Here is a 45,250-nt window from a genome sequence, read left to right on the forward strand (position 1 = left end):
CGGGCAAAAAAGATGCGTCAAGATGGCGCGGCTGAATTTATCAGTGCTTCCTTAGCCTCATAGCAAAAAACATACGCTCTACAAGGAAAGAGAATTTTATCTGAGGGTGCATATGTGCTCTCAGTTTTTTATTGACATAGATATCTTTATATCGTAATATATGGATATAGCGATTAGGTAAAAGGAGGAGTTCATGTGAGCAAGTATATTATTGTTGGTGGGGTAGCAGGCGGAGCGACGGCTGCGGCACGTCTGCGCCGTCTGGACGAACACGCGGAAATCGTTCTCTTTGAGCGAGGGGAGGATATATCCTTTGCAAACTGTGGGCTTCCGTACTATGTGGGCGATGTCATCGCTGAACGGGGGGACTTGCTCCTCCAAACTCCTGAGAAGTTCCGTGGGATGTATAACGTCGATGTGCGTGTATGCAGTGAAGTCACACGTGTGGATACGGAAAATCGTACCGTAGAGGTGCGCTCTGCGGACGGCGTATATACGGAAAGTTATGATGCGCTGCTGCTTTCACCGGGAGCAAAGCCGCTGCGTCCGCCAATCCCCGGCATCAATCATCCGCGTATTGCGACGCTGCGCAGTGTGCAGGATGCGGATCGTATTCGTTCCCTCGTCGGTACGGGCGGCAGCGTTGTTGTGGTTGGCGGCGGCTTCATCGGCGTGGAACTTGCGGAAAATCTGCGTGAGCGAGGGCTGTCTGTTACTCTGGTCGAGGCGATGCCGCATATCCTTCCGATCTTTGACACAGATATGATTTCGCTGCTTGAGGATGAGCTGCGTAGGCACGGCGTAGAGCTTACACTTGGGGATGGAGTTGCCGGATTTGAGGAGCAGGAGGACGGTGGGATCTGCGTACGTCTTTCCAGTGGGCGTACGGTACATGGGGATTTCGTCGCGCTTGCGATCGGCGTGCGTCCCGACACCGCGTTCCTCGACGGGAGCGGCATTGCGCTCGGGGAGCGCGGGCACATTCTTGTCAATGAATATATGCAGACCAATATCCCTCATGTCTATGCTGTTGGGGATGCGGTGCTGACTCGCTCCGCACAGACGGGAAAAGTGACGGCACTCCCGCTCGCAGGTCCTGCGAATCGGCAGGCACGTCTGGCTGCGGATCGTATGGCAGGGGAGGCGCGTGCCTATCGCGGTGTAGTGGGAACTGCCGCGCTCAAGGTATTTGGTCTTACGGCAGCGGCAACGGGGCAGAACGAGCAAGCCCTCCAGTCAGCAGGGATGGTGTACGGAAAGGATTATCGCTTTACGGTGATTTTCCCCCGCCATCATGTGGCCTATTATCCGGGGGCGAAGGAGGTTGCGCTCAAGCTGATTTTCCGTCTTTCGGATGGTGTTGTACTGGGGGCGCAGGCAATCAGAGCAGAGGGCGTGGACAAGCGCATCGATGTTCTTGCCTCTGCCATCGGGCGGTTGCTCACGGTTGCGGATTTGGAAGAGTTTGAGCTGTCCTATGCACCGCCGTATTCCGCAGCGAAAGATCCCGTGAATATGGCCGGCTATGCAGCAGAAAATATTCTGCTGGGCAGGAGTATTCCGCTTCTCCCGCACGAGCTTTCGGCGGAACTTGCGGCAGGGGCAAGGCTCATCGACGTTCGCCCGCCGGAGGAATATCATGCGGGCGAGATTGCAGGAGCGCAGCGCATTCCTTTGCCTCGGCTGCGCGAGCGTCTGCATGAATTCGACCCGCAGGTACCGATCGTCGTCTGCTGCAAGATGGGACTGCGCGGCTATCTTGCAGAGCAGATTCTGCGGGCACACGGGTTTTCCGTAAAAAATATGGTTGGCGGCTATACTTACATGAAGATGCAGCATGAGGAGAGAAATTAAGATGGTAATTGAGGATCAGGAGCGTCTTGAGGAGGCCGCAGATTTCTTGCGGGCATTGGCGCATCCCGTACGGCTCTGTATTGTGCGGCGGCTTCTGCGTGAGGGGAGCTGTAATGTCTCCTATATGCAGGATTGTCTGGATGCACCGCAGTCCACCGTGTCGCAGCATCTGAGCAAGTTGCGCCAGGCGGGGCTGATCCGTGGAGAACGCAGCGGGCTCGAGGTTGCTTATCAGTTGAAGGATGAACGTGTTGCAAAGATCTTGCATGCCCTGCTCTGTGGGGCAGACGAGAAGGGGGCGGCTCATGGGGACGAGGAAGCGACCACTCCCTGTTGTTGAACGCGGAAGCTGCGTTGCCTGTGGAACGTGTCAGAGTGTGTGCCCGCGTGGAGCAATCTCCGTTAGGCGCGGGCTCTATGCGGTGGTCGATCCTGCACGCTGCGTCGGCTGCGGTATGTGCAGTCGTGAGTGTCCGGCGGAGATCATACGAATGGAGGTGTGCACATGAGGACGAGGGGCAAGCGATGGTATCAATATTTTTGGATCTTCTCTATCGTGTATTTCTCACTGGGCTTTGTCAATATTCTGTTCGCATGGCTCGGTATGATCTGCTTTCTCACACCGCTCGCCTTTGCTTTGGTGGCGGGAAACAAGGATTACTGCAATCACTACTGTGATCGTGGACAGCTCTTTCAGCTGCTCGGCAGCCGTCTGCATCTTTCCGCACGAAATGAACTGCCAATGTGGCTGCGCAGTCGGCGCTTCCGTTATGGATTCCTGGCGTTCTTTCTGACCATGTTTGCCAATGTGATGCTCGTAAGCTATCATGCGGCGGCAGGTGCTCCTCTGCGGGAGACGGTGACACTGTTCTGGCTGTTTGATGTGCCGTGGGGCTGGGCGTACAGCGGAGATGGCGCACCGTGGGCTGCACAGTTTGCCTTCGGCTTCTACAGCCTCATGCTGACCTCGGCAATCATCGGCATTTTGATGATGCTGCGCTATCGTCCGCGTGCATGGTGTGTCATCTGTCCGATGGGAACGATGACGCAGGTGATCTGCCGTGCAAAGGCATCGGGGGACGGAAGAAGCTGCGGTTCTGGGCTCGCGATGTATTTGCTCGAATGACTGATTTGTGTAATGATTGACGCTCTCTGCATTTTCTGATAAAATTTACGCTATGCTGCATTCGCTCCGAATGGTGCGAATGCTTATTTTTTTGATGAGGAGTGACGACGATGAAGCTGGTTGTGACGATTGTCGGACGAGACCAAGTCGGTATTGTGGCGATGGTGAGCGGGATTCTCGCAGAGCAGCGCGTGAACATCATGAATGTGAATCAGAATATCATGGACGGTTTCTTCAACATGGTCATGATTGCCGAGATGCCGGACGATGCGGAGATCCGCCTGAAGGATTTGCAGGAACTCCTGCGGAAGAAGGGCGAGGAGCGCGGTCTTGACATTAAGCTCCAACATCAGGAGATCTTTCAGGTCATGCACAGCGTTTGAGCGAGGAGCGGCAGAGTGATTACATTTGACGACATCCGTGAAACAAATCGGATGATTACGGAAAACCGTCTGGATGTGCGTACGATCACGATGGGGATTTCCCTGCGCGACTGTGCGCATCCAAACATTGACAAGTTCTGTCAGAATGTGTACGAGAAGATCACGCGTTCGGCGGAGTACCTCGTGCGCACGGGCGAGGACATCGAGACGGAGTACGGTATCCCCATCATCAACAAGCGCATCTCGGTTACGCCGATCGCGATTGCAGCTGACGCGTGTCAGACGGATTCCTTCGTCCCCGTGGCGGAGGCTCTTGATCGTGCGGCAAAGGCGGTCGGGGTCAACTTCATCGGCGGTTTTTCCGCGCTCGTAGAAAAGGGGATGACGCACGGCGACCGTGTGCTCATCAATTCGATTCCGCAGGCAATGGCAGCGACGGATATTGTCTGTTCCTCGATCAATATTGGCTCGACCAAAGCGGGCATCAATATGGATGCGGTGCGCGAGATGGGCGAGGTCATCAAACGTACGGCAGAGCTGACGCGCGAGCAGGAGGCAATCGGCTGCGCGAAGATCGTTGTTTTCTGCAATGCGCCGGGGGATAATCCCTTTATGGCGGGAGCCTTCCACGGCGTTGCCGAGGGCGACCGCGTCATCAATGTGGGGGTTAGTGGCCCGGGTGTCCTAAAGCACGCGCTTGAGGATCTCAAGGGGGCGGACTTCACGGAGATTGCCGAGACGATCAAACGCACGGCGTTCAAGATTACGCGTGTGGGACAGCTTGTCGCACGCGAGGCATCGCGTCGTCTGGGCGTGCCGTTCGGCATCATCGATCTCTCGCTTGCACCGACCTCGGAGGTCGGCGACAGTGTGGCGCGTATTCTTGAGGAGATGGGTCTGGAGGCGTGCGGTGCGCCGGGCACGACGGCGGCGCTCGCCCTCCTCAACGATGCCGTCAAGAAGGGGGGGCTTATGGCGAGCTCCCATGTCGGCGGACTCTCGGGTGCGTTCATTCCCGTGAGTGAAGATGAGGGCATGATCGATGCGGTTCAGCGCGGCAGTCTGTCGATTGAGAAGCTTGAGGCGATGACCTGTGTCTGCTCGGTCGGTCTGGATATGATTGCGATTGAGGGCGACACGTCTGCGGCGACGATCTCTGCGATCATTGCAGATGAGGCTGCCATCGGCATGGTGAACAACAAGACGACGGCGGTGCGCGTCATCCCTGTGCCGGGCAAGAAGGTGGGCGAGGGCGTATCGTTCGGTGGTCTCCTCGGCTACTCGCCGATTGTACCCGTGCGCAGTGGATTCAGTTCGGCGGCATTCATTGCACGCGGCGGTCGGATTCCCGCGCCGACGCGGTCACTGACGAACTGATATGAGAGTAACGAAAGTGATTAAGGCGGAGCAGCTTCGTATTTTGCGTGAGCTCTATCCGAACGCGAAGCCTGCTTTGGAGTTTAAGACACCGTTTGAACTGCTGATTGCGGTTATTCTGTCGGCGCAGTGCACGGATGTGCGTGTGAATGTGGTAACGGGACGGCTGTTTCAATATGCGAATACGCCGGAGACGATTGCCGCACTCGGGCAGGTGAAGCTTGAGCAAGCGATTCACGATTGCGGGTTCTTCCGCATGAAGGCGAAGCATATCCTCGAAACATGTCATATCCTTTTGCAGGAATACGGCGGGGAAGTTCCGGCGGACTTCGAGGCACTGCAAAAGCTCCCCGGGGTTGGACGCAAGACGGCAAACGTCGTGATGAGCGTCGCATTCCACGCGCCCGCGATTGCGGTCGATACGCATGTGTTTCGCGTCGCGAACCGTCTGCGCCTTGCGGTCGGCAAGACCCCGCTTGAGGTGGAAAAGGGCTTGCAGAAGGCGATTCCGCGAGTGGATTGGAGCGATGCCCATCACTGGCTGATTCTGCACGGACGACAGCTCTGCAAGGCGCGAAAGCCGCTCTGCGGGGAGTGCCCGCTTGCTCCGGTCTGTCCGAGTGCCGCATAAAATCCAATGAAAGGGGCGTGAGAGCATGATTTACCGAAAGGCGCGGTTTGATGATATCGAGGCCATCTATGAGCTCGTGCATATCTATGCAGCGCAGGGAGAGATGCTCCCGCGCTCACGCAACACGCTCTATGAGAATCTGCGCGATATGATTGTTGCGGAGGACGCGGGTGAGGTCGTCGGCGTCGGCGCCCTGCATATCATGTGGGATCGACTTGCCGAGGTGCGCATGATGGCGATTGCCCCTGCCCATACGCGGCAGGGGATCGGCGCAGAGATTGTCGGGTATCTGCTCATGGAGGGGGACGCGCTCGGGATCGAGAAGGTGTTTACGCTCACCTACAAGCCGGAGTTTTTCCGCAAACTTGGCTTTATCCGTATCAGTCAGGAGGAACTGCCGCAGAAGGTCTGGAAAGAGTGCATCGACTGTCCGAAATATCCGAACTGTGATGAAATCGCTATGATTAAGGTATGATGGAGGCGTATTATGATTGTTGTTATGAATCCGAGAGCCACACAGGCGAATATCGATCAGGTCGCGGCGAAGATTGAACAGGCGGGATTGCGCACACATCTCTCAAAGGGAGAGGATCGCTTTATCATCGGTGTGATCGGCGATAAGAAGATCATTGCGGGACTTGAGATGAATATGATGGATGGTGTCGAGAAAACGGTTCGTATCACAGAGAAATATAAGATGGTCAGCCGCGACTTTCATCCGGCAAACACCATTGTCGATGTGGCAGGCTTCCCCGTTGGCGGTGAGCAGCTTGCCATTATGGCAGGTCCCTGTTCGGTTGAGAGCTATGAGCAGGTCTATGATGCCGCCGTGCAGGTGAAGGCTGCCGGTGCTCAATTCCTGCGTGGTGGTGCGTTCAAGCCGCGCACGAGCCCGTATGACTTTCAGGGGCTTGGGCTTGAGGGTCTGAAAATTCTTCGCGATGTTGGAGATAAGACGGGGCTGCGTGTTGTGACCGAGGTCGTGGACAAGGACGATATCGAGATCGTGTCGGAATATGCCGATCTGCTTCAGGTCGGTGCGCGCAATATGCAGAATTTCCAGATGCTCAAAGCACTCGGAAAAACGAAGATGCCCATTCTGTTCAAGCGCGGACTTTCGGCGACGATCAGTGAGTGGCTGAATGCGGCCGAGTACATTGCGGCGGGTGGAAACGAGAATATCATCTTCTGCGAGCGCGGCATCCGCACCTATGAGACCTTTACGCGCAATACGATGGATCTCAATGCCATTGCGGCGCTCAAGGAGCTCACACACTTCCCCGTGATTGCTGACCCGAGTCATGGGACGGGGCGGTGGCAGATGGTACGCCCACTCGCACGTGCTTCCGTTGCGGTCGGCGCGGACGGCCTCCTCATCGAGGTGCACTGCCATCCGGAACGTGCGCTTTCGGACGGCGATCAGAGCCTTGTGCCGCGCAATTTCGAGCAGCTGATGAATGAGGTGCGCCAGATTGCACCTGCCGTCGGTCGACGCGCATGAGCAGGACGAAGCTCGCCATCATCGGCGTCGGGCTGATCGGCGGCTCACTCGGGCTCTGTCTCAAGGCGGCATGCGGGGACGAGATCTACATCACGGGACTTTGCCGCTCGGAGAAATCCATGCGTGCGGCGATGGACTGTGGAGCTGTGGATTACGCCTCATCGGATCTCGCGGAGATTGTCGGCAATGCGGACATCGTCTATCTTAGCCCTCCTGTTTTGCAGATCGTGCCGATGGTGAAAAAAATACTGCCCCATCTGAAAGAGGGCGCGATCCTGACGGATGCGGGCAGTACGAAGGGCTATGTCTACGATGCTCTGCATGAGATCCTGCCGCGCACCGTGTACTATGTGCCGGGACATCCGATGACGGGGCGCGAAAAGAGCGGTGTCGAGGCGGCGACAAAGGAGCTCTTTATTGGCAAGGCGTATGTGATCATCGACGATCCGACCGTTCCGCAGGAAGTCAAAGAGCGTTTGATGGAGGTTCTAAGACTTACGGGCGCAAACTTTACTACGCTCGATCTCGCGCAGCATGACCGCTGTGCAGCGGTCATCAGTCACGTTCCTCATCTCGCGGCAGCAGGGCTCGTCACCTTGCTTAACCGCAGCGGCGATGATCTGGACTCATGCCTCAAGCTCATTGGCGGCGGCTTCAAGGACACGACACGCATTGCATCGTCGAATGCGGATATGTGGGCGGACATCTGCATGACGAATGGGAAACCGATTGCGGATTCTCTGCGCCAGTTGCAGATAATTCTCGGTGAAGTTATTACCGCCGTGGAAGCCGGGGATCGGCAGGCTGTGCATGACTATTTCTTTGCCTCAAAGGAGCGTCGTGACAGCATTCTGTACGATGCAGAACAAAAATTTGATACAAACTGAGGGTTTTTTTCAAAACCCTCTTTTTTTTAGAACGTATATATGCTACAATGAAAAAGGCTATGTGTGTACGAAAAACCTGTCAGGGGGTATTAGTGTGAAGAAGACCAGAATATCCACACGGCGTCAATCCGAGATCTTGCAGTACATCAAAGATTTCTTGGTGGAGAAGGGATATCCGCCCTCGGTGCGTGAGATCGGAACGGCCGTCGGGCTTAAGTCCAGTTCGACCGTGCATCGCTATCTCTCCATGCTTGAGGAAAACGGTGCGATCCGCCGTGATGCGACGAAGCCACGTGCGATTGACATCATGGGTGAGAATCCGTGGGGGCGTACGATTCCCGTGCCGCTTGTCGGTGTTGTGACGGCGGGCGAGCCGATTCTTGCGGAGCAGAATGTCGAGGATGTGTTTTCCTTCCCACGCGGACTGATCGGCACGGCAGAGGATGTCTTTATGCTGCGGATCCAGGGGGACAGCATGATCAACGTCGGTATTTTCGATCGGGATTTTGTCCTCGTAAAACAGCAGCCGACCGCGAACGATGGCGATATTGTAGTGGCACTCGTGGACGGTGAATCGGCAACGGTGAAACGTTTCTTCCGCGAGAAAAACTGCATTCGTCTCCAGCCGGAGAACGATTCGATGGAGCCGTTCTACGAAACGGACGTGCAGGTTCTCGGCAAGGTCATCGGTCTTTATCGTCATATCTGAGATTTGTTTTTGTGTGTAAAATCTGCATTTTCCCGGTGCAAGGATCTCTTCATCCATAGCGTGATGCCTTTGATACCCCCGTGTTGAACCGGATCATAAGGTGTCCGCTGTGGATTTTTTGTGGAATCGCTGATAAAATGAATACCGTCAGATTGGTACAAATTTTTGTCCCGCTTGTTTGACAAAGACGGGGCGAAAACAATGTGCCGGGATGGCGGTGCTGAATTTATCAATGATTTCGTGAATATCTGCTTTACAAATCAGACAGCTAAGAATATAATAAGACCATGTTAAGGAAATATGTGTTCAGGGGAGGATGTCGTATATGGGCCTGAAGTTCAAGTCGATGTTGTTTGTGGATGTCTGCGTCATACTGGTCTGTGTTTGCATTACGCTGATTGGGTGGCGCAGTGCCGACGAGGGGTTTGACCGGGCTCTGGAAATGCAGGCGGAAAGCAACGCGGAGATGGTTGTCGAAGCGATGGATGCGCGTTTTCCGGGAGCATGGCATGTAGAAAACGGTAAACTTTATAAGGGAGATCACCGTTTTGGTGATAAACAGGAACTTACCGATCACCTGGGAGAAGTCGTCCAGGGATATGTTACGTTCTTTGCCGGCGATACCCGTGTCTCTACAAATTTTAAAAAAGAAAATGGCGAACGGAACGTCGGGACCAAAGCAGACCCGAAGATTGCTGAAACAGTCTTGAAGGGCAACACGAGATATACAGGGCGTGCGGACATTCTCGAAAAGGCATATATGAGTTCCTACATCCCGCTGCAAGGTGCGGACGGACAGGCGGTAGGAATGGTCTTTGTCGGCGTTGCCCGTGACGTTATGGATGATGTGAGAAGTATGTTCTTGCTGGAGATCATTATCGCTGCTCTGGCTGTTATCATCATCATGAACGTGGTTTCCTATGTCATCATCGGTCGTGCACTTCGCCCCATCAATGATTTGACGGAGGGACTGGGCAAGATCGCAGATGGGGATTTGCGTATCGCCGATTTGGATGTCTCCAGTTCCGATGAGGTTGGTCATCTCGCTCGGAGTGCGAATCGCATGAAAAATCGTCTGCGTGAGTTGCTGTCGAATGTTTCCGGCTCTGCAGAAACGGTGGCTGCCGCATCGGAGGAACTTACCGCAAGTTCCAATCAGACCCTCGAATCCATTACGCAGGTTGCGGACAATACCGTTCGTATGGCAGAGGGGACTGCTGAGCAGAAAGACGTGGTTGATCAGCTGATCGGACACGCAAACCATATGACGGAGAGGATGGGACTGCTGTCGGAACGTGTCGGCAGTGTTCATGATTTGGCGGTGGAGAGTCAGGCGAAAACCGAGGAAGGTCAGCATCAAGTGGAGAATGCGGTTGCTCGGATACAGGGGATTGCCGAACAGGTTCGCGCTGCTGCGGCTCTTGTCGAGGCACTTGGAAAGCGTTCGGATGAGATTGGATCGATCGTGGATACCATCTCCGGGATCTCCGAGCAGACGAATCTCCTCGCGCTCAACGCTGCGATCGAGGCGGCACGTGCAGGAGAGGCCGGGCGCGGTTTTGCCGTTGTTGCAGAGGAAGTAAGAAAACTTGCCGAGCAGTCCGGTGCATCGGCGAAGGACATTGCTGACCGTATTTCCTTGATCCAACGTGATACGGCAGAGGCTGTGACCGCGATACAGCGGGGCAATGAGAACGTCGAGGACGGTGCTGCGGTTGTGGCACTTTCCGGCGAGGCGTTCCATGCTGTCGCCAGCCGAATCAAGGAACTTTCGCGCCAGATTAATCTTGCAGCTGAAGCAACTGGCGAGGTGAATGCCACGAAGGAGGGAATGATCGGTGCGATCAACCATGTTGAAACCATCACAGAGCGGTCCGCCGAAGATGCACAGACCATTTCTGCCTCAACAGAGGAACAGACGGCTGCGATGCACGAGATAACAAAGGCAAGCAATGCCCTTGCCGAACTTGCTCAACGTCTGCAAGATGAGGTGCATAAGTTCCACTTGTAAAATTTTGAAGAAAAACGATAAAAGCACAGGCACTCCTCTGCCTGTGCTTTTCGCATGGGGGTATCTGTTTTAGGCAACCGCTGCTGTATGGAAGCTTTGGGCATCGCTGGTCAAACAGTTCTCTGTGTGAAAAGCATGGCGTTCCCTTTTCATTTACTGCCAAAAATGATATAATCATTCTGTTTTTCTGTCATTTGAGAGGTGACTATGGCAAAGGAATTGCGCAGTGGCTATACGACGGGGGCGTGTGCGGCAGCGGGGGTCAAGGCTGCGTTTCTTTTTATGGCAGGGGCGGATTGGAATACCGTCGACCTGACTGCGCTCGACGGAACGCCTCTGACGATTCCGGTGAAATCCGTCATGGATACGGCGGAGGGGATTCGCGCCGAGGTGGTAAAGTTTTCGGGTGATGACCCCGACATCACAAACGGTGTCTCCGTATTTACAACGGTCGTGCTGTGTGATGAGCCTGGCATTGAATTCTGTGCGGGCGAGGGTGTCGGAACGGTGACGAAGCGCGGCATGAGCCTTCCCGTCGGAGAGCCGTCGATCAATGAAGGACCGCGGACACTCATTCGCAATGTTATCGAGGAGATGACGGGGCGTATTGATACGGGTGCACGCGTGACGATCTCCATTCCCGCAGGTGTGGAGCTGGCGAAGAAAACCTTGAACCCCGTGCTCGGCATTGAGGGCGGAATCTCTGTAATCGGGACAACGGGGGTTCTTCGTCCGATGTCCGAGGAAGCGTTCAAGGACTCGCTTGTTCCGCAGATTGATGTAGCACTGGCGGCGGGCGAGCCCGTGCTCGTATTCGTGCCCGGCAAGATCGGGGAGAAAATTGCGCTCTCGCTCGGTGTACCGCAGGCGGCACTCATTGAGACGAGCAACTTCATCGGCTTTATGCTGGATCGTGCAGCAGAGCGTGAGGCAAAGCGTGTCCTCATCCTCGGTCATACGGGTAAGCTGGTGAAGATGGCAGCGGGGGTGTTTCACACACACAACCGCATTGCGGATGCCCGCCTTGAGACACTTGCCGCTTATGCGGCGGCAGAGGGGCTGGCACAGGATGACGTGCGTTCCGTCCTCGGGGCGAATACGACGGAGGACGCGATGGAAATCATCGCCGCTGCAGGCCTGATGGAACGTGTCTGTGCCGTTATCGCAGAGCGTGTCCACGTTCGCGCAGAGCGTTATCTCTTTGGCAAGGTTCAGGTCGGTGCGCTGATGGTGAACTTTGCGGGCGATATTCTCGGCGCGGACGAGCGGGCGCGTTCCTTTGCACGCTCTTATGGATGGAGACTTGAGCAGTGACGCATAAAATTATTGTTGTTGGAATAGGCCCCGGAGATCCCGCCTATCTGTTGCCGAAAGCACAGAAAATGATCGAAAAGGCGCGTATCCTTGTCGGGGGGAGGCGTGCGCTTGCGGATTATTCGCACAGTGAGGCGCGTGAATGCGTCATTGGTGCGGATATTCCGGGGGTGCTTGCCTTTATTCGGGATGCTCTTGCAGTGGATGATGTGGTGGTTATGGTCTCGGGTGACCCCGGCTACTACTCTTTGCTCGATGCCCTGCGGCGCACATTTCCCGTTGGACAGATCGAGGTTGTGCCCGGTATCAGCTCGCTGCAGCTTGCCTTTGCGCGGCTCGCGCTGCCATGGCATAATGCGCGGCTTCTCAGCTTTCATGGGCGTGAACCTCTCGAAGCGGAACTTGTCCGTACAGAAGGTGCTGTGCTCGGGATGCTGACGGATGGGCGCAACAACTCACAGACGATTGCTGTGCGTCTGCTTGCGTGCGGGTGGCGGGAGAATGACCGTATGTATGTCTGCACGCGGCTTTCATATGAAGATGAGAAAATTATTGAGATGACATTGGGGGCGGCAAAGGATGATACGGGCATTGGGCACGGTGTCATCATCGTTTGCACCCATGAGGAGGATCTATGAATCTTGGAATAAAGGATGAGGCATTTGTACGAGGCAAGGTACCCATGACAAAGGAGGAGATTCGCATCCTCACTCTTGTCAAGGCACAGATTGCAGCGGATGCCGTCGTCTATGATGTCGGCGCGGGAACGGGCTCCCTTTCGATTGAGGCGGCGCGGCTTGCACCTGCGGGACATGTGTATGCAATTGAGAAAAATCCCGAGGGTATCGGACTGATCGCGGAGAATGCAAAGCGTTTCGGTGTGGAGAATATTACCGTCGTCGAGGGAGCAGCCCCTGCAGCACTGGAGGGACTGCCCGCACTTGATGTGGCTCTGATTGGCGGCAGCGGGCGCAAACTCGCGGATATTCTGGATATCATCGGGGCGCGTCTGCGCCCTGCGGGGCGCATTGTGGCGAATGCGATCACGATGCAGACGGTCTCTGCCTGTCTGGACTATTTTCATGCACATGCCGAGCAGTATGCTTATGAGGCGATACAGGTGCAGATCAGTCGGTTGGAGCGTGTTGGTCCCTATGATATGGCAAAGGCACTCAACCCCATTTACATTATCACAGCTCAGAGAAAGTGAGGAATCTACATGATCCATATTGTCGGCGCGGGTCCCGGCGACCCCGAACTCATCACGGTGAAGGGCGCACGTTATCTCGCGGAGGCGGATGTCGTCATCTATGCCGGTTCACTCGTCAACCCGGCGCTTCTCTCCATGTGCAAGGACAATGCGGAGATTCACAACTCGGCGCATATGACACTTGATGAGGTTGTGGAGACGATCGCACAGGCGGAGGCCGAGGGCAAGATGACTGTGCGTCTGCATACGGGCGACCCTGCAATCTACGGCGCGATTCAGGAGCAGATGGACGCGTGGAAGAAGCGCGGCTTTGCGTATGATGTTGTGCCGGGCGTCAGTTCCTTCCTCGGGACGGCGGCGGCTCTTAGGCAGGAGTACACGCTGCCCGGCATCTCACAGACGGTCATCATCACGCGCAACGAGGGACGGACGCCTGTACCGGAGCGTGAGAAGCTCCGCAGTCTCGCCGCGCACCACGCTACGATGTGCATCTTCCTCTCCATCGCTATGATTGAGGAGGTTGCCGCAGAGCTCATTGCAGGCGGGTATGAGGAAACGACGCCGATTGCCATTGTGCAGCGTGCGACGTGGCCGGAGCAGAAGATTCTGCGCGGTACGCTCGCGACGATTGCGGCGCAGGTAAAGGCGGAGGAGATCGACCGCACGGCGATGATCGTCGTCGGGGACTGCCTCGATACGGACTATGATCTCTCACAACTCTATGCACCCGGATTCTCGCATATGTTCCGGGACGCGAAGTCGTGAGAACGGCCTTTTTTGCACTGACCGCAGGCGGCGCACGTCTTGTTCTGCGTCTCTCCGATGCAGTGGAGGGCGGCGGGACAATTTATCTGCCCGAGCGTTTGCGTGACAGCATTGCGACGGAGCATGAGACTGTGTATTTCAGGCGTCTCGCAGATGTCATCAAGACAGCATTCACGCGCTATGATGCACTCATCTGCATTATGGCGACGGGGATTGTTGTGCGTATGCTTGCGCCCTATGTGGAGAGCAAGCTGTATGATCCTGCTGTGCTCGTCTTCGACGAGGCAGGGCGGCACGGCATCAGTCTCCTCTCGGGGCATATCGGCGGTGCGAATGAACTCACACGCATGCTCTGTGCGGCGGTGGGGGCTGATCCTGTCATCACGACGGCGACGGATGTGACGGGGGTTCTTGCCCCCGATGCGATGGCGGCACGGTTGGCACTGCGTCCCGTGCCAAAGTCGGCGATCCAGGTGCTGAACACGGCTCTGCTTGAGGAGAAGGAAATCTCGTATTACATTGCGAGCGATCTGCCTCACGCTGCGTTCTATGAGGCACAGCTGCGTGCAGAGGAGATACAGGCGCGGCTTTTTCGGGGAGAAATACCGCCCGTGGGAGCGGATGAATACCGCGTTGTTATCTCGTGTGCGGAGGATGTTCCGAAGGTATATGAGCCGCGTACGCTCTACCTCGTGCCGCGCCGTCTGATTGCAGGTGTCGGCTGCCGTGCGGGCATACCCGAGGCGAAGATCCTGCGTGCGGTGACGGAGGCATGCAGTATGATTGGACGTGAGCCGTCGGTCATTGACCTCTTTGCCAGTACCACGGTCAAGAGCGAGGAGGAAGGACTGCTCGCGGCAGCGGCGACCCTCGGGCGGGAGATTCGCTTCTATCCGAACGAGGAACTCGCGGCGATGATTGGACGATACGGACTCACGGAGTCTGACTTTGTCCGGCAGACGATCGGCGTCGGAAATGTATCCGAGGCAGCGGCACTCTGTGCGGCAGGAGAAGAAGGCGGGCGCATGGCGCTCGGAAAAACATCATTTGGGAAAGTGACGGTGGCACTCCTATGGGAAAAATAAGTGTTGTGGGCATCGGTCCCGGCAGTTTGGATGATATGACGTACCGTGCGCGGCGTACGATTGAAGAAGCGACGACGGTGGTCGGGTACAAGCGATATGTGGATCTGATTGCGGAGCTGGTCGAGGGGAAAACGGTGCTCGATACGGGGATGACGCAGGAGATTGACCGCTGTCGTGCGGCACTCAAGGCGGCATCGGAGGGAGAGACGGTCGTTGTTATCTCGAGCGGCGACGCCGGCATCTACGGCATGGCGGGACTGGTTCTCGAACTGCTCGTGAAGGTGGATGAAGCGGAGCGGCCGGAATTCGGCGGGGTTATTCCCGGTGTTTCCGCGATGAGCGCGGCAGCGGGCCTTCTTGGTGCGCCCATTATGCACGATTTCGTTGTCATCAGTCTCTCCGATCTGCTCACACCGTGGGAGATCATTCAGGAGCGTGCGGAGCTCGCTGCAAAGGGGGACTTTGTCACGGCACTCTACAATCCGCGCAGCAATAAGCGCGTGGGGCAGATCAATGCAGTGCAGGAGATTTTCCTGCGCCATCGCGCGCCCGAAACTCCCGTCGGTATTGTGACAGGTGCGAGCCGTGTGAATGAGGCGGTGCTGATTTCGACGCTCGGCGACTTTACGAAGGAGGACATCAATATGTTCTCGCTTGTCATCATTGGCAACTCGAAGACGCGGCAGGTAGGCAACTGGATGATTACGCCGCGTGGCTATCAGAAGCGGGAGCCGGGGCTTTGATTTTCACAGCGGCGGGAACGCAGGACGGGCGTGAGATCGTGCGCCGTCTCTGTGCGGTGGGCTATGATGTGGCTGCGTCGGTGGTCAGTTCCTATGGGCAGCAGCTCCTTGCAGAGCAGAGGGAACAAGGCGGCGGTCATCTGCTCATCAATGATACGCCTCTCGATGAGGAGGGACTGCGCGCCTTTTTCCAGGAGCACGGCATCCGCGCCTTTGTAGATGCAACGCATCCCTACGCCGTCAATGTCTCACACAACTCCATGACAGCATGCGCGACGGAGGGAATTCCCTACATCCGGTTTGAGCGTGATCTTACGAAGATTTCCTATGAAAATGTGCATCTTGTGCACTCCTACGAGGAGGCGGCGGAGACGGCGGCACGGCTTGGGAAAAACGTATTTCTGACGACGGGCAGCCGCAATCTGGAACGCTTTGTGAAGGCGGAGCCGCTGGCAGACTGCACGCTGATTGCACGCGTTTTGCCGACGACAGAGGTGATTGCGCTCTGTGAAGGGCTTGGTCTGACACCGGCGCAGATCATTGCAATGCAGGGACCGTTTTCGCGCGAGCTGAATCGTGCGATGTATGAAAAGTACAAGGCGGATGTCATTGTGACGAAGAACAGCGGAACAATTGGCGGTACGGATGCAAAATTCCAGGCAGCGGAAGACTTGGAGCTGCCCGTTGTTGTGATTGATCGTCCTGTACTCGACTATCCGCATTTGGCACACAGTTTTGAGGAAGTAAAGCAATTTGTCGATTCGATCATGGAATCGTAGAAATCGGAGTTTTTTATGGATTTTATCAAGGAGCCTATGACGATTGAAAATCGCAGCATGGAGCTGATTGCCCCCCATCTGGCGGAACTGCATCTGGATGAGCGTGCGACGAAGCTCTATTCGCGCCTGATTCACGCCTCTGGTGATGTCGGCTATGCGCCGATTACGCGTGTGCATCCCGAGGCGATCGACCGCGCCATCGAGGCACTGAAGGCGGGGGCGCACATCTATACGGATGTCGAGATGGTGCGTACGGGCATCAATAAGAAAAAACTCGCCTCGTTTGGCGGGGAGGTGCACTGTCTGGTTGCGGATCCCGATGTTGCCGTGCAGGCAAAAGAGTTGGGGATTACGCGCTCCATGGTTGCCATGCGAAAGTTCGGCAAGGCTCTGGACGGCAGTATCGTCGCTATCGGCAATGCCCCTACGGCACTCTTTGAGGTGCTGCGCCTCGTGCGTGAGGAGGGGATTCGTCCCGCGTGCATCGTGGGAATCCCCGTCGGATTCGTGGGGGCTGCGGAATCCAAGGCGGAGCTTGCAGAGAACGGAATTGTTCCGTACATCACAGTTGAGGGAACGAAGGGCGGCAGCCCGATTGCAGCAGCGGCGATCAACGCGCTCATGTATATCATCGACAATACACGTCCCTAAGGAGAAAACTCATGCAGTGGAATATTCCGCGCATCGTCGTTGCAGCGACGCAGTCGGGCGGCGGCAAGACGACGCTTGTGACAGGGCTTCTCGCAGCTCTGCGTGGGCGTGGTCTTTGTGTGCAGTCGTTCAAGGTGGGGCCGGACTATATCGATCTCGGCTATCACCAGCTTGCGAGCGGCCGCACGGGGCATAATCTGGATACATGGCTTGTGCCGGAGGAGCGGTTGACGGAGATCTTTGCACGCGAATGCGCGGGCGCAGACATCGCCGTCATAGAGGGGGTTATGGGGCTCTATGACGGCGGGCGGCGCGGCATCAGTTCGACTGCTGCGATTGCGAAGGCACTGAGCGCCCCCGTTCTCCTCGTCATCGATGCAAAGTCGGTTGGGGCATCGGCGGCAGCGACGGCACTCGGTTTCCGCACCTATGACCGCGAACTGAATCTTGCGGGAGTCCTCCTCAACCGTCTTGGCAGCGAGACGCACGAGGAGATGATTCGTGAGGCGATGGCAGGCATTGATCTGCGTGTCTACGGTGCACTACGGCGCGACGCTGCGCTTGCGCTGCCCGAGCGTCACCTCGGTCTTACACCTGTCGAAGAACATGCGGCGGCGGAAACGGTTCGCACCGTGGGGGCGCGTGTAGAGACGGGGCTGGATCTGGACGGGATTTTGGAACTTGCCCGCAGTGCCGAAGTGCTTGCCGCTGCAGGAGTGCAGGGGGGGGCACCATCGGATTCTGTACGCGTCGGTGTCGCACGTGACGAGGCGTTTTCCTTCTACTATGCGGCAAGTCTTGCAGAACTAGAGGCGTGCGGTGCGGAGATCGTGGAGTTCAGTCCCCTGTATGATGAAATGCTGCCCGATGTGGACGGCATCATCATCGGCGGCGGCTTCCCCGAGATGTTTGCGGGGCAGCTCTCCGCGAATGCCGCCATGCGATCCTCCATTCGTCGTGCGGCAGAGGAGGGAATGCCCATCTACGCCGAATGCGGCGGCTATATGTATCTGATGCAGTCGCTTGTCGATTTTGCGGGCGCGGAATATGTGATGGCGGGGGTATTTCCCGTGCGTGCACGCATGACGGAGAAACTGCAGATGGTCGGCTATGTGGAGGCGGAGCAGACCGTGGATACTGTTCTTGGCTCTGCAGGGCTTCTGCTGCATGGGCATGAGTTCCATTTTTCTGTGGAGGAGGCGGATGATACGGCTGAGATCGTACGTCCGCTGCGCTTTACAAAGCTGCGCAACGGGGCGCAGTATGAGGCGGGCTGTATCTATAGAAATGTACTCGGCAGCTATCTGCATTTGCATTTTGCGGGTGCGCAGACGGCTGCAAAGTACTTTGTGGAGGCGTGTCGTCAATGGGGCAGATAATCCTAGTCACGGGCGGCGCACGCTCGGGCAAATCCGCCTTTGCCGAGCACTATGCCGCGCGCTGTGCCGCAAAGCATGGGGCGCAGGTCGCCTATATTGCGACGGCTCAGGTCTACGATGTGGAGATGCGGCATCGTGTCGATCTGCATCAGTCCCGCCGGCCTGCGGACTGGTCGACCTATGAAGCTCCGTTTGATACAGAGCATGCCATTCGTGCCGCAGGAGCGGAGCATGGCGTGATTCTCTTCGACTGTATCACGATGTTTCTGAGCAACGATATGCTCCAATATTCCGAGGAAGATCTGGAGCGTGACACTTTCTCCCTCCATGTGGAGGAGCGGATCCAAGCACTCATTCAGGCGGCTGAGGAGGTCGATGTAACCACGATCTTCGTGACAAACGAGGTGGGGGCGGGCATCGTTCCGGAGCATCGCCTCGGGCGGCTCTATCGGGATATGGCGGGACTGGCAAATCAGCAAATTGCACGCAGTGCGGCAGAGGTTTACCTGGTCACCTGCGGGATTCCCGTGAACATTAAGAAACTTGCGGAGGTGATCTGATGGCAAAGAGCATTATGCTGATGGGAACGAGCTCCCATGTTGGTAAAAGTATTTTGACAACGGCTCTTTGCCGCATCTTTCATCAGGAAGGGCGGCGCACTGTTCCGTTCAAGGCGCAGAATATGGCACTGAACTCGTACGTTACGCTTGACGGATGCGAGATGGGGCGTGCGCAGGTCGCACAGGCCGAGGCTGCGGGACTTGCACCGATGGTCGATATGAACCCTGTGCTGCTCAAGCCGACGGGGAATGCCCAGTCACAGGTTGTCATCATGGGGGAGCCGGTCGGCAACATGAGCGCACGCGAATACCATAAGGGGTACTCGCTCAAGGCGTGGGGAGCAGTCGAGGAGGCTCTGGAGCGTCTTCGTGAGGAGTATGATCTGCTCGTGATTGAGGGCGCAGGCAGCCCCGCTGAGATCAATCTCAAGGCGAATGACATTGTCAATATGCGCGTGGCAAAGCATCTGCAAGCGCCTGTCCTCCTCATTGCCGATATCGACCGCGGCGGCGCACTTGCTTCTCTTGTGGGAACCCTCGAACTGTTGGACGAGGAGGAGCGCGCTCTCGTCAAGGGGCTTGTCATCAATAAGTTCCGTGGGGATGTGACCCTGCTGACCCCTGCGCTCGACTTCCTTGAGAAAAAAACGGGTAAACCCGTCCTCGGCGTTGTACCGCATATCGAACAGCTGGGAATCGACGAGGAGGATTCGGTATCTCTGGACGAGAAAAATTACGGGGACGGCGGCGCAGGAAAAGATCAGCTGCGTATTGCCGTCATCCGCACGCCGAAGCTCTCGAATTTCACAGATTTTGATGCGCTTTCGAACGAGCCGGATGTCGCCCTTTACTACGTGACGACACCCGGCGAACTGGGAATCCCCGACCTCATTCTCCTGCCCGGCTCAAAGAATACGACGGAGGATCTGCTCTACATCCGTGAAACGGGACTTGAGGCAGCCGTTCGGGAGCGTGTGGCAGCAGGAACACCGCTCTTCGGGATCTGCGGCGGCTATCAGATGCTCGGTCAAGTAGTGCGCGACCCGCTTCACACGGAGTCGGAGCACGACGAGACACCGGGCTTTGGCTATTTGCCGATTGAGACGACATTTGCGGCGCAGAAGCGTCTGCGTCAGGTGACCGCATCCGCTGATTTTAGTTTTCATGGGGCGCGCATTTCCGGGAAAAATCTTCTTGGCTATGAGATTCATATGGGGCAGACGGACTTCTTTGAGAAGACGGAACGCCCCTTCCATATCGCTCAGGAAGATGATTTTGTGGCAGACGGCGCAGTTTCTGCAGACGGGCTTGTCATTGGTACATACATTCACGGCATCTTCGACGACGACGATTTTCGGCGCAGTCTGTTGAACCGTCTGCGCGTACAGCGCGGCTGGGCGGAGATGCCCGTGCAGTACCGCTATCGTGAGGCAAAGGAGCACGCCTATGACCGCCTTGCGGAAACGGTGCGTGCGAGTCTCGACATGGAGAAGCTGCGGGAGATTGTGGAGGGGCGCAGATGATCTCTGCCTCGCTCATTGCCATGACGGCATTTTTTCTTGATACCGTGCTCGGGGATCCGCAGTCACGCTGGCATCCCGTTGCCGTGCTTGGCCGCTTCATCGCGTTTTTGGAGCGACTGCTCTATCCCACCAATGGAAGCGATCAGCGGAAATTTGCGATGGGGGCATTTCTCACTCTGCTCGTGCTTTGCATATCTTACGGATGTGCGGAGGGGCTTCTGTTGGTGGCTCGTGAGCTGCCCGTAGCGTGGGGGGCGGATCTCGTCAGCGTGATTCTGCTCTATTTCTGCATTTCGCCGCGTATGCTCGCAAAGGCGGGGCAGGACATCTGTACTCTGCTGGTTAAGGGGGATCTCCCCGCAGCGCGGGAGCATGTCGGCTACATCGTTGGGCGCGATACTGCGCAGCTCGATGAGGCGGATGCGGCGCGTGCGACCATTGAGACAGTGGCGGAGAATACGGTGGATGGTGTCATTGCACCGCTCTTCTTCTTCGCCTTTGGCGGTGCGCCGCTTGCCGTGCTCTATCGCGCAGCGAACACGATGGACTCCATGCTCGGCTATAAAAATGAGCGCTATCTCTACTTCGGACGCATGGCGGCGCGTGTGGACGATGTGTTGAACTTTGTCCCCGCACGCATTACGGGGATGCTCTTCGTAATGGCGGCATATCTCCTCGGCTACGACGGACGCAACGCGCTGAACATCCTCGTGCGCGATGCGGCAGGGCATCCGAGCCCCAACGGCGGCCATGCGGAGGCTCCCGTTGCGGGGGCTCTGCATATCCGCCTCGGCGGTGTAAACTATTATTTTGGAGAGAGGCATTTTCGCGCCTATATGGGCGATGCGCATATGGAGATCTCTGCAAAGCATATCCTCGGTGCAGTTCGCCTCATGTATACGGCAACCGTGCTCTTTTTGCTCTTTTACTATCTGCTTTCTTTTTATCGGCAATAGAGGCATTTCATGAATTCTTTTTGGATCGGGCTTCAATTTCTCACGCGTATTCATCTCGTCCGGCAGACCGTGTGGACGGCAGAGGATTTTGGTCGCAGCACGCGCTTCTTTCCGCTCGTCGGTCTTGTGCTTGGGATCTGCTATGCGTTTGCGGCATGGATTCTCGTCTCTGTTCTTGGAATGCGGGCACTCACTGCTGCACTGCTGTTGATCCTGCCGCTTCTCTTGACGGGCGGTCTGCATGCGGATGGCTTTATGGATACGGCGGACGGCGTGTTCTCGGGGCGGGAGCGGGAACGCAAGCTCGAGATCATGAAGGACAGCCGTGTCGGCTCGTTCGGTGTTGTGTCCTTCGTCCTGCTCATGTTTCTTCAGTTTGCACTGCTTCTGGATATCAACCCGCTTCTTCTTGTGTCCGTGTTCTTCGTCATGCCGATCATCGGCAGGATGGCAATGGTGCTTGCCGTTTCTTGCTTTCCGTATGCACGAGCAGACGGCATGGGGAAGACATTCGCGGATATGGCAGATCGCAGAACCGTTGCGATTGCTGGCGTTACGACCGCTGTATTCGTCGTTCCGATTGGGCTCCTTGCAACGCTTGCTCTCGTGCTCGGTATGGTCTTCACACTCCTCTTTTGCCGCCGGATGACCGCGATTCTTGGAGGCGTAACGGGGGATGTCTACGGTGCTGCAACCGTACTCACGGAGACAATTGTCCTCGCAGTATTTTCACTTGGATCGACACATCCGGACACGTGGGAACTTTTTTGGGGGATTTTATGGAGATAATTGCAAAAGCACCGGCGTCTTGCGGCGAACTCGTGGAAGGTGTCCTCGATGGGATTCCGTTTCTTGTGACCGCACCCATCAGCATGTACGCCGTGGCGACTGTTTCAGATGCGTTCACGGGGATGCACGGGCTTGGTGCAAAAGCAGAGGAGGCCGTGGCACGAACGCTTGCGTACATCGGTCAGGATTTCCTTCCGTTCGGCATCCGTTTATCCTCTGAAATTCCGCAGGGAAAGGGGATGGCATCCTCGAGCGCGGACATTGCGGCCGTTGCTTATGCGACGGCACGCATCTTTGGGCGGGAGTTTACGGGGCGCGAGATCATGGACATCGCTATTGCCATTGAGCCAAGCGATGGCATTGCGTTCGGAGGTCTGTCCCATGTCGGCCATACGACGGGGGAACTCTTCGGGCAATACTACAATGTCCCGCTCCTTTCCATTTCGATTTTCGATGTGGGGGGGACTGTTGACACGATTGCGTATTATAAGAGTAAGGGAAATCGTGGCAATCAGGATGCGGAATATCGGCAGCTTCTTCATATGGTGGATCAGGCTTTTCGCACACATGGACATCGGAAGGAAATGCTGCTTGGTCAAGTCGCGACGGGAAGTGCACGTCTCAATCAGGAGCATTTGGAAAAGCCTCATTTGGAGGAGTTCATCGTTTCTGCCCAGCGTTGGGGGGGCCTCGGTACACTCGTTGCACACAGCGGAACTGTGGTCGGTGTCCTCTGGGCGTCGGATCTGCAGGAGCAGGATGTTGTTCAAAAGACGCTCAAACTTGCAGCAGAGTTTGATGGACGTTACCATTACATGCAGACGGTACGCCTGATTTCCGGCGGTGTTGTCTGTGAGATTCGACCGTAGTTATAGGACGGGGAGGCAAAATGACAGAGATCATCATCATCCGACACGGGGAGACGGAGTGGAATCAAACGGGACGCTTTCAGGGACACTCGGATGTGCCGCTCTCGGAGACGGGGCGCGCACAGGCAGAGGCACTTGGGCGAAATCTTGCGCTTGATCATGTGGATGCCATCTATGCGAGCGATCTCATACGTGCGATGGAAACGGCAGCACCTCTTGCCGCTCGTTTTGGTCTGACGGTTATGTCCGACCCGCTGCTGCGCGAACTCAACTTTGGTGCATGGGAAGGTCGGAGTTTCAGCGATGTGAATGCAGAAAATCCGGATGCGATGAAACAGTTCTACAACGATCCCGAGCGTGCCGATATTCCACACAGCGAGCCCTTTCCAGACTTTCAAAAGCGCGTGGCAGGGCGCGTGCGTGCGATTGCGGCAGAGCAGCGGGGAAAGCGCGTTGTCATCGTCTCACATGGAGCGTCCATCCGCATCCTGCTCACTGATATTTTGGCGATGCCGATTCGCTCCATCTGGCATATATCTCAGCTCAATACAGCGGTCAACAAGATCCGCTTTGAGGACGACGGTTTTGCCGTTGTCACACTCATGAACGATACGTCTCATCTGCACGGAGACGAGCGATGAATCTCCTCGCTGTCGGGCTTGGCGGCGCGGTTGGTGCGATCTCGCGCTACCTGCTCGGACTGGTTATCCCGAAACTTGACAGCGGTTTTCCTCTTGCTACGTTTGCGGTCAACTTGGTTGGATGCTTTGTCATTGGACTGATTGTCGGCATCCTTGGAAAGCATGGGAATCTTGAGCCGCGCCTTGTGCTCTTTTTGCAGACAGGCATCTGCGGCGGCTTTACTACGTTTTCTACGTTCTCTCTTGAGACGCTCACGCTTCTTGAGGAGGGGCGGTACACGGTCGCCGTTCTCTACATCGTTTTGAGCATAACACTCGGGCTTTTGGCGTTGTTTACGGCAAAACAGATTGTTAGTGGTTGACCAATGTGACAGAGAGAAAAAATTTTATTTGCGTGGGAAGGATTCGCGTGTTATACTGTTACACAGATTGTGTGGATGGGATTATGTATGTGTAGATTTATTGAGAATCATTACACAACGTGGTGAGGTCTATGGAGGTTATTTTAGCGGAGCATCTGGGCTTTTGTTATGGTGTGAAACGCGCCATTGAAATTGCCCGACAGAATGCCTCCACGGATGGCACATCCAGTACGCTTGGTCCGATCATTCATAATCCGCAGATGGTGGAGTGCCTGAGGAGTGAGGGCGTTGGTACCGTCGGCTCACTTGATGAGATGGAGGATGGTCTTGTCATCATTCGCTCGCACGGAGTGGGACCAAAGGTGTATGAGGAGGCGGAGTCACGCGGTTTAGAGCTCGTGGATGCGACTTGTCCGCACGTCAAGAAGGCACAGCTTTCGGCAAAACTGTTATCCGAGGAAGGGTATACGGTTGTCATTGTCGGAGAGAAAAACCATCCGGAGGTCAAGAGTATCTTCGAATGGACGGCGCATGGTGCTCATATTATCGAGACCGAGGTGGAGGCTGAGGCACTTCCGCGCATCGGCAAACTTGGGATTGTCTCACAGACGACATTTTCCGGCGCGAAGTTTCGGAGTATTGTCTCCTGTCTTTTGGAGAAGTCGCGTGAGATCAAGATTTTGCGCACCATATGCACAGCGACGGATCTGCGTCAGGAGGCGGCACTGGAGCTTGCCGAAAACGTCGATATCATGATTGTCGTCGGCGGCAAGAACAGCGCAAATACATCGCGGCTCGCGCAGTTGTGCGCCACAAAATGCAAAACATACCACATCGAAACTGCGGCGGAGCTGCAGGAAGATTGGATGAAGGATGTTAATAAAATTGGTATTACAGCTGGTGCTTCAACGCCGGACTGGATTATCAAGGAGGTTTATAAACAGTGTCAGAACAGAGCATGAAGGAACTTTTGGAACAGGAAGATATGCCCGATATCCAAGAGCGTACGGTCGTCAAAGGGGTAGTCGTTCAGGTATCCCGCGATGAGGCGTATGTCGATATCGGCTACAAGCAGGAGATTCCTGTCTCTAAGAGGGATCTTGCCGTTCCTGCGCCGGACGATGCACATGATGTTGTAAAGGTCGGCGACGAGATTGATGTCTACATCAAGTCGCTTGGCGGCGATAATGGCGGCAGTCTGTCCAAGGTAGAGGCAGACAAGATGGCCGCATGGAAGGACATCGAGGAGATTCAGGCGAAGGGTGAGACGGTCGAGGCAAAGATCGCGAAAGAGGTCAAGGGCGGTCTTGTTGCTTACGTCATGGGCCTGCGCGGCTTTATCCCTGCATCCCAGATGGAACTGCACTTCGTTAAGGATCTTGCAGTCTATGTCGATCAGACGGTCGAGGCTGAGATCATTGAGATCGATGTCCAGAAGCGCCGTCTTGTGCTCTCGCGCCGCAGACTTCTCGAGCGCGACCGAGCAGAGAAGGAAGAAGCTGTATTCTCGGCGATCGAGCCCGAGATGACTGTACGCGGTACGGTCAAGCGTCTTGTCGACTACGGTGCGTTCATCGATATCGGCGGTGTGGACGGTCTTGCTCATATCTCTGACCTCGCATGGCATCGTGTGAAGCACCCGTCGGAGGTGCTCGAGGTGGGGCAGGAGCTCGATGTCTTTGTCAAGAGTGTTGACAAAGACGCAAAGCGCATCTCTCTCTCGGTGAAAGACACACTTCCGGATCCGTGGGTAGAGAAGGCGGAGCAGTATGCCGAGGGCGACTTTATCGAGGGTAAGATCATTAAGCTGACGGACTTCGGTGCGTTCATGGAGATCGAGCCGGGCTTTGACGGCCTTATTCCGATGGGCGAGCTCGCCGAGAAGCGCATCGAGCGTGCGGACGAGGCTGTCCACACGGGCGATGTTGTGACGGTCAAGGTGCTCCGTATCGACACGAAGCGCAAGCGCATTTCGCTTTCGATCACCAAGGCGAAGCGTGACGCGGACAATGCGGACATCAAGAAGTATGTGGACGAGCATCAGGCTGAGAAGGCAGAGGCGAGCGAGAATACGGAAGGCCAGGTTGAGGCACATCTCGACTGGCTGAAGTAAGGCTTCCTGCCAATAACTTTATAGGAACCAAAAAGGAGTGATGTATATCACTCCTTTTTCATGGAAAGGAGGGGGCATATGGGAAAAACGTATCCGGGAGTTATTCTGCGTGTTTTGGAGGGAAGCGTCGCAGAGGAGTTGGAACTCGTGCCGGGAGATAAGATCCTTTCGGTCAATGATATGCCCCTGCGTGATATCATTGATTTCAGCTTTGCGATGGCGGACGAGGAGATTGAGCTTCTTGTCGAGCATGCTGATGGAGAACAGGAGCTCATTGCCTTCGATAAGGACTATGACGAGGACTTCGGCGTGGAATTTGAGCGTGCGGTCTTTGATGGGATTCGTCCCTGCGCGAATCACTGTTATTTTTGCTTTGTCGATATGATTGCTCCGGATATGCGCCACAGCCTCTCTGTTAAGGATGATGACTATCGTCTTTCCTTTCTCTATGGAAATTTTGTGACACTGACGAATATGGGAGCAGCGGATTTTTCGCGCATCGAGCGTTTTCACCTGTCACCTCTTTATGTTTCCGTTCAGTGCACGAACCCTGTTCTGCGTGCCGAAATGCTGCGCTATAAGGGAGCGGCGGATATTCTCGGGCAGTTGACGAAACTGGAGAATGCGGGGGCAGACTATCATACACAGGTGGTTCTTTGCTATGGATTGAACGATGGCGAGGAACTGGAGCGCACGATACGCGACATTACGAGCCGTCGCCCCCATGCACTCTCCCTTGCGATTGTGCCTGTGGGGCTGACAAAGCACCGCACGGATCCGTTCCCGCTTGTCCAGTTTGATCGTGCGGGGGCTGCGCGTGTGATCGACCAGGTGGAACAGTGGCAGCTGCGAATGCGCGAAGAGGAGGGGAGAACCTTCATCTATTTGGGAGATGAGTTCTACTTTCTCGCGGGGCGTGAGGTTCCGCCTGCTGAGATGTATGACGGTTTTCCGCAGCTGGACAACGGCATTGGACTCACACGAAATTTTATCGAGGACTGGTCACACTTCGAGCACCCATTGTATGACGAGGGAACACGACTTGTGGTTATGAGCGGTACTGCCGTTGCTCCTGTGATGGAGCAGCTAGCGCGCGAGCTTGACCCCGCAGGACAACGCATTCATGTTCTGCCTGTTGAAAATGTGCATTTTGGCGCGACCGTCAATGTCTCGGGACTTTTGACGGGACGTGATTTGATTGCCGCGCTGCGTGCCTTTGAGCATCCTGTGGATGGGGTTCTGATTCCCGCTTCCGCGCTGCGCGAGGGGGAGGATGTCTTTCTGGACGACATTTCTCTTGATGCCATGCGCAGGGAGTTTCCTCATCTTCGCATCGAACCTGTGGCGACGGGGCGTGACTATCGTGAGGCACTTGCTGCATGGGGCGGCTATCATCGCGAGCGTCCGAGCGGGGGCTACACATGGCAGAGCAATGCGGGGTATACAAAAACCGCCGCTGCACGTTGAAGGATTCATGAGAGGAGTGAAGACGATGAGCAAACCCATCGTGGCGGTCGTTGGACGGCCGAACGTCGGCAAATCGACACTGTTCAATCAGATTGGAAAGAAGCGTGTGTCGATCGTTGATGACATGCCTGGCGTGACGCGTGACCGCATCTATATGGACGCGGAGTGGCTGAACCATGAGTTTACCATCATTGACACAGGAGGTATTGAGTTCGACGAGAGCGATCACATCCTCCGCTCGATGCGCAGTCAGGCAGAACTGGCGATGGAGGAGGCGGATGTCATTCTCTTCCTCGTCGACGGGCGTGCGGGGCTGACTTCTTCGGATGAAGAGGTCGGACGTCTTCTGCGTCGTACGCAAAAACCCGTGATTCTTGCGGTCAACAAGATTGACCGCTTTGAGCGTGAGGATCTGATCTACGATTTCTACGCACTTGGTTTGGGTGATCCGATTCCAATTTCGGCATCGAATGCAATGAATCTCGGCGACTTGTTGGATGCTGTTGTTGCGGCGTTTCCGAAGGAAGCGGAAGAGTCCGTGGAGTCGGATGAGATCGCGATCGCCGTGGTCGGACGTCCGAATGTAGGCAAATCCTCGCTGGTGAATCGTCTGCTCGGTGAGGAGCGTGTCATTGTCAGTGATGTGCCGGGGACGACCCGCGATGCAATTGACACGCACTTTACGCGGGATGGGGCGAAGTATCTTCTCATTGATACGGCGGGGATGCGCCGCAAGGGGAAGATTAGCCTGCCCGTGGAGCGGTACAGTGTGATGCGCTCCCTACGCGCCATTGACCGCGCGGGCGTCGTCCTCATGGTCATCAATGCTGCTGAGGGCATTCTGGAGCAGGATACGAAGATCGCGGGCTATGTCCACGAATCCGGCAAGGGCGTTATCATTGTTGTGAATAAATGGGATATTTTCCCCGAGAAGAATGATAAGTCGACGCTGCGCTTCACGGACGATCTGCGTGAGAAGTTGGGATTCCTCCAATACGCGCCCGTACTCTATACGTCGGCACTCACGGGACAGCGTGTCGAGCGTGTGACGGAGCTTGTCAAATATGTTGCGGAGCAACAGTCTATGCGCATCAAGACAAGTGTGCTTAACGAGCTAATTCGCGATGCCGTCTCGGTCAATCCACCGCCGACGAAGAAGGGAAAGCAGCTCAAAATTCTCTTTGTCACGCAGGTTGGGATCGCACCGCCGACCTTCATCGTATTCGTAAACGATCCGGAACTCATGCATTTCTCCTATCTGCGTTTCATTGAGAATCGTCTGCGCGAGAGCTTCGGCTTTGAGGGAACACCGCTGCGCCTTGTCGTGCGCGCACGTAAGGAGGAAGAGTGATGGTCGACTATCTTCTGGCGGGCATTCTGGCCTACCTGATCGGCTCGATTCCGAGCGGGTTGATTCTCGGGAAACTCTTCTGGCATACCGACTTGCGCAAATATGGGAGTCACAATATCGGTGCAACGAATGCGTGGCGTACGCTCGGTAAAGTGCCAGGCATCATCATCTTCCTTGCGGACAGCCTCAAGGGACAGGCGGGCGTGCTGCTCGGGCTGTCCCTTGTCGGTACGCCGCTCGCGGCGATTCTTGGCGGACTTCTTGCCATCATCGGACACAGTTTTTCGATTTTCCTACGCTTTCGCGGTGGCAAAGGCGTTGCCACTTCGCTTGGCGTTCTGACCATGCTGATGGGGAATGTGACCCTGCTTGTATTTGCCGTATGGCTTGCGATTGTTTATATGACACGCTATGTTTCGCTTGGTTCTGTCGTGGCGGGATTTTTGACACCCCTTCTTGCGGCATTTTTTTCTTATCCAATGGAATACATTGTGTTCACCGTGATTGCGGCACTGCTTGTCATTGTGCGTCACCGTGAGAACATCAAGCGGCTGATGAATGGGACGGAAAATAAAATTTAGTGTGTGCTGCTATTTGGTGATTTCTTTCACATATGATATACTTAGGTTGTTATAAAAGCCTTTCTATCCATTGAAGGAGTTGCTCATGAAAATTGATATGACAGGAGTTTATCTTGTTCGTGAGGAGATTTTGCCAAAGGCAATCAAAAAGACTATCCTCGCAAAGGAACTCATCAATAGCGGAGAAGTGCGTACGGTCAACGAGGCTGTTGTCAAGGCAAATCTCAGTCGCAGCGCGTACTACAAGTACAAGGATTATGTGTATTCCTTCTTTGAAGCGACGCGCGATAAAATTGTCACACTCTCTATGCTGCTCCGCCATCGGCGCGGTACATTGCAGGCGGTTCTGCAGGTTATTGCGGAGGAGGGCGGCAATGTCATGACCATCGATCAGGGCCTCCCTGCACGTGGAGCTGCGACAGTGAACATCTCCCTCGAAACGGCAAAACTGCACAACGGTTTGCAGACGCTGCTGGAAAGGGTGGATGTGGTCGACGGTGTGGAAAAACTCGAGGTCATTGGACAGGCTTGAGGAAATATGAAAACGTCGGCACTCATCGGACAAATGTCGCTGTATCAGTGTGTCCTTGAAATGGGGGATGAGATTCTGTGAATACGATCACGATTGCACTTCTCGGAGCGGGGACGGTAGGCTCCGGTGTCGTGCGTACGCTGTCCATGAATTCGGACATGATTACGGGACGCTGCGGAGCACATATTGAAATCAAGAAGATTCTCGTGCGCGATGCAAAGAAGCATCGCGCGGAACTGGATGGAATTGCCTTGACCGATAACTTCGACGAAATTCTGAATGACGAGGAAATCTCCGTTGTTGTCGAGGTTATGGGCGGCCTTGTCCCGGCGAAAGACTATATGCTGCGTGCAATGGCGGCAGGAAAGCACGTCGTCACGGCGAACAAGGATGTTATTGCCGAGCATCTCTCCGAGCTCTATGCCGCAGCGGACGCAAGTGGCGTGGATTTCCTCTACGAGGCGAGTGTGGGCGGCGGCATTCCGATCATCAAACCGCTGAAGGAATGTCTGACGGCGAACAGCATCACGGAGATCATGGGCGTTGTCAACGGGACGACGAACTATATGCTGACGAAGATGACAGAAAAACACGTCAGCTACGATGCCGTTCTGCGCCGCGCACAGGAAAAGGGCTATGCGGAGGCGAATCCGTCGGCGGATGTGGACGGATTGGATGCGGCGCGCAAGGCGGCAATCCTTGCCTCGCTCGCCTTCGATACAATCATTGGCTTTGAGGATGTCTCCGTGGAAGGCATCTCGCACATCACCGAGGACGATATTGAATACGGACTCAATCTCGGCTATGTCATCAAACTCCTTGCCGTCGGACGCAATACAGAGGAGGGAATTGATGTCCGCGTACACCCCGTATTCCTGCCGAAGACGCACCCGCTCGCCGCAGTGAACGGTGTGTTCAATGCCATCTTTGTGCGCGGCAATGTGCTCGGTGACGCGATGTTCTACGGGCGCGGCGCAGGTTCTCTGCCGACCGCATCGGCGGTTGTTGCAGACATCATCGAGATTGCGCGTGATATTGTCTCCGGAACAACGGGGCGGATGAAGTACAAGGTTGGAGAGAAAAAGAAGCTCTGCCCTGTGGAAAAGACAAAGTCCTCTTACTATTTGCGTCTCGTTGTTGCGGATGAGCCGGGGGTTCTCGGCGAGATTGCAACGACCTTTGGACGTGCGGGGGTCAGCCTAAAATCCGTGATTCAGGCGCGCTGGACGGAGGAGGGCGATGCAGAGATCGTTGCCGTGACCCATGTGGTGACCCATGCGGCTGCCTCCGATGCCGTGGAGAAATTGCAGGCACTTCCCGTCGTGCGTGAGGTGCGAAGCCTGATCCGCGTTGCGGACGGACAGGAGGATTTGTTATGAGCGAACGCTCCGTACGGGTTCGTGTTCCGGCGACGAGCGCGAACCTCGGTCCGGGTTTTGATGCACTTGGCATAGCCTGTACGCTCTACAATGAGATGACACTGACACTCACGCATGAGCCTGGGCTTCATATTTCAGCGCGTGGTGAGGGTGCGGCATATATTCCGGGGGACGAACGCAATATTGTGTGGAAATCCATTCAGTATCTTCTGGAGCGTGCGGGGCGTGTGGATGAGTTTCAGGGTGCACGGATTCGGATGAGTAACCGTATCCCTCTTTCACGGGGACTTGGGAGCAGTGCGACGGCGATTGTCGCGGGACTCACGGCAGCAAATGCACTGATTGACAGTCCGTTCAGCCGCGATGATCTCCTGCAGCTTGCAACCGATATCGAGGGACATCCCGACAATGTCGCACCCGCGATCTATGGCGGATTTACGGTGAATACGGTGACGGATGGTCATGTGGAGTGCTTTTCCTTTTTGCCCCGCATCTTCCTGCGCCTTGTCGTTATGGTGCCGGACTTCTATCTTTCGACGAAATCCGCACGGCAGATACTGCCGTCTGAAGTTCCGATGAAGGATGCCGTGTTCAATATCAGCCATGCGGCAATGATGGTTGCGGCTCTCGCACGCGGCTCGGAGAAGCATCTCGAAAATGTGTTTGCTGATGCGCTTCACCAAAACTACCGTGCTCCGCTCATCCCGGGGATGTTTGATGTCTTTGCTGCGGCTAAGAAGGCGGGGGCGTATGGAGCTGCCTTGAGCGGAGCAGGCCCCTGCCTGATCGCTTTTGTTCCTGAACACCGCAAGTGTACGGAGACGGTTGCAGCGGCCATGCAGGATGCCTTCCGTGCCCATGAAATTGAGGCGCGTCCACTGCACCTGCGTCTGGATACGAAAGGCGCACGCGTTCTGCGCCGCAGGGACATGAATCCAAAACGATGATTTTTGCCGGTTTTACAGATCATTTTTTGAATGACTGTGAAACCGGCAATTTTTTAACAAAAGGACTTGAAAAATATGCAATAAAGATGTATATTTATAAAATCCTTTTACAAATGGAATGGAGGGAGCAGCATGAAGGCAAGTGTTGTCGGAGCATCCGGATATGCGGGCGAAGAGCTGATTCGTCTACTGCATGGTCATCCGTATGTTGAGGTTGCACACCTGACATCGGAGCGGCACACAAGGGAACACATATCGAAACTTTATCCACATTTGAGGAATATTTATGAGAATCAACTCGAATCAATGGAGGATGTAAGGCGCATCGCTGAGGACAGTGACGTGCTCTTCATTGCACTTCCGCATGGACACGCAATGAAGATTGCGCAGGAGGTTTCTGCGTGCCCTGTACGCATCATTGATCTCGGAGCGGACTATCGTTTTGCAGATACCGCTGTCTACGAAGCATGGTATCATGTGGCGCATTGTGACACTCATGCGGATCGTGCCTATGGTCTGGCGGAGCTCTACCGTGAGCAGGTGCGGACGGCGCGGATCATTGGGAATGCCGGATGCTATACGACAGCAAGCATTCTCGCGCTTGCTCCGCTTGTCAAAGCGCATCTGGTGCAGCTCGATTCCATCCTTGTCGATGCGGTGTCCGGCGTATCGGGAGCGGGACGATCTCCGAAGGAGAGCACGCATTATCCGGAGTTCTATGACAGCTTTACAGCGTACGGTGCCGTATCGCATCGCCATACACCGGAAATTGAGCAGGCACTTGCCGAGATGGGGAGGGCTTCCGTCACCATCAACTTTACGCCGCACCTTGCACCGATCTCACGCGGCATTCTAGCGACCTGTTACGCGACGCTGTGCGAGGGGGGTGCGGCAGAGGATGTCGATGCCGCCTATGAAAAAATGTATGCGGATGAATATTTTATACGATTGCTTGGGCGCGGTGCATACCCCGCAACGAAGTATGTGCGTGGTACAAACTACTGTGATATTGCGTGGCATATCGACCCGCGCACGCATCGTGTGATCGTCTTCTCAGCCATCGACAATCTGGTCAAAGGGGCTGCGGGACAGGCGATTCAGAATATGAATATTGCATTTGGTCTGGATGAACGTGCGGGGCTCGATCTCGTGCCCATGTATCCGTAGAGTGGTTTCGTAAGTGAACGGAGGAATATATATGTTTAGCGAAGCAAGTGCAAAGATGGGCGTTACCTATCCGAAGGGGTTTCAGGCAGCAGGGGTCAAGGCGGGGATTAAGAAGAGCGGCAATCTCGATGTTGCCGTGATCTATACGAAAAAGGAAGCCGCCGTTGCGGGCACGTTTACGAAGAACGCCGTTGCAGCAGCTCCCGTGCACGTCTCGAAGGCGGTTGTCGCGACACATACGGCGCATGCCATCGTCGCAAATGCGGGCTGTGCGAATGCGTGCACCGGCGTGCAGGGCGAAACGGATGCCGCCGCCATGCAGAAGATCGCAGCAGATGCGCTCGGCTGCACGTCAGCGGATGTCATTGTCGGGTCGACGGGTATCATCGGTCAGCTTCTCCCGATGGACAAGGTGGAGCAGGGGATTCATGCGGCTGTAAAGGCACTCTCTGCGGATGGCAGCGTGGATGCGGGCAATGCAATCATCACGACGGATACCTATTCCAAGGCAGGGGCAACCTCCGTTATGATCGGCGGCAAGGAAGTTCGTTTCGGTATTATCGCAAAGGGCTCGGGCATGATTCGCCCCGATATGGCGACGGTGCTCTGCTTTATTACAACGGATGCGGATATCGACGGCGTGCTCCTGCAGGATGTGCTGTCAGAGGTCATTGAGCACAGCCTCAATATGATCTCGATCGACGGCGATATGAGCACGAATGACATGGCTATTGTCCTTGCCAACGGTGCGGCGGAAAATCCGAAGATTACGGAAAAGAATGCGGACTACGAGACGTTCAAGGAGACTCTGCTCGCACTCTGTCAGGGCATCTCGGAAAAGATTGCAGCGGACGGAGAGGGCGCGACCAAGTTCATCACCGTTCATGTAAAGGGGGCAGCGTCGTTTGCCGATGCGAAAACGGTCGGCATGAGTGTCGCAAACAGCCCACTCGTCAAGACTGCATTCTTCGGCGAAGATCCGAATTGGGGACGTGTGATCTGCGCGGTTGGCTATGCGGGTGTGCCGATGGATCCGAATCACACGACGGTGAAGTTTGGGGGCATTCCTGTCTATGTTGATGGTATGGGAGCATCATACGATGCGGATGCGCTGCGTGCGGTGATGACGGCGCACGATATTGTTGTCGAAATTGACCTCAAGGATGGCACGGAGGAGGCAAAGGTCTGGACATGTGACTTCTCCTATGAATATGTGAAGATCAACGGTGAGTATCACACCTGAGGGAGGGATTCGATGTATTCCGATCAGGACAAGGCGGAGATTCTCGTAGACGCGCTCCCGTACATCCAGGAATTTTACGGGACGACCGTCGTTATCAAGTACGGCGGGAACGCGATGATCAATGACGCGCTCAAGGAAAATGTCATGCGCGACGTGGCATTGATGAAATTCGTCGGGATTCGTCCGATTCTCGTGCATGGAGGAGGCCCCGAGATCACAGGATTCCTCAAGAAGGTTGGAAAGGAATCCACGTTTGTCTCTGGGCTTCGCGTGACGGATGAAGAGACGGTGGAGATCGCCGAGATGGTGCTCGACGGCAAGCTGAACTCGGAGATCGTTGGGCTGCTCAATCTGCGCGGCGTGCGTGCTGTCGGACTCAGTGGGAAGGACGCAGGGCTTATCAAGGCGCAGAAGAAGCTCGCCACGGTGTATGAAAACGATACGGCACACCAGGTCGATATCGGCTATGTCGGCGAGGTCACGGAGATTGACACGGGACTCATCACCGATCTTTTGAACCAAGGCTACGTCCCCGTCATTGCGCCCATCGGCATGGGTGAGCATGGGGAAATCTACAACATCAATGCCGACTATGTTGCGGCGGAGATTGCGGGCGCACTGCACGCGGAGAAAATGCTGCTCCTTACGGATGTCGAGGGGGTCTACAAGGATTTCGCGGACAAAGGAAGCCTGATCTCCCAGCTGTGTATGGACGAGGCAAGGGAATACATCCGCAGCGGTGTCATCGAGGGCGGTATGATCCCAAAGGTGGAAGCGTGTCTCCGTGCGCTTGAGGCGGGGGCGCATAAGGCGCATATTATCGACGGGCGTTTGGCGCATTCGATTATTTTGGAGATCTTTACTTCACGCGGTATCGGCACAATGGTGCTTCCGTAGGCAGGAGCGAGCATGAAGAACGAACATGAAATTATGGCACGGGATGCGGCGAGCTATTTGCCGGTATTTTCCCGTTATCCGATTGTCCTCGACCACGGGGAAGGTTCGTATGTATGGGATGTGAACGGGCGCAAGTATCTGGATGCACTGGGCGGCATTGCAGTCAACGTGCTCGGGCATAACTATGCGCCGCTCGTGGATGCAATTGCCGAACAGGCAAAGCGTCTCATCCATGTGTCGAACCTCTACTATACCGAGCCGCAGGCAGATGCGGCGGCAAAGTTATCAGCACTCACGGCAGGCGGCAAGGTGTTCTTCGGGAACTCGGGCGCGGAGGCGAACGAGGGGGCAATCAAGGCAGCGCGTAAATACGGGCATATGATCCATTCCGAGAAGTCGGAGATCATCACGGCTCTGGGCAGCTTTCACGGGCGTACGCTCGCGACCCTGACCGCAACGGGACAGGAGAAGTTTCACAACGGCTTCGCGCCGCTGCCGCAGGGGTTTGATTATGTACCGTTCAACGACATTGCGGCACTCGAAGCACAGATGAGCGAGAATACGGCGGCGGTCATGCTCGAACCGATTCAGGGTGAGGGCGGCGTGCGTACTCCTGCGGACGGATATTTGCAGCAGGTACGGGCACTCTGTGACAAGTATGACACGCTCCTGATCTTCGACGAGATCCAGACGGGCATGGGGCGCACGGGCAGTTTTTACGCCTATGAGAGCTGCGGTGTCACCCCCGACATCGTGACGCTTGCAAAGGGGCTTGCGGGCGGTGTTCCAATCGGCGCGTTTGTCGTCACGGAGAAGGTCGCGGCGGCATTTCACGCGGGCGATCACGGGTCGACGTTCGGTGGGAATCCGCTTGCGTGCGCGGCGGCAAATGTCGTGCTTGATGCGGTTGCAAATGATAGTTTTCTCGCAGGTGTGCGGGACGTGGGCACGCATTTCAAACAGGCACTCACGGACTTGCAGAGCAAATATCCAGCACACATCGCGGAGGTGCGCGGTGCAGGGTTGATCCTCGGTATGGAGATGCAGAGGAATGAGGATGCGGCGGCAATCGCTCGACGGATGTTGGAGCAGGGCGTTATTATCAACTGCACGGCAGGGAATGTCCTGCGCTTTATCCCACCGCTGATCTTTACGAAGAATGAAGTGGATGAACTCATCCGTGTATTGGATCGCTGTATCCTTGACATATGTGACCGAGGGGGATTATGATGAACAAGGGCATGGACTTACTCTCTATTCATGAGCTGAGTGCGGCCGATGTGGAGGAGATCCTAACGCTTGCTGCTGATCTCAAGGCAAAGCAGAAGACGGGTATTCCGCATAAACTGCTTGCGGGCAAGACGCTCGGCATGATCTTTGAGAAATCCTCGACACGAACACGCGTGTCGTTCGAGGTTGGGATGTACCAGCTCGGCGGACAGGCTCTCTTTCTCAGCAGCCGCGACCTGCAGCTTGGGCGCGGCGAGCCGATCAAGGACACGGCGCGCGTGCTCTCGCGCTATCTCGACGGTATTATGATCCGTACCTATGGGCATGAGCGTATTGAGGAGTTGGCTCGCTATGCGGATATTCCGGTCATCAACGCGCTCAGTGACCTCCTGCACCCGTGTCAGGCACTCACCGATCTGCTCACGATTCGTGAGTACAAGGGCAAGAATCTCGCGGGTCTCAAGATGGCGTACGTCGGCGACGGCAACAATATGACGCATTCGCTCATGTATGCGGCGGCAAAGGTCGGTATGCACTTCGCTGCGGCGACCCCTGAGGGCTATGAGCCAAATACCGAGGTTGTTGTAAATGCAAAGGCGGACGCAGCAGCAACGGGAGCGACGGTCACAATCACGCAAAACCCTGTGGAAGCTGTGCAGGGGGCAGATGTCATTGTCACGGATACGTGGGCAAGCATGGGGCAGGAGGCGGAACACGACGCGCGTACGGCGGTGTTTCGTCCCTATCAGGTCAACCGTGCACTTGTCGATGCCGCTGACGCACGCTGCATCGTGATGCACTGTCTGCCCGCCTATCGGGGAGAGGAGATCACGGAGGAGGTTTTTGAGGATTTCGCCGATGTGATCTTTGATGAGGCGGAGAACCGCCTCCACGTCCAAAAGGCAATCATGGCACTCGTTATGGGTGACTGATTTATATTTCTAAGGAGATGTTTCAAACATGGCAAAGCAGATCAAAAAAGTAGTTCTGGCATATTCCGGCGGTCTTGATACGTCGGTCATCATCCCGTGGCTGAAGGAACACTATGACAACTGCGAGGTCATCGCTGTCTGTGCAGATGTCGGGCAGGGGGAGGAACTCGATCCCGTGCATGACAAGGCACTTGCCTCCGGCGCGTCGAAGGTGCACATCGTCGATCTCACGAAGGAGTTCCTTGAGGAGTATGTCTGGCCGACACTCAAGGCGGGGGCTGTCTACGAGGGCAAGTATCTGCTCGGTACATCGTTTGCGCGTCCCGTGATTGCAAAGGCACTCGTCGATATCGCAAAGCGTGAGGGTGCGGATGCAATCGCGCACGGAGCAACGGGCAAGGGCAACGATCAGGTACGCTTCGAGCTGACCGTGAAGGCACTCGCACCGAACCTCCAGATCATCGCCCCGTGGCGCGAGTGGGATCTCGATTCCCGTACGGCTGAGATCGAGTACGCAAAAAAACACGGCATCCCCGTTGCGACGGAGAACAAGACGTACAGTATGGATCGCAACATCTGGCATCTCTCTCATGAGGGCTCTGATCTTGAGGATCCCGCGAACGAGCCGAAGAACTCCATGTTCCTCATCTCCTGTGCACCCGAGGATGCGTCGGATGCGCCGGAATACGTCTCCATCTCATTCGAGAAGGGGATTCCCGTTGCTGTCAACGGCGAGAAACTCGGTGCAGTCGAACTCTTGACGAAACTCAACGAAATCGGTGCGCGAAACGGTGTCGGTATCGTCGATATCTGCGAGAATCGTCTCGTCGGCATGAAGTCGCGTGGTGTCTACGAGAATCCGGGCGGCTCTATTCTCTACTATGCGCATCGTGAACTCGAGTACCTCTGCCTCGACCGTGCAACCTATCACTACAAGGAGGGAATGGCGATCCGCTACGGTGAGCTCGTCTATGACGGCATGTGGTTCTGCCAGCTGCGCGAGGCACTTGCCGCGTTCGTGGACAGCACACAGGAGACCGTGACGGGCGAGGTACGCCTCAAGCTCTACAAGGGCAATATCATCTCTGCAGGTGCAACGTCGCCGTATTCGCTCTACAGTCAGGAGTTCGTCACGTTCGAGCATGACGATGTCTACAATCAGGCAGATGCAGGCGGCTTCATCAATCTTTTCGGTCTGCCGCTCAAGGTGCGTGCACTCATGCAGGAGGGACTGAATAAATGAGCGAAAAGCTCTGGGGCGGTCGTTTCTCCAAAACAACCGATGAGATGATCAACGAGTTCCAAGCCTCCATTCAGTTCGATCGTCGGATGTACCGCGAGGATATTGCAGGTTCGCTTGCACATGCTGCCATGCTGGCAAAGGTTGGTATTCTCTCCGAGGAGGATCGTGCGGCGATTGAGAAGGGGCTGCGTGACATCCTCGCGCAGATCGAGCGCGGAGATTTTGCGTTCAGTGTCGAACTCGAAGACATCCACATGAATATCGAAAAACGCCTTACAGATGCGATTGGGGAGGCAGGCAGTCGTCTTCATACGGCACGCAGCCGCAACGATCAGGTGGCACTTGATACGCATATGTTTGTGCGGCACGCTGTTGTGGACGTGTTGGATCGTATCAGGGAACTTCAACACGCACTTGTCGAATCAGCGACGGCGAACAAGGAGGTCATCATGCCGGGCTACACGCATCTGCAGCGTGCGCAGCCCATCCTCTTTGCCCATCACCTTATGGCATATTTTGGTATGCTCGTGCGTGACTTTGAGCGGTTTCAAGGAGTATATGCGCGGACGGATATCATGCCGCTCGGCGCAGGTGCCCTTGCAGGAACGACACTGCCGATCGATCGAGCCTTTGTCGCGAAACGGCTGAACTTCGAGCGCATCTATACGAACAGTCTGGATGCGGTCAGCGACCGTGACTACATTCTTGAATTCCTCTCTGCGGCATCCATCCTCATGGTTCATCTCTCACGTCTCTCGGAGGAGATCATCCTCTGGTGCTCGCGCGAATTCTCCTTTGTCGAGCTGGACGATGCACACTGCACAGGCTCCTCCATGATGCCCCAAAAGAAGAACCCTGATGTCTCCGAACTCGTGCGCGGCAAAACGGGGCGCGTTGTCGGTCATCTCATGGCGATGCTCACGGCGGTCAAGGGGCTCCCGCTTGCCTATAACAAGGACTTGCAGGAGGATAAGGAGGGGCTGTTTGACACCATTGACACGGTGAAGTTCAGCCTTGCCGTCTACGCACAGCTTGTCCGTGGGATGAAGGTGCGTGCGGATGTCATGCGTCATGCCGTCGCGGCGGACTTCTCGAATGCGACCGACCTCGCGGACTATCTTGTGCGTAAGGGAATGCCGTTCCGTCAGGCACACAGCGTCTCGGGACAGGCGGTCGCGCTCTGCATCGAACGCGGCATCTGGCTTTCTGATCTGCCGCTCGCGGATTATCAGAAACTCTCCACACTCTTTGCGGAAGATGTGTATGAGGCAATCCGTCCCGAGAACTGCGTTGCATATCGGAACTCTTACGGCGGCACCTCGTACGAGCAGGTGGAAATGCAGCTTGCGGCGGCACGTGATCTGATCGCGGAGGAGGCACGCATTGTCTCCGCATGGGAGCAAAAGCAGAAAATTTTCTGAGCACTTGTCACCAACGCTTGAAAATTCATTGTATCCTAAATAGAAAATAATATATTTCCAATATTTTCAGTGGATAATACAAATATATCCGAAAGGAGGAATTACGATGAAGAAATACGCAGTTCTGGCTGCAGCGATCACTCTGTCTGTCTCCTCGGCTGCGATGGCAGCTCCGCTGAACCATCTTGGCACACATGATACGGCAGTCGGAGTCGGAACGAAGGAGGCCTACATCGAGCATAAGGCGACGGATGAGATCACCGTCGGTGTGGCACGCAATGATCGTGACGAGTATGGCAATCCGAAGGATGCCTATTTGCAGTACAATGTCCTCGATCAGAATATCCGTCTGCTCGGCGGCTATCGTTGGAATATGAAGCAGGCAAGCGAGAACAACGTCTTTGCAGGACTTGGTCTCAGTACGCCGACGGTGCTGGGGTTCAATGCCTATGCATCCTATATTGCGGGCAAGGACTTCAACGAGACTCAGGTGGGGCTGAACAAATCTTTGATTGCAAATTTGGATTTCAATCTGAACTACCATAACTTTAAGCCGGATCACGGCAGCCGTGAGAACGGCATTGGTGTCGGTCTGACGATGCGTTTCTGATTGCTTTTGAAACATTGGGCATTCCCTGCATAATTCGGGGAGTGCCTTTTTTGTGTGATGATAAATTTTATTTGCATTGTCGGCTTTGGAATGGTAAAATAACGGCTAAGTGAATGGATCGGATCATTTTTCTTGCAGTTTTCGGCATTGCTGTGCGGTCGTATTTTTCACAGCAACACGAACGAAAACGGCGTTTTCCCGTGTGGCGACAATGGAGGTAATTTCCTCTGGTCGCTGTATTTTCGTGTGGATGAATTCTGATTTCATGATCGAATGGATGAGCATAATTTGATAAGAGGGACGCAATGCAGATGTCCCATATTTTACGGAGGTGTGTTTTTTGTCGTTAAATCGTAATGGCAATCATGGAAAAAATGTGCAGAAGGTACAGGTCATACCGCTTGGCGGTTTGGGCGAGATCGGAAAGAACATGACTGCCATCCGTGTGGATGATGAGATTCTTGTGGTCGACTCCGGGCTCATGTTTCCGGAGGAGGATATGCTCGGCATTGACCTCGTCATTCCGGATATTACCTATTTGATCGAAAACAGGGACAAGGTGAAAGCGATTGTTCTCACGCACGGGCATGAGGATCATATCGGCGCGTTGCCCTATGTCATGAAGCAGATCCCTGTACCCGTCTATGGGACGCGGCTGACGCTCGGCATTCTCGAGGGGCGTCTCAAGGAAAACGGTGTGGATTCGAGCAATCTGCACTCGGTGATGGCGGGGGATATCATCAATACCGGCTGCTTTAGTGTTGGGTTTATCCGCGTGAACCACTCAATCCCGGATGCAGTTGGGCTCTCGATTAAAACACCCGTGGGCATGATTGTCCACACGGGTGACTTCAAGCTCGACTATACGCCGGTCGATGGACAGATGACGGACTTCCGCCGCTTCTCCGATCTCGGCAACAAGGGGGTTCTACTCCTTCTTGCGGACAGTACGAACGCGGAGCGTGAGGGGCATACGGCAAGCGAGCGCACGGTTGGTGCGGCGTTTGACAAGTCATTCCACAACGTGCGTGGGCGCATCATTGTTGCGACATTCTCTTCGAACGTACACCGCATCCAGCAGGTCATCGATACAGCGGTGAAGTACAAGCGCCGCGTTGCCGTTCTCGGACGCAGTATGGAGAATGTGGTCGGCATTTCCCTCGAACTCGGCTATCTGAACGCGCCGGAAGGGACGATCATCGGCATCGACGAGGTCAACAACTTCCGCCCCGAGCAGATCGTCATTGTGACGACGGGCAGTCAGGGGGAGCCGATGTCTGCGCTCTCTCGTATGGCGGCGTCCGATCACCGCAAGATTACGATTGTGCCGGGCGATACGGTCATTATCTCGGCAACGCCGATTCCGGGCAATGAGAAGCTGGTCTCCAAGACGGTGGACAATCTCATGAAGCTCGGTGCAAATGTTGTCTACGGCCGCGACAAGGGCATCCACGTTTCGGGACACGGCAGCCGCGAGGAACTAAAGCTCATGCACAACCTTGTGCGTCCGAAATTCTTTATGCCTGTTCACGGCGAGTATCACCATCTTGTTCAGCATGCAAGTCTTGCACGTGAGCTCGGGATGCCAAAGGAAAATATTTTCATCAGTGAGAACGGGCAGATTCTCGAGTTTACGAAGGAAAAAGGGCAGGTTGTTGGGCGTGTCCAGTCCGGCATGGTCATGGTCGATGGTCTTGGCGTTGGCGATGTGGGCAACATCGTCCTGCGCGACCGTCGTCAGCTCTCGCAGGATGGTATTCTCATCATTGTCGTGACAATGGACCGACAGAACAACCGCGTGGTCTCAGGCCCTGACATCGTATCGCGCGGATTCGTCTATGTGCGTGAGTCTGAGGCTCTGATGGAGGAGGCGCGTGCACGCGTTCAGCAGGCGCTTGACCGCTGTGAGGATGAGAACGTACGTGAGTGGTCGGCGATCAAGTCGAATGTGCGCGATGCACTCAGCCGTTACCTCTTCGATAAGACACGCCGCCGCCCGATGATTCTGCCCATCATTATGGAAATCTGAACGCAGTGCAATGCCTTCACGGTCGCCCCTTTGCGGGCGACTTTTCTATTTGTAAGCAGTTCGGAAAAAATGTGACCTTGTGTATCTTGCAGGCAATCAGAAAAAAGGGTAGAATGTGATAAGTATGATGATGTATTGATTGGGGCGAGGAGGAGTTTTATGACGACAGCTGAACAGAAGGAACTTCGACTTTTTGCGGTGAAGGTGCGCGAGGGGATTTTGCGTGGCACGCACGCAGCAAAGAGCGGTCATCCCGGCGGCTCACTTTCATCGACGGAGTACTTTACCTATCTCTACAACAAGGAGATCCGCGTTGATCCGCAGAATCCGCAGGATCCGAATCGTGACCGCTTCGTTCTCTCGAAGGGTCATGTTGCACCCGGTCTCTATGCTACGCTCGCGAATCGTGGATTTTTCCCTGTGGATGAACTCCTGACCCTCCGCCATATCGGTTCGCGCCTTCAGGGACATCCGAATATGAACCTCACGCCGGGGGTCGATATGTCCACGGGCTCGCTCGGGCAGGGGATTTCGACGGCGGCAGGGATGGCAAAAGGGGCAAAGTATCTCGGGAAGGACATCAATGTCTATACTCTCCTCGGTGACGGCGAGCTTGCCGAGGGGCAGGTGTGGGAGGCAACTATGTTTGCCGCACATTTTAAGCTCGACAATCTCTGCATTACGGTGGACGTAAACGGGCTTCAGATTGACGGTGCGACGGCAGATGTCATGAACACGGCACCGATTGATAAGAAATTCGAGGCGTTCGGTTGTGCTGTCATCTCGATTGACGGACATGACTTCGCGGCACTCGAAGGTGCGTTCAAGGCATTCCATGCGAACAAGGGCACGGGAAAGCCGACCGTGATTCTGATGAAGACGGTCAAGGGCAAGAATATCTCCTTCATGGAAAACAACGCTGGCTGGCACGGCAAGGCTCCCAATGATGACGAACTTGCGCAGGGGCTTTCGGAACTTGCTGCGATTCGTAAGACGATTGAGGAGGCATGAGCATGGCAGATGTAAAGAAAATTGCAACACGGGACAGCTATGGAAACGCACTGGTAGAGCTTGGGAAAACGCACAAGAACGTCGTTGTACTCGATGCCGATCTTGCAGGTGCCACGAAGAGCGGGACGTTCAAGAAGGCATTCCCCAACCGTCATTTTAACTGCGGCATTGCAGAGTGCGACATGGTTGGTGTCGGTGCGGGGCTCTCGACGATGGGGCTTGTTCCTTTTGTCTCCACCTTTGCCATGTTTGCAGCGGGACGTGCTTACGAGCAGGTGCGCAATACGATTGGGTATCCGCATCTGAACGTGAAGATCTGTGCAACCCACGGCGGTATCTCCGTCGGTGAGGATGGGGCATCACATCAGTGCTGCGAGGACTTCGCCCTCATGCGAACGATCCCGGGCATGACGGTCATGTGCCCCTCGGATGATGTTGAGGCGCGCAAGATGGTGCACGCCGCATACGAAATGGAAGGTCCTGTATACATTCGCTTCGGACGTGCGGCAGCGCCGGTCTATCATGACGAGTCCTTCTCGTTCACCGTTGGCAAGGGCGAAGTTCTGCAGGATGGAACAGATGTTGCCATCATCGCTACAGGGATTCTCGTGCCGGAGGCGATTGAGGCGGGGAAACGTCTTGCTGCTGAAGGAATCAAAGCGCGTATCATCAATATGGCGACGATCAAGCCACTCGACGAGGAGTTGGTGATCCGTGCAGCGAAGGAATGCAGCAGAATTGTGACCGTCGAGGAGCATAATATTCTCGGCGGACTTGGTGAGGCAGTTGCCGCCGTTGTTGCGGAGCACGTGCCCGTTCCCGTCCATCGCATCGGTGTTCGCGATGAGTTCGGACACTCCGGTCCTGCAGCAGAACTGCTCAAACAGTTTGGTCTTACCGCAGATGAGATCGTGGTGCAGACGAAGACGATTGTCGGAAAATAAAGGAATCGCTGATAAAATGAAGTCCGTCAGATTGGCGTAGATTTTTTC

Annotated in this window: 47 protein-coding genes; all 47 read left to right on the forward strand. The window is 55.3% G+C overall.

Going from position 1 to position 45,250, the window contains the following annotated elements; genetic code table 11:
• The first annotated feature begins 195 nt into the window (after positions 1 to 195).
• The gene (locus ACO6BQ_RS02680) at positions 196 to 1,854 is read left to right on the forward strand and encodes an FAD-dependent oxidoreductase (protein ID WP_489119387.1); all 1,659 of its coding nucleotides are present in this window, start codon (positions 196 to 198) and stop codon (positions 1,852 to 1,854) included.
• A 1-nt stretch (position 1,855) separates the two neighbouring features.
• A complete protein-coding gene (locus tag ACO6BQ_RS02685) occupies positions 1,856 to 2,194 on the forward strand; it encodes an ArsR/SmtB family transcription factor (protein ID WP_489119388.1) in 339 nt (112 codons plus the stop codon).
• Complete coding sequence (locus tag ACO6BQ_RS02690; protein ID WP_071530397.1) at positions 2,160 to 2,363, forward strand: 4Fe-4S binding protein; 204 nt, start codon at positions 2,160 to 2,162, stop codon at positions 2,361 to 2,363. The genes ACO6BQ_RS02685 and ACO6BQ_RS02690 overlap by 35 nt, the downstream gene beginning before the upstream one ends.
• Positions 2,360 to 2,980 (forward strand): 4Fe-4S binding protein, encoded by a 621-nt coding sequence (locus ACO6BQ_RS02695; RefSeq protein WP_489119389.1) that lies wholly within the window; start codon positions 2,360 to 2,362, stop codon positions 2,978 to 2,980. The genes ACO6BQ_RS02690 and ACO6BQ_RS02695 overlap by 4 nt, the downstream gene beginning before the upstream one ends.
• Before the next feature lie 110 nt (positions 2,981 to 3,090).
• A complete protein-coding gene (locus ACO6BQ_RS02700; protein WP_489119390.1) occupies positions 3,091 to 3,363 on the forward strand; it encodes an ACT domain-containing protein in 273 nt (90 codons plus the stop codon).
• A 15-nt stretch (positions 3,364 to 3,378) separates the two neighbouring features.
• A complete protein-coding gene (locus tag ACO6BQ_RS02705) occupies positions 3,379 to 4,740 on the forward strand; it encodes a PFL family protein (protein ID WP_489119391.1) in 1,362 nt (453 codons plus the stop codon).
• Between the two features lies 1 nt (position 4,741).
• Positions 4,742 to 5,371 carry an endonuclease III gene (gene nth, locus ACO6BQ_RS02710; protein ID WP_489119392.1) on the forward strand — a complete coding sequence of 210 codons (630 nt, stop codon included), beginning with the start codon at positions 4,742 to 4,744 and terminating at the stop codon, positions 5,369 to 5,371.
• 25 nt (positions 5,372 to 5,396) lie between these two features.
• Positions 5,397 to 5,846, forward strand: a complete 450-nt coding sequence (locus ACO6BQ_RS02715; RefSeq protein ID WP_489119393.1) for an N-acetyltransferase — start codon at positions 5,397 to 5,399, stop codon at positions 5,844 to 5,846.
• Between the two features lie 12 nt (positions 5,847 to 5,858).
• Positions 5,859 to 6,872: a 3-deoxy-7-phosphoheptulonate synthase gene (gene aroF / locus ACO6BQ_RS02720; protein WP_489119394.1), complete on the forward strand. Its 1,014-nt coding sequence runs from the start codon at positions 5,859 to 5,861 to the stop codon at positions 6,870 to 6,872.
• A complete protein-coding gene (locus tag ACO6BQ_RS02725; RefSeq protein ID WP_489119395.1) occupies positions 6,869 to 7,759 on the forward strand; it encodes a prephenate dehydrogenase in 891 nt (296 codons plus the stop codon). Before aroF ends, ACO6BQ_RS02725 begins: the two co-directional genes overlap by 4 nt.
• A 94-nt stretch (positions 7,760 to 7,853) precedes the next feature.
• Entirely contained in the window at positions 7,854 to 8,468 is a 615-nt protein-coding gene (gene lexA, locus ACO6BQ_RS02730; protein ID WP_489119396.1) for a transcriptional repressor LexA, read from the forward strand.
• Positions 8,469 to 8,793: 325 nt separating this feature from the next.
• Positions 8,794 to 10,479 (forward strand): methyl-accepting chemotaxis protein, encoded by a 1,686-nt coding sequence (locus ACO6BQ_RS02735; protein WP_489119397.1) that lies wholly within the window; start codon positions 8,794 to 8,796, stop codon positions 10,477 to 10,479.
• Between the two features lie 207 nt (positions 10,480 to 10,686).
• Positions 10,687 to 11,793, forward strand: a complete 1,107-nt coding sequence (cbiD, locus tag ACO6BQ_RS02740) for a cobalt-precorrin-5B (C(1))-methyltransferase CbiD (protein WP_489119398.1) — start codon at positions 10,687 to 10,689, stop codon at positions 11,791 to 11,793.
• A complete protein-coding gene (gene cbiE / locus ACO6BQ_RS02745; RefSeq protein WP_489119399.1) occupies positions 11,790 to 12,431 on the forward strand; it encodes a precorrin-6y C5,15-methyltransferase (decarboxylating) subunit CbiE in 642 nt (213 codons plus the stop codon). The genes cbiD and cbiE overlap by 4 nt, the downstream gene beginning before the upstream one ends.
• Positions 12,428 to 13,003, forward strand: coding sequence for a precorrin-6Y C5,15-methyltransferase (decarboxylating) subunit CbiT (gene cbiT / locus ACO6BQ_RS02750; protein WP_489119400.1), 576 nt, complete (start codon positions 12,428 to 12,430; stop codon positions 13,001 to 13,003). The genes cbiE and cbiT overlap by 4 nt, the downstream gene beginning before the upstream one ends.
• 9 nt (positions 13,004 to 13,012) lie before the next feature.
• Complete coding sequence (cobM, locus tag ACO6BQ_RS02755) at positions 13,013 to 13,768, forward strand: precorrin-4 C(11)-methyltransferase (protein ID WP_489119401.1); 756 nt, start codon at positions 13,013 to 13,015, stop codon at positions 13,766 to 13,768.
• Positions 13,765 to 14,853: a cobalt-precorrin 5A hydrolase gene (locus tag ACO6BQ_RS02760; protein WP_489119402.1), complete on the forward strand. Its 1,089-nt coding sequence runs from the start codon at positions 13,765 to 13,767 to the stop codon at positions 14,851 to 14,853. Before cobM ends, ACO6BQ_RS02760 begins: the two co-directional genes overlap by 4 nt.
• Positions 14,841 to 15,596 (forward strand): precorrin-3B C(17)-methyltransferase, encoded by a 756-nt coding sequence (cobJ, locus tag ACO6BQ_RS02765; RefSeq protein ID WP_489119403.1) that lies wholly within the window; start codon positions 14,841 to 14,843, stop codon positions 15,594 to 15,596. Before ACO6BQ_RS02760 ends, cobJ begins: the two co-directional genes overlap by 13 nt.
• Entirely contained in the window at positions 15,593 to 16,375 is a 783-nt protein-coding gene (gene cobK / locus ACO6BQ_RS02770) for a precorrin-6A reductase (RefSeq protein ID WP_489119404.1), read from the forward strand. The genes cobJ and cobK overlap by 4 nt, the downstream gene beginning before the upstream one ends.
• Before the next feature lie 15 nt (positions 16,376 to 16,390).
• Positions 16,391 to 17,026, forward strand: coding sequence for a precorrin-8X methylmutase (locus tag ACO6BQ_RS02775; protein ID WP_489119405.1), 636 nt, complete (start codon positions 16,391 to 16,393; stop codon positions 17,024 to 17,026).
• An 11-nt stretch (positions 17,027 to 17,037) separates the two neighbouring features.
• Positions 17,038 to 18,405 (forward strand): cobyrinic acid a,c-diamide synthase CobB, encoded by a 1,368-nt coding sequence (locus tag ACO6BQ_RS02780; protein ID WP_489119406.1) that lies wholly within the window; start codon positions 17,038 to 17,040, stop codon positions 18,403 to 18,405.
• Entirely contained in the window at positions 18,393 to 18,965 is a 573-nt protein-coding gene (gene cobU, locus ACO6BQ_RS02785; RefSeq protein WP_489119407.1) for a bifunctional adenosylcobinamide kinase/adenosylcobinamide-phosphate guanylyltransferase, read from the forward strand. The genes ACO6BQ_RS02780 and cobU overlap by 13 nt, the downstream gene beginning before the upstream one ends.
• Positions 18,965 to 20,488 (forward strand): cobyric acid synthase, encoded by a 1,524-nt coding sequence (locus ACO6BQ_RS02790; RefSeq protein ID WP_489119408.1) that lies wholly within the window; start codon positions 18,965 to 18,967, stop codon positions 20,486 to 20,488. The genes cobU and ACO6BQ_RS02790 overlap by 1 nt, the downstream gene beginning before the upstream one ends.
• Entirely contained in the window at positions 20,485 to 21,444 is a 960-nt protein-coding gene (gene cbiB, locus ACO6BQ_RS02795; RefSeq protein ID WP_489119409.1) for an adenosylcobinamide-phosphate synthase CbiB, read from the forward strand. The genes ACO6BQ_RS02790 and cbiB overlap by 4 nt, the downstream gene beginning before the upstream one ends.
• Before the next feature lie 9 nt (positions 21,445 to 21,453).
• The gene (gene cobS / locus ACO6BQ_RS02800; protein ID WP_489119410.1) at positions 21,454 to 22,233 is read left to right on the forward strand and encodes an adenosylcobinamide-GDP ribazoletransferase; all 780 of its coding nucleotides are present in this window, start codon (positions 21,454 to 21,456) and stop codon (positions 22,231 to 22,233) included.
• Complete coding sequence (locus ACO6BQ_RS02805; protein WP_489119411.1) at positions 22,224 to 23,102, forward strand: GHMP family kinase ATP-binding protein; 879 nt, start codon at positions 22,224 to 22,226, stop codon at positions 23,100 to 23,102. The genes cobS and ACO6BQ_RS02805 overlap by 10 nt, the downstream gene beginning before the upstream one ends.
• Before the next feature lie 20 nt (positions 23,103 to 23,122).
• Positions 23,123 to 23,743, forward strand: a complete 621-nt coding sequence (locus tag ACO6BQ_RS02810; RefSeq protein ID WP_489119412.1) for a histidine phosphatase family protein — start codon at positions 23,123 to 23,125, stop codon at positions 23,741 to 23,743.
• Positions 23,740 to 24,105 (forward strand): fluoride efflux transporter CrcB, encoded by a 366-nt coding sequence (gene crcB, locus ACO6BQ_RS02815; RefSeq protein WP_489119413.1) that lies wholly within the window; start codon positions 23,740 to 23,742, stop codon positions 24,103 to 24,105. Before ACO6BQ_RS02810 ends, crcB begins: the two co-directional genes overlap by 4 nt.
• 131 nt (positions 24,106 to 24,236) lie before the next feature.
• Entirely contained in the window at positions 24,237 to 25,067 is an 831-nt protein-coding gene (gene ispH / locus ACO6BQ_RS02820; RefSeq protein ID WP_489119414.1) for a 4-hydroxy-3-methylbut-2-enyl diphosphate reductase, read from the forward strand.
• Positions 25,064 to 26,218, forward strand: a complete 1,155-nt coding sequence (gene rpsA / locus ACO6BQ_RS02825; protein WP_489119432.1) for a 30S ribosomal protein S1 — start codon at positions 25,064 to 25,066, stop codon at positions 26,216 to 26,218. Before ispH ends, rpsA begins: the two co-directional genes overlap by 4 nt.
• Positions 26,219 to 26,296: 78 nt before the next feature.
• The gene (locus tag ACO6BQ_RS02830; protein WP_489119415.1) at positions 26,297 to 27,685 is read left to right on the forward strand and encodes a DUF512 domain-containing protein; all 1,389 of its coding nucleotides are present in this window, start codon (positions 26,297 to 26,299) and stop codon (positions 27,683 to 27,685) included.
• A gap of 25 nt (positions 27,686 to 27,710) precedes the next feature.
• Positions 27,711 to 29,036 (forward strand): ribosome biogenesis GTPase Der, encoded by a 1,326-nt coding sequence (gene der, locus ACO6BQ_RS02835; protein WP_489119416.1) that lies wholly within the window; start codon positions 27,711 to 27,713, stop codon positions 29,034 to 29,036.
• Positions 29,036 to 29,617 carry a glycerol-3-phosphate 1-O-acyltransferase PlsY gene (gene plsY / locus ACO6BQ_RS02840; protein ID WP_489119417.1) on the forward strand — a complete coding sequence of 194 codons (582 nt, stop codon included), beginning with the start codon at positions 29,036 to 29,038 and terminating at the stop codon, positions 29,615 to 29,617. The genes der and plsY overlap by 1 nt, the downstream gene beginning before the upstream one ends.
• Positions 29,618 to 29,702: 85 nt before the next feature.
• The gene (locus ACO6BQ_RS02845; RefSeq protein ID WP_489119418.1) at positions 29,703 to 30,149 is read left to right on the forward strand and encodes an ACT domain-containing protein; all 447 of its coding nucleotides are present in this window, start codon (positions 29,703 to 29,705) and stop codon (positions 30,147 to 30,149) included.
• A gap of 77 nt (positions 30,150 to 30,226) precedes the next feature.
• Complete coding sequence (locus ACO6BQ_RS02850; RefSeq protein WP_489119419.1) at positions 30,227 to 31,528, forward strand: homoserine dehydrogenase; 1,302 nt, start codon at positions 30,227 to 30,229, stop codon at positions 31,526 to 31,528.
• Complete coding sequence (gene thrB, locus ACO6BQ_RS02855; protein WP_489119420.1) at positions 31,525 to 32,475, forward strand: homoserine kinase; 951 nt, start codon at positions 31,525 to 31,527, stop codon at positions 32,473 to 32,475. Before ACO6BQ_RS02850 ends, thrB begins: the two co-directional genes overlap by 4 nt.
• Positions 32,476 to 32,607: 132 nt before the next feature.
• On the forward strand, positions 32,608 to 33,642 hold the full coding sequence (argC, locus tag ACO6BQ_RS02860; protein ID WP_489119421.1) for an N-acetyl-gamma-glutamyl-phosphate reductase: 1,035 nt from the start codon (positions 32,608 to 32,610) through the stop codon (positions 33,640 to 33,642).
• Between the two features lie 31 nt (positions 33,643 to 33,673).
• Complete coding sequence (gene argJ / locus ACO6BQ_RS02865) at positions 33,674 to 34,885, forward strand: bifunctional glutamate N-acetyltransferase/amino-acid acetyltransferase ArgJ (RefSeq protein WP_489119422.1); 1,212 nt, start codon at positions 33,674 to 33,676, stop codon at positions 34,883 to 34,885.
• A gap of 12 nt (positions 34,886 to 34,897) precedes the next feature.
• Entirely contained in the window at positions 34,898 to 35,782 is an 885-nt protein-coding gene (gene argB / locus ACO6BQ_RS02870) for an acetylglutamate kinase (RefSeq protein ID WP_489119423.1), read from the forward strand.
• Between the two features lie 12 nt (positions 35,783 to 35,794).
• On the forward strand, positions 35,795 to 37,012 hold the full coding sequence (locus tag ACO6BQ_RS02875; RefSeq protein WP_489119424.1) for an acetylornithine transaminase: 1,218 nt from the start codon (positions 35,795 to 35,797) through the stop codon (positions 37,010 to 37,012).
• Positions 37,012 to 37,944: an ornithine carbamoyltransferase gene (argF, locus tag ACO6BQ_RS02880; RefSeq protein WP_489119425.1), complete on the forward strand. Its 933-nt coding sequence runs from the start codon at positions 37,012 to 37,014 to the stop codon at positions 37,942 to 37,944. The genes ACO6BQ_RS02875 and argF overlap by 1 nt, the downstream gene beginning before the upstream one ends.
• A gap of 28 nt (positions 37,945 to 37,972) precedes the next feature.
• Positions 37,973 to 39,187 carry an argininosuccinate synthase gene (locus ACO6BQ_RS02885; RefSeq protein WP_489119426.1) on the forward strand — a complete coding sequence of 405 codons (1,215 nt, stop codon included), beginning with the start codon at positions 37,973 to 37,975 and terminating at the stop codon, positions 39,185 to 39,187.
• Positions 39,184 to 40,608, forward strand: coding sequence for an argininosuccinate lyase (gene argH, locus ACO6BQ_RS02890; RefSeq protein WP_489119427.1), 1,425 nt, complete (start codon positions 39,184 to 39,186; stop codon positions 40,606 to 40,608). Before ACO6BQ_RS02885 ends, argH begins: the two co-directional genes overlap by 4 nt.
• A 106-nt stretch (positions 40,609 to 40,714) precedes the next feature.
• The gene (locus ACO6BQ_RS02895; protein WP_489119428.1) at positions 40,715 to 41,218 is read left to right on the forward strand and encodes a hypothetical protein; all 504 of its coding nucleotides are present in this window, start codon (positions 40,715 to 40,717) and stop codon (positions 41,216 to 41,218) included.
• 340 nt (positions 41,219 to 41,558) lie between these two features.
• Complete coding sequence (locus ACO6BQ_RS02900; RefSeq protein ID WP_489119429.1) at positions 41,559 to 43,247, forward strand: ribonuclease J; 1,689 nt, start codon at positions 41,559 to 41,561, stop codon at positions 43,245 to 43,247.
• Between the two features lie 159 nt (positions 43,248 to 43,406).
• Entirely contained in the window at positions 43,407 to 44,258 is an 852-nt protein-coding gene (locus ACO6BQ_RS02905; RefSeq protein ID WP_489119430.1) for a transketolase, read from the forward strand.
• Between the two features lie 2 nt (positions 44,259 to 44,260).
• Positions 44,261 to 45,202 carry a transketolase family protein gene (locus ACO6BQ_RS02910; protein WP_489119431.1) on the forward strand — a complete coding sequence of 314 codons (942 nt, stop codon included), beginning with the start codon at positions 44,261 to 44,263 and terminating at the stop codon, positions 45,200 to 45,202.
• Positions 45,203 to 45,250: the final 48 nt, after the last annotated feature.

Source organism: Centipeda sp. (in: firmicutes) (genome assembly GCF_057271695.1).

Bases quoted from the DNA above. Each gene is read 5' to 3' on its own strand.
- ACO6BQ_RS02910 (WP_489119431.1), top strand. From the start codon at position 44,261: ATGGCAGATGTAAAGAAAATTGCAACACGGGACAGCTATGGAAACGCA.
- ACO6BQ_RS02685 (WP_489119388.1), top strand. From the start codon at position 1,856: ATGGTAATTGAGGATCAGGAGCGTCTTGAGGAGGCCGCAGATTTCTTG.
- cbiT (WP_489119400.1), top strand. From the start codon at position 12,428: ATGAATCTTGGAATAAAGGATGAGGCATTTGTACGAGGCAAGGTACCC.
- ACO6BQ_RS02875 (WP_489119424.1), top strand. From the start codon at position 35,795: ATGAAGAACGAACATGAAATTATGGCACGGGATGCGGCGAGCTATTTG.
- aroF (WP_489119394.1), top strand. From the start codon at position 5,859: ATGATTGTTGTTATGAATCCGAGAGCCACACAGGCGAATATCGATCAG.
- rpsA (WP_489119432.1), top strand. From the start codon at position 25,064: ATGAAGGAACTTTTGGAACAGGAAGATATGCCCGATATCCAAGAGCGT.
- argB (WP_489119423.1), top strand. From the start codon at position 34,898: ATGTATTCCGATCAGGACAAGGCGGAGATTCTCGTAGACGCGCTCCCG.
- argF (WP_489119425.1), top strand. From the start codon at position 37,012: ATGAACAAGGGCATGGACTTACTCTCTATTCATGAGCTGAGTGCGGCC.
- thrB (WP_489119420.1), top strand. From the start codon at position 31,525: ATGAGCGAACGCTCCGTACGGGTTCGTGTTCCGGCGACGAGCGCGAAC.
- ACO6BQ_RS02895 (WP_489119428.1), top strand. From the start codon at position 40,715: ATGAAGAAATACGCAGTTCTGGCTGCAGCGATCACTCTGTCTGTCTCC.
- crcB (WP_489119413.1), top strand. From the start codon at position 23,740: ATGAATCTCCTCGCTGTCGGGCTTGGCGGCGCGGTTGGTGCGATCTCG.
- ACO6BQ_RS02715 (WP_489119393.1), top strand. From the start codon at position 5,397: ATGATTTACCGAAAGGCGCGGTTTGATGATATCGAGGCCATCTATGAG.
- argJ (WP_489119422.1), top strand. From the start codon at position 33,674: ATGTTTAGCGAAGCAAGTGCAAAGATGGGCGTTACCTATCCGAAGGGG.
- ACO6BQ_RS02885 (WP_489119426.1), top strand. From the start codon at position 37,973: ATGGCAAAGCAGATCAAAAAAGTAGTTCTGGCATATTCCGGCGGTCTT.
- ACO6BQ_RS02845 (WP_489119418.1), top strand. From the start codon at position 29,703: ATGAAAATTGATATGACAGGAGTTTATCTTGTTCGTGAGGAGATTTTG.
- cobS (WP_489119410.1), top strand. From the start codon at position 21,454: ATGAATTCTTTTTGGATCGGGCTTCAATTTCTCACGCGTATTCATCTC.
- ACO6BQ_RS02725 (WP_489119395.1), top strand. From the start codon at position 6,869: ATGAGCAGGACGAAGCTCGCCATCATCGGCGTCGGGCTGATCGGCGGC.
- ACO6BQ_RS02775 (WP_489119405.1), top strand. From the start codon at position 16,391: ATGGATTTTATCAAGGAGCCTATGACGATTGAAAATCGCAGCATGGAG.
- ACO6BQ_RS02830 (WP_489119415.1), top strand. From the start codon at position 26,297: ATGGGAAAAACGTATCCGGGAGTTATTCTGCGTGTTTTGGAGGGAAGC.
- cobJ (WP_489119403.1), top strand. From the start codon at position 14,841: ATGGGAAAAATAAGTGTTGTGGGCATCGGTCCCGGCAGTTTGGATGAT.
- cobU (WP_489119407.1), top strand. From the start codon at position 18,393: ATGGGGCAGATAATCCTAGTCACGGGCGGCGCACGCTCGGGCAAATCC.
- ispH (WP_489119414.1), top strand. From the start codon at position 24,237: ATGGAGGTTATTTTAGCGGAGCATCTGGGCTTTTGTTATGGTGTGAAA.
- ACO6BQ_RS02735 (WP_489119397.1), top strand. From the start codon at position 8,794: ATGGGCCTGAAGTTCAAGTCGATGTTGTTTGTGGATGTCTGCGTCATA.
- ACO6BQ_RS02790 (WP_489119408.1), top strand. From the start codon at position 18,965: ATGGCAAAGAGCATTATGCTGATGGGAACGAGCTCCCATGTTGGTAAA.
- ACO6BQ_RS02805 (WP_489119411.1), top strand. From the start codon at position 22,224: ATGGAGATAATTGCAAAAGCACCGGCGTCTTGCGGCGAACTCGTGGAA.
- der (WP_489119416.1), top strand. From the start codon at position 27,711: ATGAGCAAACCCATCGTGGCGGTCGTTGGACGGCCGAACGTCGGCAAA.
- ACO6BQ_RS02695 (WP_489119389.1), top strand. From the start codon at position 2,360: ATGAGGACGAGGGGCAAGCGATGGTATCAATATTTTTGGATCTTCTCT.
- plsY (WP_489119417.1), top strand. From the start codon at position 29,036: ATGGTCGACTATCTTCTGGCGGGCATTCTGGCCTACCTGATCGGCTCG.
- ACO6BQ_RS02810 (WP_489119412.1), top strand. From the start codon at position 23,123: ATGACAGAGATCATCATCATCCGACACGGGGAGACGGAGTGGAATCAA.
- ACO6BQ_RS02690 (WP_071530397.1), top strand. From the start codon at position 2,160: ATGGGGACGAGGAAGCGACCACTCCCTGTTGTTGAACGCGGAAGCTGC.
- ACO6BQ_RS02700 (WP_489119390.1), top strand. From the start codon at position 3,091: ATGAAGCTGGTTGTGACGATTGTCGGACGAGACCAAGTCGGTATTGTG.
- argC (WP_489119421.1), top strand. From the start codon at position 32,608: ATGAAGGCAAGTGTTGTCGGAGCATCCGGATATGCGGGCGAAGAGCTG.
- ACO6BQ_RS02905 (WP_489119430.1), top strand. From the start codon at position 43,407: ATGACGACAGCTGAACAGAAGGAACTTCGACTTTTTGCGGTGAAGGTG.
- cobM (WP_489119401.1), top strand. From the start codon at position 13,013: ATGATCCATATTGTCGGCGCGGGTCCCGGCGACCCCGAACTCATCACG.
- argH (WP_489119427.1), top strand. From the start codon at position 39,184: ATGAGCGAAAAGCTCTGGGGCGGTCGTTTCTCCAAAACAACCGATGAG.
- cbiB (WP_489119409.1), top strand. From the start codon at position 20,485: ATGATCTCTGCCTCGCTCATTGCCATGACGGCATTTTTTCTTGATACC.
- cbiD (WP_489119398.1), top strand. From the start codon at position 10,687: ATGGCAAAGGAATTGCGCAGTGGCTATACGACGGGGGCGTGTGCGGCA.
- nth (WP_489119392.1), top strand. From the start codon at position 4,742: ATGAGAGTAACGAAAGTGATTAAGGCGGAGCAGCTTCGTATTTTGCGT.
- ACO6BQ_RS02780 (WP_489119406.1), top strand. From the start codon at position 17,038: ATGCAGTGGAATATTCCGCGCATCGTCGTTGCAGCGACGCAGTCGGGC.